Annotated in this window: 45 protein-coding genes (1 of these 45 running past the window's edge); 17 read left to right on the top strand and 28 right to left on the bottom strand. The window is 73.5% G+C overall.

What is annotated here, in order from left to right; genetic code table 11:
- Positions 1 to 354, bottom strand: partial view of a translation elongation factor 4 gene (lepA, locus tag ACZLKG_RS05255; protein ID WP_463648165.1) — the beginning only. Its footprint begins 1,509 nt before the window's first position; the window shows 354 of its 1,863 coding nt (coding positions 1-354); it begins with the start codon at positions 352 to 354; its stop codon lies beyond the left edge, outside the window.
- A 228-nt stretch (positions 355 to 582) separates the two neighbouring features.
- Between lepA and ACZLKG_RS05250 the strand changes: the two genes are divergently transcribed.
- From ACZLKG_RS05250 to ACZLKG_RS05240, 3 genes are all read left to right on the top strand, one after another.
- Positions 583 to 1,671 carry a YeeE/YedE family protein gene (locus tag ACZLKG_RS05250; protein ID WP_463648164.1) on the top strand — a complete coding sequence of 363 codons (1,089 nt, stop codon included), beginning with the start codon at positions 583 to 585 and terminating at the stop codon, positions 1,669 to 1,671.
- A 175-nt stretch (positions 1,672 to 1,846) separates the two neighbouring features.
- Entirely contained in the window at positions 1,847 to 2,071 is a 225-nt protein-coding gene (locus ACZLKG_RS05245; protein WP_425709087.1) for a sulfurtransferase TusA family protein, read from the top strand.
- A 257-nt stretch (positions 2,072 to 2,328) separates the two neighbouring features.
- A complete protein-coding gene (locus ACZLKG_RS05240; protein ID WP_463648163.1) occupies positions 2,329 to 3,015 on the top strand; it encodes a hypothetical protein in 687 nt (228 codons plus the stop codon).
- Between the two features lie 21 nt (positions 3,016 to 3,036).
- Here ACZLKG_RS05240 and ACZLKG_RS05235 read toward each other — a convergent pair whose 3' ends face one another.
- From ACZLKG_RS05235 to ACZLKG_RS05225, 3 genes are read right to left on the bottom strand one after another with little or no spacing between them, the layout of a single operon-like run.
- Positions 3,037 to 3,870 (bottom strand): transglutaminase family protein, encoded by an 834-nt coding sequence (locus ACZLKG_RS05235; protein ID WP_425709089.1) that lies wholly within the window; start codon positions 3,868 to 3,870, stop codon positions 3,037 to 3,039.
- On the bottom strand, positions 3,867 to 4,796 hold the full coding sequence (locus ACZLKG_RS05230) for an alpha-E domain-containing protein (RefSeq protein WP_425709090.1): 930 nt from the start codon (positions 4,794 to 4,796) through the stop codon (positions 3,867 to 3,869). The genes ACZLKG_RS05235 and ACZLKG_RS05230 overlap by 4 nt, the downstream gene beginning before the upstream one ends.
- The gene (locus ACZLKG_RS05225) at positions 4,790 to 6,379 is read right to left on the bottom strand and encodes a circularly permuted type 2 ATP-grasp protein (RefSeq protein WP_425709091.1); all 1,590 of its coding nucleotides are present in this window, start codon (positions 6,377 to 6,379) and stop codon (positions 4,790 to 4,792) included. The genes ACZLKG_RS05230 and ACZLKG_RS05225 overlap by 7 nt, the downstream gene beginning before the upstream one ends.
- A 51-nt stretch (positions 6,380 to 6,430) precedes the next feature.
- Here ACZLKG_RS05225 and ACZLKG_RS05220 point away from each other — a divergent pair, with 51 nt between their 5' ends.
- Together ACZLKG_RS05220 and rpsT are read left to right on the top strand one after the other, a co-directional pair.
- Positions 6,431 to 7,141, top strand: a complete 711-nt coding sequence (locus ACZLKG_RS05220; RefSeq protein WP_425709092.1) for a type II toxin-antitoxin system PemK/MazF family toxin — start codon at positions 6,431 to 6,433, stop codon at positions 7,139 to 7,141.
- Between the two features lie 171 nt (positions 7,142 to 7,312).
- Positions 7,313 to 7,573, top strand: a complete 261-nt coding sequence (gene rpsT / locus ACZLKG_RS05215) for a 30S ribosomal protein S20 (protein ID WP_425709093.1) — start codon at positions 7,313 to 7,315, stop codon at positions 7,571 to 7,573.
- 190 nt (positions 7,574 to 7,763) lie between these two features.
- Here the strand turns inward: rpsT and ACZLKG_RS05210 are convergent, their stop codons facing one another.
- The 8 genes from ACZLKG_RS05210 to ACZLKG_RS05175 form a co-directional block, all read right to left on the bottom strand.
- Positions 7,764 to 8,918, bottom strand: a complete 1,155-nt coding sequence (locus ACZLKG_RS05210) for a glycosyltransferase family 4 protein (RefSeq protein WP_425709094.1) — start codon at positions 8,916 to 8,918, stop codon at positions 7,764 to 7,766.
- Positions 8,919 to 9,157: 239 nt separating this feature from the next.
- The gene (locus tag ACZLKG_RS05205) at positions 9,158 to 10,555 is read right to left on the bottom strand and encodes an MFS transporter (RefSeq protein ID WP_425709095.1); all 1,398 of its coding nucleotides are present in this window, start codon (positions 10,553 to 10,555) and stop codon (positions 9,158 to 9,160) included.
- A 109-nt stretch (positions 10,556 to 10,664) separates the two neighbouring features.
- A complete protein-coding gene (holA, locus tag ACZLKG_RS05200; RefSeq protein ID WP_463648162.1) occupies positions 10,665 to 11,642 on the bottom strand; it encodes a DNA polymerase III subunit delta in 978 nt (325 codons plus the stop codon).
- 97 nt (positions 11,643 to 11,739) lie between these two features.
- Positions 11,740 to 12,360, bottom strand: coding sequence for a septum formation family protein (locus ACZLKG_RS05195; protein ID WP_425709097.1), 621 nt, complete (start codon positions 12,358 to 12,360; stop codon positions 11,740 to 11,742).
- 330 nt (positions 12,361 to 12,690) lie between these two features.
- A complete protein-coding gene (locus ACZLKG_RS05190) occupies positions 12,691 to 13,392 on the bottom strand; it encodes a septum formation family protein (RefSeq protein ID WP_425709098.1) in 702 nt (233 codons plus the stop codon).
- Positions 13,393 to 13,559: 167 nt separating this feature from the next.
- Complete coding sequence (locus tag ACZLKG_RS05185) at positions 13,560 to 14,147, bottom strand: septum formation family protein (RefSeq protein WP_425709099.1); 588 nt, start codon at positions 14,145 to 14,147, stop codon at positions 13,560 to 13,562.
- Positions 14,148 to 14,305: 158 nt separating this feature from the next.
- Positions 14,306 to 16,789 (bottom strand): ComEC/Rec2 family competence protein, encoded by a 2,484-nt coding sequence (locus ACZLKG_RS05180; RefSeq protein WP_425709100.1) that lies wholly within the window; start codon positions 16,787 to 16,789, stop codon positions 14,306 to 14,308.
- A gap of 64 nt (positions 16,790 to 16,853) precedes the next feature.
- Positions 16,854 to 17,837, bottom strand: a complete 984-nt coding sequence (locus tag ACZLKG_RS05175; RefSeq protein WP_425709101.1) for a ComEA family DNA-binding protein — start codon at positions 17,835 to 17,837, stop codon at positions 16,854 to 16,856.
- A 106-nt stretch (positions 17,838 to 17,943) separates the two neighbouring features.
- Between ACZLKG_RS05175 and ACZLKG_RS05170 the strand changes: the two genes are divergently transcribed.
- Positions 17,944 to 19,917 carry a helicase HerA-like domain-containing protein gene (locus ACZLKG_RS05170; protein WP_463648161.1) on the top strand — a complete coding sequence of 658 codons (1,974 nt, stop codon included), beginning with the start codon at positions 17,944 to 17,946 and terminating at the stop codon, positions 19,915 to 19,917.
- A gap of 149 nt (positions 19,918 to 20,066) precedes the next feature.
- Here ACZLKG_RS05170 and leuS read toward each other — a convergent pair whose 3' ends face one another.
- Together leuS and ACZLKG_RS05160 are read right to left on the bottom strand one after the other, a co-directional pair.
- On the bottom strand, positions 20,067 to 22,943 hold the full coding sequence (leuS, locus tag ACZLKG_RS05165; RefSeq protein WP_425709103.1) for a leucine--tRNA ligase: 2,877 nt from the start codon (positions 22,941 to 22,943) through the stop codon (positions 20,067 to 20,069).
- A gap of 155 nt (positions 22,944 to 23,098) precedes the next feature.
- Positions 23,099 to 23,611, bottom strand: a complete 513-nt coding sequence (locus ACZLKG_RS05160) for a MarR family winged helix-turn-helix transcriptional regulator (protein ID WP_425709104.1) — start codon at positions 23,609 to 23,611, stop codon at positions 23,099 to 23,101.
- A 100-nt stretch (positions 23,612 to 23,711) separates the two neighbouring features.
- Between ACZLKG_RS05160 and ACZLKG_RS05155 the strand changes: the two genes are divergently transcribed.
- On the top strand, positions 23,712 to 24,161 hold the full coding sequence (locus ACZLKG_RS05155) for an HIT family protein (protein ID WP_425709105.1): 450 nt from the start codon (positions 23,712 to 23,714) through the stop codon (positions 24,159 to 24,161).
- A 139-nt stretch (positions 24,162 to 24,300) separates the two neighbouring features.
- Here ACZLKG_RS05155 and ACZLKG_RS05150 read toward each other — a convergent pair whose 3' ends face one another.
- The gene (locus ACZLKG_RS05150) at positions 24,301 to 25,653 is read right to left on the bottom strand and encodes a GntP family permease (RefSeq protein ID WP_463648160.1); all 1,353 of its coding nucleotides are present in this window, start codon (positions 25,651 to 25,653) and stop codon (positions 24,301 to 24,303) included.
- An 86-nt stretch (positions 25,654 to 25,739) separates the two neighbouring features.
- Here ACZLKG_RS05150 and ACZLKG_RS05145 point away from each other — a divergent pair, with 86 nt between their 5' ends.
- Positions 25,740 to 27,353 carry a sensor histidine kinase gene (locus ACZLKG_RS05145; protein WP_463648159.1) on the top strand — a complete coding sequence of 538 codons (1,614 nt, stop codon included), beginning with the start codon at positions 25,740 to 25,742 and terminating at the stop codon, positions 27,351 to 27,353.
- Positions 27,346 to 28,035 carry a response regulator gene (locus ACZLKG_RS05140; protein WP_463648158.1) on the top strand — a complete coding sequence of 230 codons (690 nt, stop codon included), beginning with the start codon at positions 27,346 to 27,348 and terminating at the stop codon, positions 28,033 to 28,035. The genes ACZLKG_RS05145 and ACZLKG_RS05140 overlap by 8 nt, the downstream gene beginning before the upstream one ends.
- Positions 28,036 to 28,169: 134 nt before the next feature.
- Here ACZLKG_RS05140 and ACZLKG_RS05135 read toward each other — a convergent pair whose 3' ends face one another.
- The 4 genes from ACZLKG_RS05135 to ACZLKG_RS05120 form a co-directional block, all read right to left on the bottom strand.
- A complete protein-coding gene (locus ACZLKG_RS05135) occupies positions 28,170 to 29,051 on the bottom strand; it encodes an anti-sigma factor (RefSeq protein ID WP_425709109.1) in 882 nt (293 codons plus the stop codon).
- Positions 29,052 to 29,065: 14 nt separating this feature from the next.
- A complete protein-coding gene (sigK, locus tag ACZLKG_RS05130; RefSeq protein ID WP_463648157.1) occupies positions 29,066 to 29,641 on the bottom strand; it encodes an ECF RNA polymerase sigma factor SigK in 576 nt (191 codons plus the stop codon).
- 79 nt (positions 29,642 to 29,720) lie between these two features.
- Entirely contained in the window at positions 29,721 to 30,491 is a 771-nt protein-coding gene (locus ACZLKG_RS05125) for a vitamin K epoxide reductase family protein (protein WP_425709111.1), read from the bottom strand.
- 53 nt (positions 30,492 to 30,544) lie between these two features.
- A complete protein-coding gene (locus ACZLKG_RS05120) occupies positions 30,545 to 32,401 on the bottom strand; it encodes a metallophosphoesterase family protein (RefSeq protein ID WP_463648156.1) in 1,857 nt (618 codons plus the stop codon).
- A gap of 137 nt (positions 32,402 to 32,538) precedes the next feature.
- On the opposite strand from ACZLKG_RS05120, the gene ACZLKG_RS05115 reads away from it, so the two are divergent.
- Together ACZLKG_RS05115 and ACZLKG_RS05110 are read left to right on the top strand one after the other, a co-directional pair.
- Positions 32,539 to 34,020, top strand: a complete 1,482-nt coding sequence (locus ACZLKG_RS05115) for a glutamate--cysteine ligase (protein ID WP_425709113.1) — start codon at positions 32,539 to 32,541, stop codon at positions 34,018 to 34,020.
- An 80-nt stretch (positions 34,021 to 34,100) separates the two neighbouring features.
- Positions 34,101 to 35,357: an amidohydrolase gene (locus ACZLKG_RS05110; protein WP_425709114.1), complete on the top strand. Its 1,257-nt coding sequence runs from the start codon at positions 34,101 to 34,103 to the stop codon at positions 35,355 to 35,357.
- Between the two features lie 37 nt (positions 35,358 to 35,394).
- Here ACZLKG_RS05110 and ACZLKG_RS05105 read toward each other — a convergent pair whose 3' ends face one another.
- The 6 genes from ACZLKG_RS05105 to uxaC all read right to left on the bottom strand — a co-directional run bounded on the left by ACZLKG_RS05105 (position 35,395) and on the right by uxaC (position 44,625).
- Positions 35,395 to 36,369, bottom strand: coding sequence for an NAD-dependent epimerase/dehydratase family protein (locus tag ACZLKG_RS05105; RefSeq protein ID WP_463648155.1), 975 nt, complete (start codon positions 36,367 to 36,369; stop codon positions 35,395 to 35,397).
- Positions 36,366 to 39,059 carry an alpha/beta fold hydrolase gene (locus tag ACZLKG_RS05100; protein ID WP_463648154.1) on the bottom strand — a complete coding sequence of 898 codons (2,694 nt, stop codon included), beginning with the start codon at positions 39,057 to 39,059 and terminating at the stop codon, positions 36,366 to 36,368. Before ACZLKG_RS05100 ends, ACZLKG_RS05105 begins: the two co-directional genes overlap by 4 nt.
- Positions 39,056 to 40,036 (bottom strand): 3-oxoacyl-ACP synthase III, encoded by a 981-nt coding sequence (locus ACZLKG_RS05095; RefSeq protein ID WP_463648153.1) that lies wholly within the window; start codon positions 40,034 to 40,036, stop codon positions 39,056 to 39,058. The genes ACZLKG_RS05100 and ACZLKG_RS05095 overlap by 4 nt, the downstream gene beginning before the upstream one ends.
- A 172-nt stretch (positions 40,037 to 40,208) precedes the next feature.
- Entirely contained in the window at positions 40,209 to 41,792 is a 1,584-nt protein-coding gene (locus ACZLKG_RS05090; RefSeq protein WP_463648152.1) for a gluconokinase, read from the bottom strand.
- Positions 41,783 to 43,195 carry a mannitol dehydrogenase family protein gene (locus ACZLKG_RS05085; protein ID WP_463648151.1) on the bottom strand — a complete coding sequence of 471 codons (1,413 nt, stop codon included), beginning with the start codon at positions 43,193 to 43,195 and terminating at the stop codon, positions 41,783 to 41,785. The genes ACZLKG_RS05090 and ACZLKG_RS05085 overlap by 10 nt, the downstream gene beginning before the upstream one ends.
- Positions 43,192 to 44,625: a glucuronate isomerase gene (uxaC, locus tag ACZLKG_RS05080; protein ID WP_463648150.1), complete on the bottom strand. Its 1,434-nt coding sequence runs from the start codon at positions 44,623 to 44,625 to the stop codon at positions 43,192 to 43,194. The genes ACZLKG_RS05085 and uxaC overlap by 4 nt, the downstream gene beginning before the upstream one ends.
- A gap of 96 nt (positions 44,626 to 44,721) precedes the next feature.
- On the opposite strand from uxaC, the gene ACZLKG_RS05075 reads away from it, so the two are divergent.
- The gene (locus ACZLKG_RS05075; protein WP_463648149.1) at positions 44,722 to 46,041 is read left to right on the top strand and encodes a nickel-dependent putative hexonate epimerase; all 1,320 of its coding nucleotides are present in this window, start codon (positions 44,722 to 44,724) and stop codon (positions 46,039 to 46,041) included.
- A gap of 487 nt (positions 46,042 to 46,528) precedes the next feature.
- Here ACZLKG_RS05075 and ACZLKG_RS05070 read toward each other — a convergent pair whose 3' ends face one another.
- The 3 genes from ACZLKG_RS05070 to ACZLKG_RS05060 all read right to left on the bottom strand — a co-directional run bounded on the left by ACZLKG_RS05070 (position 46,529) and on the right by ACZLKG_RS05060 (position 52,541).
- Complete coding sequence (locus tag ACZLKG_RS05070; protein ID WP_463648148.1) at positions 46,529 to 49,594, bottom strand: glycoside hydrolase family 3 protein; 3,066 nt, start codon at positions 49,592 to 49,594, stop codon at positions 46,529 to 46,531.
- A gap of 352 nt (positions 49,595 to 49,946) precedes the next feature.
- Positions 49,947 to 51,395 carry an NADP-dependent phosphogluconate dehydrogenase gene (gene gndA / locus ACZLKG_RS05065; RefSeq protein ID WP_463648147.1) on the bottom strand — a complete coding sequence of 483 codons (1,449 nt, stop codon included), beginning with the start codon at positions 51,393 to 51,395 and terminating at the stop codon, positions 49,947 to 49,949.
- 96 nt (positions 51,396 to 51,491) lie between these two features.
- Positions 51,492 to 52,541, bottom strand: coding sequence for a LacI family DNA-binding transcriptional regulator (locus ACZLKG_RS05060; protein WP_425708437.1), 1,050 nt, complete (start codon positions 52,539 to 52,541; stop codon positions 51,492 to 51,494).
- 136 nt (positions 52,542 to 52,677) lie between these two features.
- Here ACZLKG_RS05060 and larE point away from each other — a divergent pair, with 136 nt between their 5' ends.
- From larE to ACZLKG_RS05035, 5 genes are all read left to right on the top strand, one after another.
- Entirely contained in the window at positions 52,678 to 53,574 is an 897-nt protein-coding gene (gene larE, locus ACZLKG_RS05055) for an ATP-dependent sacrificial sulfur transferase LarE (RefSeq protein ID WP_463648146.1), read from the top strand.
- Positions 53,564 to 54,355 carry a nickel pincer cofactor biosynthesis protein LarB gene (gene larB, locus ACZLKG_RS05050; RefSeq protein ID WP_425708439.1) on the top strand — a complete coding sequence of 264 codons (792 nt, stop codon included), beginning with the start codon at positions 53,564 to 53,566 and terminating at the stop codon, positions 54,353 to 54,355. Before larE ends, larB begins: the two co-directional genes overlap by 11 nt.
- 234 nt (positions 54,356 to 54,589) lie before the next feature.
- A complete protein-coding gene (locus ACZLKG_RS05045; protein ID WP_463648145.1) occupies positions 54,590 to 55,579 on the top strand; it encodes a TRAP transporter substrate-binding protein in 990 nt (329 codons plus the stop codon).
- A gap of 37 nt (positions 55,580 to 55,616) precedes the next feature.
- Positions 55,617 to 56,273 carry a TRAP transporter small permease gene (locus tag ACZLKG_RS05040; RefSeq protein ID WP_425708441.1) on the top strand — a complete coding sequence of 219 codons (657 nt, stop codon included), beginning with the start codon at positions 55,617 to 55,619 and terminating at the stop codon, positions 56,271 to 56,273.
- Complete coding sequence (locus ACZLKG_RS05035) at positions 56,270 to 57,580, top strand: TRAP transporter large permease (protein ID WP_463648144.1); 1,311 nt, start codon at positions 56,270 to 56,272, stop codon at positions 57,578 to 57,580. The genes ACZLKG_RS05040 and ACZLKG_RS05035 overlap by 4 nt, the downstream gene beginning before the upstream one ends.
- Positions 57,581 to 57,671: the final 91 nt, after the last annotated feature.

The following is a 57,671-nucleotide window of genomic DNA, read 5'->3' as shown; positions in this document are numbered from 1 at the left end:
CAGCACGGCGCCCTCGCAGGCGGCGAGCGACCGGTTGACCTCGTAGGAGAAGTCCACGTGGCCCGGGGTGTCGATCATGTTGAGCGCGTACGCCGTGTCGTCGACCTGCCAGGGCATGCGCACGGCCTGGGACTTGATGGTGATGCCGCGCTCGCGCTCGATGTCCATCCGGTCGAGGTACTGGGCCCGCATGTCACGGTCCGCGACCACCCCCGTGATGCCGAGCATCCGGTCGGCCAGCGTCGACTTGCCGTGGTCGATGTGCGCGATGATGCAGAAGTTGCGCAGCTGCGCGGGCGGCGTCGCGGCCGGCTGGATCGTCGCGGCCTGCGACTCGTCGGGGATCGGGGGCACTGCTCACCTTCACGGGGTCGGGCGGGAGGGCCCATCGTCGCACACGGAGCCTCGCGGGCCGCGGGCCGTGCCGGTGCGTCCGGGCACCTCGCACAGCGCCTCGACGACGCAGCCACCCGCCCGAAGAACCGCCCGGTCTCGCATCCTGGACTCTCGTCGTCACCGCCGACGCGGCGGCCGCTCCCGTCCCTAGCGTCCCGAGCGTCATCGAGACCCAGGGGGGACAGCATGATCCTGACAGGACTGATCGTCGGCGGAGCGCTCGGCTTCGCCATGCAGCGTGGGCGATTCTGCGTCACCGGCGCGTTCCGGGACGTGTGGATCGGCGGACGGACGCGATGGCTCACGGCGTTCCTCGTCGTCGTCGCCGTGCAGAGCGTGGGGATCTTCGCCCTCGAGGCCGCCGGGATCATCCAGCTGGGCGCAGGCGAGCTCGCGCCGGTCGCCACCGTCGTCGGGGCCTTCATCTTCGGCTTCGCCATCGTCCTCGCGGGCGGGTGCGCCACGGGGACCTTCTACCGCTCGAGCGAAGGGCTCATCGGCTCCTGGTTCGCGCTCATCTTCTACGCCGGCTTCGCCGCCATCATGAAGTACGGGGCGTTCGCGGACCTCACGACCGCCGCCCGCGCGCAGACAGTGAACCTGACCTCCGTCCACGAGTCGCTCGGCGTCTCGCCCTGGTGGCTCGTCGGGATCCTCGTCGCGGCCGTCGGCTACGCCACGTACCGCCACCTGTCCGCCGAGCCGCGCACGGTGCTCGCCACCCTGCCGCCGCGTCGCAGCGGCCTGGCCCGCGTCCTGTTCGAGAAGCCGTGGCACGCCTTCGGCACCGCGGTGGTCATCGGGATCATCGCCATCGTCGCCTGGCCGCTGAGCACGGCTGCCGACCGCCCCGCGGGCCTGGGGATCACGACGCCGTCGGCGAACGTCGTCACCTTCCTCGTCACCGGCGACGTCGAGCTCGTGGACTGGGGCGTCTTCCTCGTCCTCGGGATCCTCGTCGGCGCGTTCCTGGCCGCGAAGGGTTCGGGCGAGTTCCGGCTCCGCGTGCCCGACGCCACCACGCTCGTGCGCTCGATCTCCGGCGGCGCCCTCATGGGGGTCGGCGCCGCGCTCGCCGGCGGCTGCACGATCGGCAACGCGATGGTGGGCACCGCCCAGTTCTCCTACCAGGGCTGGCTCTCGCTCGTGTTCATGATCCTCGGCACCGGCGCCGCCACGCACCTGTTCATCCTCCGGCACCGCGGCAGCGCCGCGTCGGGCGGCGATCAGGGCTCGTCGACCGGCGGCACCGCGAAGGTGCTGACGAACGCCTGAGCCGGCGGCAGCGCGAAGCTGCCGACCGACCACGGGCCAACGACCAACGACCAACGACCAACGACCAACGACCAACGACCAACGACCAACGACCAACGACCAACGACCAAACCAACCGCACCTGAACGAGAACCAGCACCAGCACCAGCACCAGCACCGACGACAGGAGACATCCGTGCCACTGACGCTCGAGACCGACGGCCAGGTCTGCCCCTTCCCGCTCGTGGAGGCCAAGCAGGCCATGGCGAGCCTGGACGACGGCGACCACCTCGTCATCAACTTCGACTGCACGCAGGCCACCGACGCGATCCCGCGGTGGGCCGCGGAGAACGGCTACCCGGTCACGCACTTCGACCGGGTCGGCGACGCCGCCTGGACCATCACGGTGCAGAAGGCGTAGCGGCTCCCACCGCGCCGGACGCGGCGCCCGCCGACGCGCGCAGCCGCACAGCACGCGGCGCCCGACGACACGCGCAACCGCACAGCACGCGGTGCCGCACGACACGCGCAGCCGGACAGCACGCGCCGCCGCGCAGGTGTCGGGGCAGCATGCCCGGGTCGTCCGCCGTTCCCGCGGCGGACACCCGGGCTGTGTACCGTCGTCCGGTCGGAGGCGTCCTCCCGGACCGGCCGTCTCCCCGACCTCAAGGAGACCAGGTGCTTCCCGCCACGTTCCGCCGCCGGGCCTCGGCCCTCACCGCCGCGCTCGCCCTCGCCACCGTGCTCGCCGCCTGCGGAGGGGACGGCGACGAGACCACGTCGGGCACCGGGACGGCCGAGCAGGAGACGACCTCGGAGTCGGGGACGGGCGCGGAGTCGGACTCCGCGTCCGCGACCGAGCGCCCTGAGGTCCCCACGAGCGGCGCCATCCCGCCGAACGACCCCGGCCCGCTGCCCGAGGGCGTCGACCACGTGACGAACACCTCGAGCACCAACCGGATCGTCGCCGGCACCGCCGAGGCCGAGGGTGAGATCAGCGTCGAGTGCCTCGGCAACGACGAGGGCCTCGTCGTCTCCCTCGCCGGGACGAGCCCGGACCACGGTGAGCTCTCCGCCGTCGTCTCGTTCCAGCAGCAGGAGCTGACCTCCGTCGTCGTGCAGTCGAGCGAGTCCCCCGACGACGGCGGACCCATCATGTGGATGACCAGCGCCGGCCTCGGCGAGGAGCTGACGGCGAACGCCGTCGAGGAGGCCGGCGTCTGGACCGTCACCGGACCCGTCGACGGCTTCGACGGCATGACGCAGACGCCGATCGAGGGCGCCGAGGTCGACATCGTCGCCGACTGCTCCACCAGCGACGGGTCGACGTCCGGCGAGGCCGGCTCGGAGGCCGCGACCGACTAGCCGACGGCCCTCGTTCGTGGACTACGACTCCCGGGTGGTGCGGACCTCGACGGTCTGCCGCGACGTCCCGCCACCGGAGTAGACCCCCCGCAGGGGCGAGACGTCGGCATAGCTGCGACCGTGCGCGACACGCACGTGCAGCTCGCCGACGTCGGTCCGGTTGGTCGGGTCGTGCTGCGTCCAGCGACCGGCCGAGAACTCGACCCACGCGTGGGACTCGCCGAGCACCGGCTCGCCGACCTGCGCACTCTCCGGATGGATGTAGCCGGAGACGTATCGCGCCGGGATCCCGACCGAGCGCAGAGCGCCGAGCGCGAGGTGCGTGATGTCCTGGCACACGCCCTTGCCCGCCCGCCACGCGTCGGCGGCCAGGCCGTGCACGGACGTCACGCCGCTGCGGTACTCGACCCGGTCGCCGATGTGCTCGCAGATCTCGATCGCGGCGTCCTGCGGGTCCAGGCGCGCAGCAGCGTCGGCCGCGAACCTGGCGAGCTCCTCGGGCGGGTCCGTCACCGGGTCGGGCTGGAGCCACTCCCCGAGCGCGTCGACGGCCTCCGGACGGCGCACGTCCTCCCAGGACGCCCCCTCGAACCGCTGCGCCGGGTCGCGCTCGACGAGGCACTCGGCGCGCACCGTGAGCGTCTCGTGCGGCGCGAGCACCTCAACGACGTCGACCGTGGTGCCGAAGTAGTCCGTGTAGGCGGACAGGTGGGTCGCGGTCGGCACGTGCAGCTCGGTGTCCAGCACCCGCTGCCCGGCGGTCGCGGCCGGCCGCATGCGCGCCTCGTTGTATGAGGCGAGGACCGGCTGGTCGTAGCTGAAGGTCGTGCGGTGCACGACTCGGATGACGCTCACGCGCTCTCCCCCTTCCAAGCGGCCGGCTCGCCGACGAAGAACTTCGCCCGCACCGCGTCCGCGGCGCTCTGACAGGCCACCTGGATCGTCTCCATCTCGTCGAGCAGGTTCTCCTGCACGTCGTTCATCGCCATGTACTCGATCCGGGACCTCGCCCGGCCCAGGATCCTGCCGCCCTCGTCCGGCACGGCCACCTGCTCGCCGATCGTGCTGCGCAGCTCGACCAGGCACCGCTCCGCCTGGTCCAGCGAGTGCACCACGGAACGCGGGAACAGCCGGTCGACGAGGAGGAACTGCGCCGCCTGACGGTCCCCGGCCCGCCCGCGCGTGGAGCGCAGGAACGCCTCGAAGGCGCCGGTCGAGCGCAGCAGGGTCGTCCAGTCCGGCGCGCCGGCCGTCGTCACGGCGCGCGTGGCGACCAGCCGCGCCGTCATGTCCGCGCGCTCCAGGGAGCGTCCGAGCACGAGGAAGCTCCACGTCTCCCCGCGGCTCATCGTCGAGTCGACGAGCCCGGACACGATCGCGCTGCGCTGCCGCACCCACCCGAAGTAGTCGTGCGCGGAGCGCAGCAGCGCCATGTCCTTCTGGGAGTTGTACGTGTGGTTGAGGACCTCCCACAGCTCCGAGGAGACCGTCTCGCGGGCGCGCCGTGCAGCCTCGCGGGCCGACCAGATGGTGCCCGCGATCGACGCCGGCGACGTCCGGTCGTAGGCGAGGCGGTCCAGGACGTCACGGCGAGCCACCTCGTCCTCGTCCGACGTCGACTGGCCCATGATCGCCAGCAGGCCGCGGCAGGCGGTGTCCTCGTCGACCCACGGGTCCTCCAGGAGGAGCTGCAGGTGGGTGTCGAGCAGCCGGGCCGTGGCGTCCCCGCGCTCCACGTAGCGGCCGATCCAGAACAGCGACTCGGCGATGCGGCTCAGCACGTCGTCACCCCCGTCGTCGGGCCGGACTGCTGCTGCTGCTCGTGCTGCACGCGCACCGTGCCCTCCCGGTCGGAGTCCAGCGGGACGCCCTGCGGCACGGGAGCCGTCGCGCGCTCCTCCTCGCCGGCGTCCGCCGGCGGTCGCCTCAGTCTCGGTCGGCCACCCACCACCCAGGTGTCCTTCGAGCCGCCGCCCTGGGAGGAGTTGACGACGAGCTGACCCTCCTGGAGCGCGACCCGGGTCAGGCCGCCGGGCAGGACGAAGACGTCCTCCCCGCCGTGCACGGCGAACGGACGCAGGTCGACGTGCCGCGGCCGCGCCCGGCTCTCGACCATGGTCGGCACGGTCGAGAGCTGGACGACCGGCTGCGCGATCCACCCGCGCGGGTCCGCCCGGAGGCGTCGACGTGCGGCGTCGAGCTCCTCGCGGCCGGCCGCGGGGCCGATGAGGATGCCCTTGCCGCCCGAGCCGTCGACCGGCTTGACCACGAGCTCGTCGAGCCGGTCGAGGACCTCGGCCAGCGCGTCGGGCTCCTCGAGGCGCCACGTGTCGACGTTCGCCAGCAGGGGCTCCTCCCCGAGGTAGAAGCGGATGAGGTCGGGGACGTAGGTGTAGACGAGCTTGTCGTCGGCCACCCCGTTGCCCACGGCGTTGGAGATGGTCACGTTCCCCGCGCGGGCGACCGACATGAGGCCGGGGCAGCCGAGCATGGAGTCGGAGCGGAAGACCACCGGGTCGAGGAAGTCGTCGTCGACCCGGCGGTAGATGACGTCGACCCGGCGCCTGCCGGAGGTGGTGCGCATGTACACGCGCCCGCCGGCGACGAACAGGTCGCGGCCCTCCACGAGCTCGACGCCCATGAGGCGCGCCAGCAGCGAGTGCTCGAAGTAGGCGGAGTTGTAGACGCCCGGCGTGAGCACGACGACGGTCGGGTCGTCCACGCCGTCCGGTGCCGTCGCCGTCAGGGCGGCGAGCAGTCGGCGGGGGTAGTCGACGACCGGGCGCACGCGCAGCGCGGCGAACAGCTCGGGGAACGTCTGCGTCATCGCGCGCCGGTTGGACAGCACGTAGCTCACGCCGGACGGCACGCGGACGTTGTCCTCCAGGACCCGCCAGCCCTGCGCGGAGTCCCGCACGACGTCGATCCCGGAGACGTGCACCCGCACACCGCCCGGCGGGCGGAACCCCATGGCGGCCCGCGTGAAGTGCTGCGAGGTGACGACCACGCGGCGCGGGATCACGCCCTCGTCGATGACGCGCTGGTCGGTGTAGACGTCTTCGAGGAAGGACTCCAGCGCCTTGACGCGCTGCGCGACGCCCGGGGCCAGCAGGTCCCACTCCTCGGCCGCGACGACCCGCGGCACGGTGTCGAGCGGGAACGGCCGTTCCTCTCCCCCGTAGTCGAACGTGATGCCCTGGGCGAGATAGCTGCGTGCCAGGGAGTCCGACCGGGCGGCGAGCTCCTCGGTGCTCAGCTCCGTCAGTGCCTCATGGACCGGCCGGTAGGGCGCGTTGACCTCCGAGCCGTCGATCATCTCGTCCCATGCCGCGCCCGGCGGGTACCCGTCGAAGAGATCGGTCATGACCCGATCGTATGTGCTGGCGTGCAGCGGCTCACACGTAGGCTCCGCTGCATGAGCATCGCCAGCCGACTCGGCCGCCTCGCCCGCTCCGTCGCCCACGACGTCGCCACCGAGGGCAGACGCCGCCTCGAGCAGCGCCTGCGCGGCCGTTCCGGGGGCGCGGGCCCCGCCGGACGCGGCGGAGCTCGACGCGACGACGACCGGCGTGCCGGGCGCGGCGGCGCCGGTGGGAGCGGCGTCGGTTCCCGGCCCGGCGGACGGGACGGCACGGGCTCGGCACGGGCCGGCGCCGGCTCGGACGGTGCCCGGTCGGCGTACGACGCCGGCCGGGCGGAGCAGCGGCGGCTGGACGTGGCCGTCGCCTACGACGTCGACCGGCTCGGCCTTCCGGAGCTCGCCTACGACCCGCGGCGCGACGACCGCGCCGACCCGGGCGAGGTCGTGTGGGCGTGGGTGCCGTACGACGAGGAGGACGGCCGGGGCAAGGACCGGCCCGTGCTCGTGCTCGCGCGGCTCGACGGCGACCTGCTCGGCGCACAGATGACGTCGAAGGACCGCGCCGAGGGCGGCGTGCACACCGACCGGCACGGCCGGTCGTGGATCGACGTCGGTACCGGCGCCTGGGACGGTCAGGGCCGAGACTCGGAGGTGCGGCTCGACCGCTTGCTCCGCCTGCCTCACGACGCGGTCCGCCGCGAGGGCGCCGCCCTCGACCGACGCATGTACGAACGTGTGACCCATGCCCTTGAGTCGAGGTACTGACCACCGCTGACGGCACACGACCCCGCTGGTAGGCTGGGCCGCTGGGTCGGAGCCCCCCTCTCGGCGACGACCAGGGGATCCGTCGGCGCCCGCTCGCCCGGACGGCCCCGACCGATCGTCAGCACTCCCGCCGCGGCGGGCACGCATCAGCCGAACCGAAGGATCATCCACGTGGCGAACATCAAGTCGCAGAAGAAGCGCAACCTGACCAACGAGAAGGCACGCGTGCGCAACCGGGCCGTCAAGACGGAGCTGCGCACCCACGTGCGTCGCGTCCGCGAGGCCATCGCGGCCGGCGACAAGGAGAAGGCCGGCACCACGCTCGCCGCCGCCTCCCGCAAGCTCGACAAGGCCGCCTCGAAGGGCGTCATCCACGCCAACCAGGCCGCGAACCGCAAGTCGAAGCTCGCGAAGCAGGTCTCCGCGCTCTGACTCGTCCCGCCGCGCGGCGGACCGACGATCGACAGGGGCCCCTCCGGGGGCCCCTTCGTCGTCTCTCGCGGCCGGCGACGTCGCAGCCGACCAGCGCCACCACGGGTCGGGAGAGCAGCACCGGTCGCTCGGTGTCGCACCCGCCGAGCGCCACCACGGGCCGCGCGAGCGGTGCCCCTGCGCCCGGGGTCTAGCGGAAGAGCCCGGCCAGCCTCGAGGACCGCGAGGTGGGCCGGGCGGCGTCGATCGCGTCCTCGTAGTGACCGAGCAGCTGGTCGCCGAGCGCCTCCCACGAGCGGGGCAGGACGCGCCGCCGGCCCGCCTCCCCCATGCGTGCGCGCAGCGCGGGGTCGCCGGCCAGGTGCGCGACGTGGGCGACGAGCTCGTCGTCGTCCTCCGCACCGTAGAGGTAGCCCGTCTCCCCCACGGCGACGATGTCGAGCGGGCCCCCCGAGGCCGGCGCCACGACCGGCACGCCGGTGGCCATCGCCTCCTGCAGCGTCTGCCCGAACGTCTCGTGGATGCCGGTGTGGACGAAGACGTCGAGCGCCGCATAGGCGTCGGCCAGCTCGTCACCGGAGAGCTTGCCGGTGAAGTGCGCCGACGCACCCAGGGCTCGCTCGAGCGACGGGCGCGACGGGCCGTCCCCGACGACGAGGAGCCGGACGTCGCTGCGTCCCCCGAGGTTCGCGAGCCGCTCGACCCGCTTCTCCGACGCCAGCCGCCCGACGTACCCCACGACGGCCGCACCCTCCGCGCCGTCGAGCAGGCGCTCGCGCAGCCGCGCGACCTGCGGCGTCGAACGGCGCCGCGGGTGGAACAGGACGGCGTCGACCCCGCGCGACCACTCGCGCACGCGCTCGATGCCGTTGTCCTCCAGGTCGGCGATCGTCGGGCGCGACGGCGCGAGCGTCACGTCGGCCCGGTTGTGGACCGTGCGCAGCCACCGCCAGATCGCGGGCGAGGTGGCCGCGAGCCCGTGCTTGCGCGCGAAGCCGGCCACGTCGGTCTGGAAGACCGCCACCGTGGGGATGCCCCGCCACCGCGCCTCCGCGACCGCCTGGGCGCCGAGACCGAACGGGGCGGAGGCGTGGAGGACGTCCGGGTCGAACGCGTCGAGGATCCGCGAGATCGACGACGACACGAGACCCACCTGCAGGCCGCCGTACTTGAACGACGGGACGGTGACGACCGGGAAGCCGTTGTACTGGCGCGGCGCCGGGCCGGGGCAGACGACGATCGCCTCGTGCCCGCGCAGCCGGAGGTGGTCCAGGACCCGCAGCACGGAGTTCGTCACTCCGTTGGTGGAGGGGATGAACGACTCGGTGACGATCGCGACGCGCATCGGGCCATGCTCATGTCTCTTGGTGACCGCCCGGCTTCGCACACGCCCGATCCTGGTGTCCGTCCGGTGAACGGACGAGTCTTTTCCCGGGGAGTCCTGCCCCGCCGGCCAGTTCCGGCGGCGCGGCCCCACCGGTCTGTCCCGCCCCGTCGGCCAGATCCGGCGGCGCGGTCCCGCCGGCGCGTCCCGTCCCGTCGGCCCGTCTCCTCTCGCCGGCTCACCCGGCGCGTCCCGTCCCGTCACTCGAGCGCCTGACCCCGCTTCTCCGCCAGCAGCAGGGCACCGACCGCGGCGAGCGCGAACGCGACGGCGAACACCGTGAACGCCAGGGCCGCACCGCCGGCTCGCAGGAAGAAGGGGACCGCGAACGGGGCAGCGATCGACGCGAGGCGTCCGAACCCGGCGGCCCAGCCCGCACCCGAGCCCCGCACGACGGTCGGGTACATCTCGGGCGTGACCGCGTACAGCGCGCCCCACGCACCGAGGCAGAAGAACGACAGCAGGCAGCCCGCCGCGATGATCTGCCACGGGTCCTCGGCCAGCGAGAAGAGCCCGGCGGCCAGTCCGGAGCCCACGAGGAACGAGGCGAGCGTCGCGCGCCGCCCCCAGGTCTCGATGAGGATCGCTGCAGCCGCGTAGCCGGGCAGCTGCGCGAGCGTGATGATGACGACGTAGCCGAAGGACCTGGTCAGTGAGCCGCCGTCGGCGCTGAGGATCGTCGGCAGCCAGGTGAACGCGCCGTAGTAGGCGAAGTTGAGGAAGAACCACGCCATCCACAGGCCGATCGTGCGCCGCCGCAGGCGCCCCGCGAAGAGCGAGGCGACGCCCGGACGCAGGTGCTCGTCCTCGGGCGCGGGTTCCGGCTCGAGGATCGCCGCCGACGCCCGCGCCCGCCCCCGGCCCATGTTCATCGGCGGCGAGTCCTCGAACTGCCGGACCGCGGCCTCCGCCTCGGCGTCACGGCCACGGGCCTCGAGGAAGCGCACGGACTCGGGGATCCTGGCGCGGACGTACAGCGCGTACACGGCGGGGACGGCGCCGATCGCGAGCGCCCACCGCCAGCCGGAGTCGTACTCGGCAACGATGAAGTAGCCGATGAGCGCGGCGAGCAGCCAGCCGACGGCCCAGAACGCCTCGAGGACCACGATGACCCGGCCGCGGATCCGGGCCGGCGAGTACTCGGAGACGAGCGTCGAGGCGACGGGGAGCTCCGAGCCGAGGCCGAGCCCGACCACGAACCGCAGCACGACGAACAGCGCCAGCGAGCTCACCAGCGCCGAGGCTCCCGTGGCGAGCCCGTAGACGAGCAGCGTGAGCGCGAACACGGTGCGCCGGCCGATCTTGTCGGCGAGGAGACCGCCGAAGGACGCCCCGATCGCCATGCCGGCGAAGCCCATCGACAGCGCGAGGCTGATCTCGCCGTCGCTGAGGTGCCACTCGCGCGCGAGCGCGGCGATGACGAACGAGATCATGCCGACGTCCATCGCGTCGAGCGCCCAGCCGATGCCGGACCCGGTGAGGAGCCGCGTGTGCCGTCGGGTGAACGGCAGGCCGTCGAGGCGCTCCGAGCGTGTCTGCGCGGGGCGTCGCCCGTCGGACTCGCCGCGTCTGGGCCCGGCCCCCGTGGGGTCGACCATCGAGTGTCCCTTCCCCCGGGATCGATCGGTCCCGGAACCCCGACAACCTACTCCGCGACGACCGTGGGGTGCGCCGCAGCGCCTACGGACGGTCAGCGCCTGAGGACGGTCAGCGGCTGCGCGCCTCGGCGATCCTGCGCACCGCCCGCTCGGTGGCGAACACCGGGTCGCGCGAGAGGCCCTTGACCTCGGCGTCCGCGGCGGCGACCGCGCTGATCGCCGCGGCCAGGCCGTGCGGCGTCCATCCCGCGAGGTCGCGCCGCGCACGGTCGGCCTGCCAGGGCGCGAGCCCCTTGGGAGCACCACCACCCCTCGACGCCGAGACGATCGCCATCGTCCGCAGCTTCGACGCGAGCGCCGCGACGACGGGCACGGGCCCCGTCCCCGTGGCGACGGCGTGCCGCAGCAGCGCGATGGCGGGCCCGAGGCGGCCGGCCACGGCGGCGTCGGCGACCTCGAAACCGGTCGCCTCCACCCGTCCCGCGTGGAACCGCCGCACCTGCTCGGCGGTGATGTCGCCGCCCGAGTCGGCGAGGAGCTGGGCCACCGAGGAGACGAGCTCCGCGACGTCGGAACCGAGCGCGTCCACGAGGTCCTTCACGGCCCCCGGCTCGATGCGCCCCCGTGCGCGACGCACGTCGGCCCGGACGAGGTCGGCCTTGTCCGAGTCCCGCTTCAGGGCCTCGCACCGGACGACCGGGTGCCCGGCCGCGGCCACGGCGTCGAGCAGCTTCTTCCCCCGCGTGCCGGTGTGGTGGCGCATGAGCAGCACCACGTCGGGGGCCGGGTCCTCGAGGTAGGCGAGCGCGTCCTCGAGCAGCGCGTCGGTCATCGCCTCGAGGTGCTCGACGTGCACGAGCCGTGGCTCGCCGAACAGCGAGGCGCTCGTGAGGAGCAGGAGCCGGCCCTTCTCGTAGGCCGCGGCGTCGATGCGGGTGATCTCGACGTCGGGGTCGCTCGCGCGGACCTGGTCGATCACGGCCCGCTCGGCGCGCTCGGCCAGGACCGCCTCGGGCCCGCGCACGAGGACGACCGGGGCCGGCTGGACGGTCTCCCAGGTCAGGTTCGCGGAGCGGCGGGCAGGCACGGGTCCACAGTGCCACGGCGCGCCCACCTCGGGCCCGCGTCGTCCACCGGCCCGGCGGATCCGGGTACCGGGTCGGCCGCGGCGGAGGTGCCCGCGGTCAGCGCTCCGACTGGAAGGCCGAGCCCTGGACGTCGTTCTCGGTGGTGAGCAGGCACAGGACCTCGGTGTCGTCGTCGTCCTCCCAGGTCGCGCGCGACGGCGTGAGTGCCGCGACGGAGTACGTCCCCTCGCTGTCCTCGCCACCGAGGTAGGCCGCGAGCTGGGAGTCGCACTGGCTGGTGGCCTCGGAGTCGACGACGTCGTCGCCCGGGTAGTCGCCGCTGGGCAGGTTGAAGGTGTAGAAGACCTCGGCGCGGTGGGCGCCGTCGCAGGAGATCGGCGAGCCGGGCTCGGGCGCCGTCAGGCACTGGCCGGGGTCGGCGGTGAACACTCCGTCCGCACCCGTGACGGGGTCGCCCATGTCGAAGTCCTCGAGCGAGAGCTCCGGCACCCGGGTCGGCATCCCCGTCTCGTCCTCGCCGCCGGACTGCGTGGTTGCCTCCTCGGTCGGGGCCTCCGGCTCGACGGGCGCGATCGTGATGTCCTCCGCGTCGCCGCCCGCCCCCGGCGCGCCGTCGTCCGTGCCGCGTCCGCACGCCGCGACGAGCAGCCCCGCGATCGCGACGACGGCGAGGCGTCGGCCGGTCGTGCGGTCTCCGTACGGTGGTCGTGCAGGCATGCGTCGTTCCTCTCGTCCGCCGGTCGGCCCGGCATCGGCCCCACAGAGGGTACGCACCCGGGCCGCCCGCACGACCGAGGTGCCCGACGCGACCGACGCGCTCGAGGCGCCCGCACCACCGAGGTGCCCGACGCGACCGACGCGACGCACGCGACCGGCCGAACGCGACGGAGGTGCCCGTCGCGACGGACGTGCCCGTCGCGACGGACGTGCCCGGCCAGGCGCACGCGACCGGGGGCCGGCGCTGTGCGCCGGCCCCCGGAAGGTTCAGGTGCTCAGGACCTGGCCAGGGCCAGAGCCGTCGGGACCACGACGGTCCCGACGAGACGATCAGCCGTTGCTCTGGTAGCCGGAGCCGGTGGTGAGCTCGGCGGACTCGAGCATGCAGATGACCTCGGTGTCGCCGGCCTGGTCCCAGGTGGTCTGCGAGGGGCTCAGGGCGAACATCGCGTACTCGGAGTCCTCGGGGGCGCTGCCCACGTAGGCCTCGAAGTTCTCCTCGCAGGTGGCCTGCGCCTCCTCGCTGACGACGTCCTCGCCCGGGAACTCGTCGGCCTCGATGTTGTAGGTGTAGAACACCTCGAGGTCGTGCTCCTCGTCGCAGCTGATGATCTCGTCGGTCGCCACGCTGTCGAGGCACTCGCCCGGGTTCGCGGTGAACACCCCGGGTGCGCCCTCGCCGTTGTCGAACTCGGACAGGTCGGCGGACGCGCCGGTGTCGCCACCGTCGGTCCCCTCGCTCTCGTCGTCCTCCGACCCGCCCTCGGTGTCGCCACCGGTGCCGGCGCCGTCCGACCCGCCCTCGGTGTCGCCACCGGTGTCGCCGCCGTCGGACTCACCCTCCGTGTCGCCACCGGTGTCACCACCGGTGTCACCATCGGTGCCGCCGCCGTCCGGCGTCGACGGCTCCGACTCCTGCTCGGGCGGGGCGACGGGCTCGTCGTCCCCACAGGCCGCGAGGCCGAGTGCGAGGAACGGCAGGGACGCCACCAGGGCCATCTTGCGTCGTGCGGTCGTGGTCGTGCGCTGCATAGGAACCTCCAAGAGTCCGGGTGAACATCATGCTCACCGCACCGGGGGGCGGTGCTGAGGGAAGACGTTAGACCCGCAGGCACCCACCACCGCACCACATCCGATGGGAAGTGCTCCCCCCGAGAGATCTCCCCGGGTCCGCCGGGGGCCTCCCGTGTCCGTCGGGCTCAGGCGACGAGCTCGGCCGAGCGGAAGGCCGAACCCGTCGTCGGCTCGCTCGAGGTGAGCAGGCAGATCACCTCGCGGTCACCGGCGTCCTCCCAGGTCGTCGGGCTGGGGACGAGCCAGCTGAGCCCGTACCCGGACGCCTCGGGGGTCGTTCCGACGTAGGCGCCGAACCTCTCGAGGCACGCCTCGGTGTCGAAGCCGTCGTGCGGGAACTCGGTCTCCTCCACGGTGAACGTGTAGTAGACCTCCGCCTGGTGCGGGTGGTCGCAGGGGACGACCCGCGTGTCGTCCGAGCTGATGAGACAGTCCCCGGGGGCTGCGGTGAAGATGCCCGGCGCGCCGTCGCCGTGGTCGAACTCGCCCGGGTCCGGGCGCCGGTCGGACGGGCCCGGGTCGTCCTCGTCCTCGGGCAGGTCGGTGCTCGGGGTACGCGGGCCGGTGGGCTCGGGCGGCAGGTGCTCCCCGGCGTCGGGCGGGAGGAGACGGTCCGGGCCGAACCCGATCGCGCCGGTGTGGGCACCGAGGGCGAGCACTCCGATCACGAGGCACGCCACGACGGCGAGGGCTGCGGCACGGATGCGTGTCATCGCTGCTCCTCGGCGCCGTCGGTGGACGAGCGATCCGCGCCCCGCGCGGTCGTCGGTGGTCCGCCCAGCGTATTCGTCTGCATCGGAACGGTCCTCCCCGGTCGCGGGGAGGCCTGCCCGGTCACGGGGAAACCTGCCAGGTCCGGTCGCAGCGCCGCTCACCCGCACCCGACGAGCGTGAGCGAGCCCCCGGACCCAGGGACGAGCCACAGGTCGCCGCACTCGTCGGTGCGCGCCACGCGTGCACCGACGGCGGACCAGGTCTCGACGGCCCGCGGCGCGGGGTGCCCATGGTCGTTGTCCGCCCCGGAGGACACGAGCGCCACCACCGGTGACGTGACCTCGGCGAGTGCGGGGTCCAGGTTGCCCGAGCCGTGGTGCGGGACCACGACGATGTCGACGCCGGACGGCGCACGCTCGACCAGCACGCGGGCGAGCCTGCCCTGCCCCGCCTCCTCCAGGTCACCGGCGACGACGAGACGAACGTGGGAGTCCGGCTCACCGGTGTCGCCACCGCCACCGCCACCGGCCCGTGCCGCCGGCAGCTCGACGAGCAGCGCCATCGACGACTCGTTGACCGCGGACGAGTCGTCCGGCGAGGCGCGCGTCCCGACCCGCGGCAGCAGCACCTCGGCGGTGACGCCGCGCCAGTCGAGCTCCGCCCCCGTACCGACCTCGCGAACCCGGGCCGTGGCTCCCGAGTCCGCTACCGCCTCGAGGGCATCGGCCAACGGGCTCGCGCCGTCGACGGCCGGCACGAGGATCTCGTCGACCTCCGCCACGTCGAGCACCGCCGGAAGGCCCGCGGTGTGGTCGGCGTGGTCGTGGGTGAGGACCACGGCGTCGAGCGTGTCGACCTCGGCGTCGGCCACGCACGTCGCCGCCGAGCCGTCGGCGTCACCGGTGTCGACGAGGACGGCGGATCCCTGCCCGGTGCGGACGAGCAGCGCCGAGGCCTGGCCGACGTCGCACTGGCGGACGACCCAGCCCTGCGGCGAGCCCGCTCCCGGGGCGGTCGGGGCGACCGAGACGATGCCCGGGGCGACCATGACGACGACGAGCGCCCGTACCCGCGCCCCCGTCGTGGCGGTGCGCGCGACGGCGACGCAGCAGAGCACCGTGCAGGCGGCGAGCAGGACGACGCCGAGCGCGCCGCCCGGCCACGGGACCGTCGCGGCCGGGGCGCCCGCCAGGGTCAGTGCCACCCAGGCGATCCACGCGGTGTGCCAGGACGCGACCGTGGCGAGGGCGTGCGCGGCATCGGCGGACAGGGGCGACACCAGTGCGGCCCCGAGCCCGAGGACGGTCGCGCCCGGTACGGCGGGGGCGGCGAGCACGTTGGCGGGCACGGCCGTCATCGCGAGCCGTGGGTCCAGGAGCGCGAGCACCGGAGCGCAGGCGAGCTGCGCGGCCGCCGGGATCGCGAGCCCGTGCGCGAGCCACCGTGGCACCCCTGCCGAGAGCAGCCGGGCGAGCGGTCGGGCGAGCAGGATGATCGCGGCCGTCGCTCCGGCCGAGAGCACGAGCCCGTAGGACCTGGCCAGGGCCGGGTCGGCGAGGAGCAGGACGACCACGGCGGTCGCTAGCGCCGGAAGTGCGCGCGCCGGTCGGCCGAGCAGCCCGGCGAGCAGCACGACACCCCCGGTCGCTCCTGCACGCAGCACCGACGGCTCGGGCCGGACAAGGACGACGAGAGCGACGACGACCGCGGGCCCGATCAGGGCGGCGAGCCGCGGGCGGCCACGGCCGACGATGCCGAGCACCGCGGCCAGGACGAGGGAGACGTGCGCTCCGCTGACCGCCGTGAGGTGGGTGAGCCCCGTGACCCGTGCGGCGTCCTCGAGGTCGGCGGGCAGGGCGCGATCGTCGCCGAGCGCGATGCCCGGCACCAGGCCGCGCGCCTGCGGCGGGAGCGTGTCGGTGGCGCCCCTCAGTCCTTCCCGCAGCACGTCCACGGCCCCCAGGGCGCCCGTCGGCGGCGCGGTCTCGCGCACCGGGTCGTCGGCGAAGATCAGGGCGACCTCTGCCTCCGCGCGTCCGGTGGGCCGTGCGTCGCCGACGACCTCGACGGTCGCGCCGACCCGCAGCCGGTGCTCGCCGGGCGGCGCGAGGACGAGGACCGTGCCCCCGGCGTCCGCGGGCGCGGGGTCCCGGGCGGACGCAGGCTCCCGCGCGGGCGCGACCGTGCGGAGGTCGAGGACGAACCGTTCCTGGCCCCGGCCTGCCGTGTCGGGGTCACCGAGCACCACGCCCTCGACGACGACCTCCGACCCCTCGGCAGCGAGCAAGGTCAGCGGGTGCGCCTCACGGTCCGCGTGGTGGAACGTGACCACCGCGAGGGCGGTGGCGAGGCCGCCGAGCACGAGCGCCACCTGTGGCACCCACGAGGCAGCCAGATAGCCCCGGAGCCGCAGCGCGACCAGCAGGGCGACCAGGGCTCCCGTGCCCGAGAGAAGGCCGGCGGTCGCCACGACGGAGGTCGGCGCGCCGAGCCCGATACCGACGGCCGCCCAGGTCGCCAGTGCGAACGGGACCAGCCGGATGTCGTGCGGGTCCGCCGGCCGGTGCCCGGCAGGGTCGAAGTCTCGGCTCGCGGCAGGGTCGATGTCTCGGCTCCCGGCGGGGTCAGCCGTACGGTGCACCCCCGACCCCGACGAGCCCGTCAGACGATGCGCAGAGGAGCCGGCCGGCCTGGCTCGTGCGTGCTCAGACCGTGACGAGGTCACGCAGCTGGTCCATGAGGACGGGACCGATCCCGGAGACGTCCTGCAGCTCCTCGACGGAGACGAAGGCGCCGACCTGCTCCCGATGGGCGACGATGCGGCCCGCGAGCGCCGGCCCGATCCCCGGCAACGTCTCCAGCTCGCCCGGCCCCGCCGTGTTGAGGTCGATGGGCTGCGCGCCGTCGGCCGCCCCGACCGGTCCAGCCCCGCCCGTGGCGTCCCCGCCCGTGGCACCCGAGCTGTCCCCCGCTCCCGGCGGCGCGCCCTGCGCTCCGGCCGGTGGCTCGCGCGGCTCCTCGCCCTCCACGGGCACGTACACCTGCTCGCCGTCCACGAGCGGGCGGGCCAGGTTGACCGACATGAGATCGGCCTCGGCTCGGGCGCCACCCACGGCGTCGACCGCATCACCCACCCTGGAACCGGGAGCGAGGGAGACGACGCCCGGTCGGGCCACCGCGCCGGCGACGTGCACCACGACGTCGGTTCCGGCTCCGTCACCGGACCCGCCGACCGGTCCTGCGTTGTGCCCGATTCCGTCCGCGCCAGGGGCCGACGGGTCGCCGCCCACCGCGTCGGGGGCTCCGGGGTCGTCCTGCACGCCCGAGCCGGAGCGGTCCGGATCGGCGGCGCCCTCGTCCGCGGCGGCGACCCCAGCGTCGGCCCCGGCGCCCGCCGGGTCACTCCCAATCGCGTCTGCCGGTGAGCTCGCGGTCGCCTCCTCGTGCCCGCCGGCCGCGAGCTCCTCGCCCGGACCCGGGCGGGAGAGCAGGTGGCGAGCACCGAGCGCAGCAACGACGAGCGCGAGGATCACCAGCACCGCCACGACCGCCCGGCGCGAGGGCCAGGCGCGCACGGCCCGGCGCTCTCCCTCCTCGGGATCGACCTCGAGATGACCGGCCGCCGCGGTGTAGGCGACGCGCGTGAGGTCGCGCAGCCGCCGGGTCGCCTCGCTCCGCGCCGGGTCCATGCCAGGGACGCTAGGGAGCGGATCGGTACGACGTCGGCCGGGCACCGCGCGGCTGTGGATGCGGGCGCTGAACCTATCGGTGTGGACCGGGGTTCGCCGTCGCGCGATGGGGTGTCGCGCCGCCGACGCGCTCTACGCTGTCCCCGTGACGGACACCACGGACGACAGCGCGTCGGTCGAGATCGCGCGCCTACGGGCAGAGGCGGCCCAGGCCGAGGCCGAGGCGGCGGAGGCACGGGCGGCGGCCGCCCGAGCAGCCCTCGAGGCGGCCCTCGCGGGCGAGGCCGGCGGCACGCCGGCCGGCACGACGCAGGGCAACGCGACGCAGGACGCCGTCACCGAGGCCGACGCCGGACCCGTCGCCACCACTCAGGCCGACACCACGCCGGGCAACGCCCCGCAGGCCGACGCCACGCAGGCCGCGGCCGCGCCGGCCGACGACACCCAAGCTGACGTCACCGAGAGCGCCGCCCCGCAGGCCGCGCTCTCCGCCCACGCCGCCGAGATCCGCGACGGCTACGCGGCCGAGGGTGCCCTCCTGCCCGTGGGCGTGCTCCTGGAGGACGGCGCGCCGGTCCCGGACGTCCGCGTCGGCCTCCCGCTGGCGACCCTCAACCGGCACGCGCTCGTGGCCGGCGCCACCGGAACCGGCAAGACTCGCACCCTCCAGCTCATGGCCGAGGGCCTCTCCGCGGCGGGCGTCCCGGCCCTCGTCACGGACGTCAAGGGCGACCTCACCGGCCTGCTCCAGCCGGGCACGGGCGGCGAGAAGCTGCGCGAACGTACCGACCCGCTCGGCCAGGACTGGGCGGGTACGGGATTCCCCGTCGAGCTCCTCCGCGTGGGCGAGGGACCGGGCGCGGTCCCCGTCCGGACCACGGTCTCGGACTTCGGCCCGCTGCTGCTGGCCAAGGTCCTCGGCCTCAACGACACCCAGGAGTCCGCCCTCCAGCTGATCGTCCACTGGGCCGACACCGAGGGACTGGCGCTCGTCGACCTCGGAGACCTGCGCTCGGTCGTCGACCACCTGACGTCGGACGCCGGGAAGGAGGAGCTGCGCGGGATCGGCGGCATCGCCACCTCGACCGCCGGCGTCATCCTGCGTGAGGTCTCCGCGCTCGCGGCCCAGGGCGGCGAGGAGTTCTTCGGCGAGCCCGCCTTCGACACGGCCGACCTCCTGCGCACCGCGGCGGACGGGCGCGGCGTGCTCTCGGTGCTCCGGCTGCCCGACCTGCACCAGCGCCCCGCCATGCTCTCCACGTTCGTGATGTGGTTGCTCGCCGACCTGTTCGGCTCCTCCCCCGAGGTCGGCGACACCGACCGCCCCCGGCTCGTGTTCTTCTTCGACGAGGCCCACCTCCTCTTCGCCGACGCCTCGAAGGAGTTCCTCTCCCAGGTCGTCCGCACGGTCCGGCTCATCCGCTCCAAGGGCATCGGCATCGTCTTCGTCACCCAGTCGCCGACCGACGTTCCCGAGGCCGTGCTCGCCCAGCTCGGCGGCCGCGTCCAGCACGCGCTGCGGGCCCACACCCCCAAGGACGCCCGCGCGCTCAAGGAGGCCGTGACGACCTTCCCGACGTCGCCCTACGACCTCGCCGAGGTCCTCACCTCGCTCGGCACCGGCGAGGCAGTCGTCACGGTGCTCGCCGAGGACGGCGCGCCGACGCCGGTGGCCGTCACCCGGGTCCTCGCCCCCGCCGCCGTCATGGGACCCGCGGACGACGAGGCCGCCACCGCGGCCCTGGCGGCCTCTCCCCTGGCGGGTCGCTACGCCGAGCGGGTCGACCCGGAGTCCGCCACCGAGCTGCTCGCGGCTCGGATGGAGGCGTCCGCCCGTGCGGCGGCCGCCCAGGCCGAGGCCGAGCGGCTCGCCGAGGAGCAGGCGCGGATCGAGGCGGAGCGCCAGCAGGCCGACGACGAGCGCCTCGAGGAGATGGAGAAGGAGCTCGAGGCCGCCCGGCGCCGCGAGGAGCGCGAGGCCGAGCGGCGTGCCCGGCAGCGCGAATCGGTGCTCACCTCGATGGCGCGCACCGCCGGGACGTCGATCATCCGCTCGATCCTCGGCAACCGGCGCCGCTGAGCACCACCTGCCCGGCCAGGAGACCCGGCCGGCCCAGAGACCCGTCCCACGAGGAGACCCGGCCGACCGGGAGGCCCGTCCCACCAGGAGACCTGACCGTCCAGGAGGCCCGTCCGGCTACGGGCCCGCCCGGCTACGGGCCCGTCCGGCTACGGGACGACGTTGACCAGGGACGGCGGGCGCACGATGACGCGCCGCGGCTCGGCGCCGTCGAGGTGCTTGACCACGGCCGGTTCGGCCAGCGCCAGCTCACGCAGCTCGTCCTCGCCGATCGACGCCGACACCTCGAGCTTCGCCCGCACCTTGCCCTTGACCTGCACGATCGCGGTCACCGTCTCCTCGACCAGCAGGTCGGGGTCCGCCTCGGGGAACGGCTCGTAGGCCAGCGACCCCGGGTGCCCGAGACGCTCCCACAGCTCCTCGGCGACGTGGGGGGCCATCGGCGCGAGCATGAGCACGAGCGGCTCGATCGCCGCGCGCGGCACCCGCTCCAGGGTCGTCAGATGGTTGTTGAGGACGATGAGCCGGGCGATGGCGGTGTTGACCCGCATGCCCTCCAGCTCGTCGGTGACCTCGGCGACGGTACGGGCCACGAGGCGGGCGGTCTCCTCGTCGGGCGCGTCGTCCGTGACGGTGACCTCCCCGGTGGTCTCGTCGATCGCGTTGCGCCACAGCCGCTGGAGGAAGCGCAGCGACCCGACGACCGCGCGGGTGTCCCACGGGCGCGAGTCGGCCAGCGGCCCCATCGACATCTCGTACAGGCGGAAGGTGTCGGCGCCGTAGGACGCGTACATCTCGTCGGGCGTCACCGCGTTCTTCAGGGACTTGCCCATCTTCCCGTACTCCTGGGTGACCGGCCGGCCCTGCCAGGTGAAGCCGGCGGTCTCGTCGCCCTCGACCTCGTCGGCCGGGACGTGCTGACCCCGGGAGTCGACGTACGCGTACGCCTGGATGTAGCCCTGGTTGAACAGCTCGTGGAACGGTTCCGAGCTCGACAGGTGGCCCAGGTCGAACAGGACCTTGTGCCAGAACCGCGCGTACAGCAGGTGCAGGACCGCGTGCTCCACGCCACCGACGTACAGGTCGGTGCCACCGACCCCGCCCTGCGTGCGCGGGCCCAGCCAGTACTCCTCGATCTCGGGGTCGACGAACCTCTCGGAGTTCGTGGGGTCCAGGTAGCGCAGCTCGTACCAGCACGAGCCCGCCCACTGCGGCATCGTGTTGGTGTCCCGGCGGTAGGTCTGCTCGCCGCGCCCGTCACCCAGGTCCAGGCGGACGTTCACCCACTCAGGCACGCGCCCCAGCGGGGGCTCGGGCGTGGAGTCGACGTCGTCGGGGGCGAAGGTCCGCGGCGAGTAGTCCGCGACCTCGGGCAGGTCGACGGGCAGCATCTCGTCGGGCAGCGTGTGCGCGACGCCGTCCTCGTCGTAGACGACCGGGAACGGCTCGCCCCAGTAGCGCTGGCGGGAGAACAGCCAGTCGCGCAGCCGGTAGGTCACCGCCTGCTCGCCCAGGCCCTTGTCGGACAGCCAGGTGGTGATCGTCGCCTTCGCGTCCTCGACCGTCATGCCGTCGAGGCTGATCTCCTCGTTCGCCGACGCCGTGACCAGGCCGTCTCCCGCCCACGCGCCACCCTCGTGGTCGGCCGGCGGCTCGACGGTGTGGATCACCGGCAGCTCGTAGGCCGTCGCGAACTCGAAGTCCCGCTGGTCACCGCCCGGGACCGCCATGATCGCGCCCGTCCCGTAGCCCATGAGCACGTAGTCGGCCGTGAACACCGGCACCCGGACGCCGTTGACGGGGTTCGTCGCGTACAGGCCGGTGAAGACACCGGTCTTGGTCCGCGCGTCGTCCGTGCGCTCGTCGTCGGTCCGCGCGGCGGCCTGGGCCCGGTACTGCCCGACGGCGGAGGCCGGGTCGGGCGCATCTGACGTCCACACCGCGGGGACGTCGGCGGGCCAGGCGGCCGGCAGCTCGCCGTCGAGCATCGGGTGCTCGGGCGAGACAACCATGAACGTCGCGCCGAACAGCGTGTCCGGACGGGTCGTGAAGACCTCCAACTCGCCGCGGCCGGGAACGTCGAAGCGCACGTTGGCGCCCTCGGAGCGCCCGATCCAGTTGCGCTGCATCGTCTTGACCTTGTCCGGCCAGTCGATGTGGTCCAGGCCCTCGAGCAGGCGGTCGCCGTACGCGGTGATCCGCATCGTCCACTGCAGCAGGTTGCGAGTGAAGACCGGGAAGTTGCCGCGCTCGGAGCGGCCGTCGGCCGTGACCTCCTCGTTCGCCAGGACCGTGCCCAGGCCCGGGCACCAGTTGACGGGCTGCTCGGAGACGTAGGCCAGCCGGTACCCGGCGACGACCTCGGCCCGCTCGACGTCGGTGAGGTCCGCCCAGGCGCGCCCGCCCGGCACCTCGCGCTCGCCGGACTCCAGCTGCGCGACGAGGTCGGCGACCGGCCGGGCGGAACCGGTGCCGCCGTCGGGCCGGACGTGGGTCGGGTCGTACCAGGAGTTGAAGATCTGCGTGAAGATCCACTGCGTCCAGCGCACGTACTCCGGGTCGGTGGTGGAGATCGATCGGCGCTCGTCGTGCCCCAGGCCCAGGCGCCGCAGCTGGCGGCGCATCGTCGCGATGTTCTCCTCGGTGGTGACCCGGGGGTGCTGCCCGGTCTGCACGGCGAACTGCTCGGCGGGCAGGCCGAACGCGTCGTAGCCGAGGGTGTGCAGGACGTTGTCGCCGCGCATGCGCCGGAACCGCCCCACGACGTCGGTCGCGATGTAGCCCAGCGGGTGCCCGACGTGCAGGCCCTTGCCCGAGGGGTAGGGGAACATGTCGAGGAGGTAGAAGCGCGGGCGGTCGGCGCGCGGACCGGCCAGCGGGCCGGTCGGGTTGTGCGCGTGGAACGTGCCCTCGGCCGCCCAGCGGTCCTGCCAGCGCTGCTCGATCTCGCCGGCCAGGGCCGCCGTGTAGCGGTGCGGCGGGGTCGAGTCGTCGGTGGGGTGCGCGGCGGTGGTCTCGGTCGTCATGGTCCTCAGCTCATCCGGTGTGGGGTGCTCGCCTCCGGGCAGAAAAAAACCTCCCGACATGGGAGGTCCGCCGCGCCGAGTCACCGGCCCGCGTGGGGCGGTGGACTGCTCAGCGCGGCCCGGGAAGGAGCAGCACGAAAGCCATGTCGGGCAGGTTACCACCGCCCTGATCGCCGAGAGCGCGGGTCGGCCGGGCGCGCCTCGGTCCGGACCTTGCGCAGGAGACGACGGAGCTCGCGCTGCTCGTCCTCGTCGAGGACGGACATCTCGGCGTGGATGGTCCGCACGTGCCGTCGCCCGACGGCGCGCTGCATCTCGAGCCCCTCCTCGGTGAGGACGAGGTTCGTCCCCCGGGCGTCGTTGACGGCGGGCGTGCGCCGGAGGTAGCCCTTGGCGGCCAGGCGGTCGGCCATCCGGCTCAGGCTCGGCTGGGCCATGAGGACCTGCTCGTTGAGGTCGCGCATGCGCAGGCTGCGGCCCGGCGCGGTGGCGAGGATGAACAGCACGTCGTACTCGGTCTTCGACAACGGCTGGAAGTCCCCGGACGCCTCGAAGGTGCGCATGAGGGTGACCTCGGCGCGCAGCAGCGCCTCCCAGGTGGAGCTGCTCAGGCGCATGCCCGTGTCCGGGGGCGCGTCGCCCCCGGCCGCGTCCCGCGTCGAGTCCACCCGTCGTATCCCTTCGCCGTCCCCGTGGCGCACCATAGTGCAGCGGTCCTGCGCGCCGTCGCCCGCAGCACGGGCACCGCCCAGGCCCTAGCCTGGCGGCATGGCCACCATCTTCTCCCGCATCATCGCCGGCGAGATCCCCGGGCGCTTCGTCTGGTCCGACGACCTGTGCGTCGCTTTCCTCTCGACCGGCCCCCACACCGAGGGGCACGCGCTCGTCGTCCCGCGCGCGGAGGTCGACAACGTGCTCGACGCCGACGAGGAGCTCGTCGCGCACCTCGCCGTCGTCGCTCGCCGCATCGGCGCGGCCCAGCGGGCCGCGACGGGTGCGCCGCGGGCGATGATCGTCGTCGCCGGGTTCGAGGTCCCGCACCTCCACGTGCACGTGTACCCGGCCTGGGACGAGACGGTGCTCGACCCCGCCGTCGCGCGGTCCGACGTCCCGGACGAGGAGATGGACGCCGCGGCCGAGCGCCTGCGCGCCGCCATCCGGGAGACCGGGTTCCCCGCGAACGTCCCCGCGGAGCCGGGCACCTCCCCGACCGTCTGACCCGGGCGGCGCAGAAGCGGCAGCCGCCCCGACTGGAGAGGCGTCCGCCCCGAGGGCGACACTCGTCCCGCCGGAGGCCCGACGCAGGCGCGGCGGCAGCGGGCGCCCACCCGTTGCCGCCACCACCGGAGCCCTCCGCCTAGCCGATGGGCACGAGGGACGCCCCGAGCACCGCCACGAGGGACACGACCGACGCGATCGAGGTGACCGTCGTCATCGTCTTGAGGGTGCCCTTCGTCGACAGGCCGAGCAGCGCCTTGAACAGCCAGAAGAAGTTGCTGTTGACCTGCAGCGCGAACAGCGAGCCGGACGCGATCGCCAGGCCGATGATCACCGCGGGCACCTCCAGGGTGCCGAGCACCGGGGCCACGATGCCGGCCGCCGCGATGGCGGCGACGGACACCGACCCGATCGCCAGGTGCATGAGGGCGGCGACGACCCAGGCCAGCAGGATGCTCACGATCACCGTGACGCCCTGCCCGACGGAGAACAGCCCGCCCAGGATCTCGGCCAGGCCGGTGGCCTCGATGACGGCCCCGAGCGAGCCGCCGACGCCGGTGACGAGCAGGATCTCACCGCTCGTGCGCAGGCCGTCGCCGACGGCGTCGTTGGTCCGCTCGGTCCCCACGACCACGCGGCTCATGACGAACGCCCCGAGCAGGCCCACGAACAGGGCGACGGTCGCGTCACCGATGAAGCTGACGACGGCGTTCTCCACCCCGGCCAGCCCGGCGAAGGCACCGAAGGCGATCATCAGCAGCGGCACGACGATGGGCGACAGTGCCAGCCACAGCGGGGGGCGCCGTTCGCCGTCGGCCTGCTCCTCGGCGGCGGCCTCCTGCTGCTGCAGCGCCTCGGACTCCTCCTCGTCGGTCGCGGGCCGCCACCAGCCGGCGCCCAGCATGCGGTGGAAGAGCCAGATCGTCCCGATCGCGGTGGCGGGACCGATGATGATGCCGTAGATGAGGTAGGTCCCCATCTCGACGCCGAGCAGGGAGACCACCGAGACCGCTGCCAGCCCGGGGACGACGAAGACGTAGCCGCAGAAGATGCCGGTGCCCAGGGCCCCGGCCAGCCGCGCGAGTCCGTGCCTGCCGACGAGCCCGGCCGACGACCGGGCCACGGGTGCGGCGAGGACCACCTGGACGTCGACGTAGATCGACGGGGCGATGGTGCTGAGCGCGACGCCGAGCGCGTACGGCAGGCGTCTGGCGGGCACGATCCGCACGAGCGCCTCGACCATGCTGCGGAAGGCGCCCATCCGGTTGAGCAGCGACCCCATGAGGACGCCGAAGCCGATGAGCAGCCCGATGTCGGCCATGATCTCGCCGAACCCGCCGGTGATCGCCCCCACCGTGCCGCCGAACCCGACCCCGGTGGCCAGCCCGAGGTAGAAGCTGCCGAGGACGAGGGCGATGACGGGATCGACCTTGAACCTGATGATCAGCAGGATGATCGCCACGATGGCGATCGCGGTGTGCACGGCTATCATTCCGACCTCCTTGTTCGGTGCCGCATCGGTGCGACGCCGGCCAAGGCTGCCGACCAGGTCCAGGGGGGTGCACGCTTGTGTTCACTATGTCCACGAGGACGCGCAGCGTCGCCACCGAGGTGCTGGTGGTGCTCAGCGTCGTCGCGGCGGTGATGATGGGTCTGTCGCTGGCGTCCGCGTACGACTATGCGCGGCGCGGCGTCGAGTCGACCGCGGCCACGAAGGTCACCACGGTGGCCGAGACGATCGCCGCCACCGACGACGTGGTGGAGGGTCTGGCCTCCCCCGACCCGGCCGCCGCGCTCGAGGAGGTCGTGGCGCGCGAGCTCGAGCGCACGGCCACCGACTTCATCGTCGTCATGGACCCCGACGGCACCCGGCACACCCACCCCACCGCGAACCTGGTGGGCGAGGAGTTCATCGGGAACATCGACGGGGCCAGAGCCGGCGGGATCGTCCTCGAGCAGTACACCGGCACGCTCGGACCCTCGACCCGCGCGGTGGTGCCGGTACTGCACGACGGCGAGGTGATCGGCCTGGTGGCGGTCGGCATCACCCGCGACCGCGTGGCGGACAACCTGCGCGACGTCCTGCCCCGGGTGCTGCTGACCGGCCTGGCCGCGGGTACGGTGGCCGCGGGAGCGGCCCTGGTCGTGGCCCGTCGGGTGCGCCGGGGGACGCTGGGGCTGGGCGCCGTCGAGCTGCGCCGCCTGCACGACCACCACGAGGCCGTGCTGCACGCGGTGCGCGAAGGACTGATCATCACCGACCGCGACGGGCGGGTCCAGGTCGCCAACGACGAGGCCCGGCGGCTGCTCGGGCTCGACGAGCAGGCAGTCGGACGGCCGGTCGACGAGCTGGACATCCCCTCGGACCTGGCGGGCATGCTGACCGGTGCCGACCGGCACGACGAGGCGCAGGTCCACGGGGGCCGGATCCTCCTGGTCTCCTCGGCCGAGGTCACCCGCGACGACGACCGGATCGCGACCCTGACGACGCTGCGGGACCGCACCGAGCTGGAGGAGCTGACCGGCCAGCTGGGCACGGTGCAGAGCCTCGTCGACGCGCTGCAGGCACAGACCCACGAGGCGTCGAACCGGCTGCACACCGTCATCACGCTCATCGAGCTGGACCGCACCGACGAGGCCCTGCGCCTGGCCACCGAGGAGCTCCGGGCCACGCAGCACCAGCGCGACGCGATCAACGCCGCGATCGAGGAACCCGCGGTCGCCGCGCTGCTGCTCGGCAAGGTGGCCCAGGCCACCGATCGGGGCATCACCCTGGAGCTGGACCCGGACGCCCACCTGGCGGCGGGGCTGCTGCCACCCCGGCAGGCGGTCACCGTCCTGGGCAACCTCGTGGACAACGCGATCGACGCGGTGGCGGCCCTCCCGCCCTCCGCCGAGCGCAGGGTGGCGGTCGACATCCAGACGTCACCGCGCGAGGTGCTGCTCACGGTGGGCGACACCGGGCCGGGGCTGACCGGCGAGGCCGCCGAGCACGCGTTCGACCGGGGCTGGAGCACGAAGGAGGGCCCGCACGCCGCTCGCGGTATCGGGCTGTCGCTCGTGCAGCAGACGGTCGGGTCGCTCGGCGCCCGCATGGTGGTGCACGACCCGCCGGGCGCCACCTTCGAGATCAGCGTCCCGGTGCCGGGGCGGGCGCCCGGGCAGGGGTCGACGGGGGCCGACCGTGGATGACCTCCGCGTGCTGATCGTCGACGACGAGGACGTCGCCGTCACCGGCCACAGCGAGTACGTACGACGCGTCCCCGGCTTCGCCGTGGCGGGCACCGCCTCGACGACTCAGGAGGCGCTCCGCTTCCTGGCCGGGACGCGGGTGGACCTCGTGCTGCTCGACCTCAACCTGCCGGACGGTCACGGCCTCGACATCGCGCGGGCGCTGCGAGCCGGCGGGCACCCGGCGGACGTCATGGCGATCACGGCGGCCCGGGAGATCGAGCTGGTGCGCGCCGCCGTCTCGCTCGGTGGGGTCGGGTACCTGCTCAAGCCCTTCACGTTCGCCGACCTGCGCGACCGGCTCGAGGCCTACCGCCGGTACCGGGAGGGGCTGGCGGCCGCGGACGCCGCCAGCCAGTCCGGCGTCGACTCGGTCTTCCGCGAGCTGCGCCGGCCGGTGCTGGCGACCGACAACGCCCCCAAGGGGCTCGTCGGCAGCGTGCTCGACCGGGTGATCGGTGTGCTGCGCGCGGGCGGACCGGAGGGGCTGTCCGCCTCGGAGGTCGGCGGTGAGGTCGACGTCTCCCGGGTCACCGCCCGTCGATACCTGCAGTATCTCGCCGACTCCGGCCGGGCCGACCGCGGGCAGCGCCTCGGCGGGAGCGGGCGGCCCGAGGTGACCTACACGTGGAGCGGGCCCTGAGCCGCCGGTCGGCTCGGGCCCTGAGCCGCCGGTCGGCTCGGGCCCTGAGCCGCCGGTCGGCTCGGGCCCTGAGCCGCTGGTCGCGGGCCGTCGCGCCGGCCCGCGACCGGCCCGCGACCGGCTCGCGGCCGGCCCTACCCGCCCGCGAGGGTGACGATCGGGTCGCTCGTGGGGCCGTCCGACCCGCCGGCGGGCTCGACAGTCACACCGAGGACGTCCCCGCCTGCGAGCTGCGGGAGCTCGGCCCTGGCGCGACCGTCGTGCGCCGTGAGGACGCCCGCCGACTCCGCGCCCGCCGCATCGATCACCCACAGCTGGTAGTCGCGGTCCTCGCCGAGCTCCGGCAGTCCACCGGCGACGAACACCGCCTCGCCGTCGCCGAGCACCGCGGCCGCGGTCCCGCCACCGGCCACCTCGGCGACCACGAGCTCGCTGCCCGGGCGGGCGAGCAGGTCGTGGATCGCCGCGATCTCCTGCTGCGTCTCCTCCGCGCGCCGGTACTGCTGCACGGCCACGGTCCCGGTCACGGCGATCGCGAGGACCGCGGCGGCGGCCACCAGCACGCGGGGCCAGCGACGGCTGCGGCGGGCCGCGCCGACCTCGTCGACGGCTTCGGCCGGCTTCCCGACGCGGCCGAGTGAGTCAACCGTTCCGCCGACGCCGTCGGCAGCGGCGCCCCCGAGCCCGCCCGCGGCACCGGCGCCGTCGACGTCGGTGCCGGGACCCTCGTCGGGGCCCGCACGGCGTTCCTGCGGCGTCCGCGCGACCGCCCCGAGCACGCGGGCACGCATCCCCTCCGGCGGGGCGATCGCACCACCCTCGGCCAGCAGGGCCGCCGTCTCCCGCAGCGCGCGGGCCTCAGCGGCGAGCTCGGGGTCCTCCCGCACCGCACGCTCGACACGCGCACGCTCGGCGTCGTCGACCGCGTCGAGCGCCCAGGCGTGCAGCAGGGCGTCGACCTCGGCCCGCTCGTGAGCCGCGTCGTCCCGCCCGCGCCGCGACGGGTCGTCGTCCATCAGCCTCCCCTCCATCACGCCACCCCCAGGCAGGTCCGCAGCCGCGCGAGGCCGTCCCGGATCCTCGACTTCACGGTCGGCAGCGCCGCCCCGAGGTCGTGGGCGACCTCCCGGTAGGTGCGTCCACCGAAGTAGGCGCGCTCCACGGCGTCGCGTTGCACGTCGGTCAGCGTCCCGAGGCACGAGACGAGCCGCTCGCGATCGCCGGAGCGCTCGACGCTCTCGCTCACGTCGTCGTAGGGCCGTCCGTAGCCCCGCACGCCCGCGACCTCGTCCCGGTCCCGCTGCGCCTGGACGGCGCGTACCCGGTCGATCGCACGACGGTGAGCCATGGTCGCGATCCACGCCGGCACGCTCCCCCTGGAGGGGTCGAAGCGGTGGGGCCTGGTCCACACCTCGATCATCACCTCCTGGGTGACCTCCGCGGCCAGGTCAGGGTCGCGCAGGACCCGCACGCACGTGCCGTGGACCATCGGCGCGGTCGCGTCGTACAGATCGGCGAACGCCGCCTCGTCACCGGTCGCGACCCTGGCCACGAGGTCGGCGAGCCGGCGCGCGCGGTCCGCGCGGCTCGTGGTCGTACCGGTCATGAGCGGCTCCTCGGAGCTGGGTCGGCAGGCGTCGTCGGCGGGGGTTCGGAGCCGACGGTCCGCCGGACTGCCCCGGCGCTCAGCGCGCCATCAGCATCCACTGGTCCCAGAAGTGGACCAGTGCGTACAGGACGATCGCCGCGTAGAGCACGCCGGTGATGATCCACCGGTCGAGGACGAGCGTACGCGTCAGCCGCTCCCCCAGCCTTAGGTGGCCCGCCTGGGCCGCCCGGGCGGGGACGTGGACGATGACGGGGATGATCGCCGCCCAGACCACGAGACAGTAGGGGCACAGCGCCCGGATCTCGTAGAACGCCGTGTAGACGAAGAACACGAGCGCGACGAGGGCGAAGGCCGCCCCGGCGGTCAGCAGCCACCAGAACCAGCGCCCGAGGCGCCCGCCGGAGAGCAGGATCAGTCCGGTCGCCAGCAGCGCGCCGAAGGCGGCCGTCCCGAGGAGTGCGTTCGAGATGCCGAGGGCGTGCGCCTGCCAGGTCGACAGGAACGTGCCGCAGCCGATGAGCGGGTTGATGTCGCAGCCGAGCGCCGCGCCCGGGTCGGCCGCGACGATGAGCTCGGAGCGGACGAGCTCGATCGAGGCCCACAGGCCCGCGAGCCCGGCGAGCACGAGCAGGATCGACAGCTCGCGCGGTGCGCCTCCGGCCCTCTCGTGCTCGCTCGGCTCCGCGCGGTCGACGACGTCCTCCCAGCCGTCGTCGTCCGTGTGCTCGTCGAGCGCCGCGTCGCGGTCGTCGTGCGGGACATGCTCGTCGAGCTCGGCATCGACGACATCGGCCCCACGGTCGGGGGTCGGGTCGTCGGGACGACGGCGGGGGGTTCGTCGGGTCACGCGTTCAGTATGACTGCCGGCGCGGGCGGGCACGGTTCGCGGTCGCGACCGGGTCAGCCGCCGTCCGGGCCCTCGTCCGCCCCGTCAGCACCCTCGTCCGCGCCATCAGTACCCTCGTCCGCGCCGTCGGTGGGCGGCGGCCCCTCCGAGGGCACCTCGTCGCCGAACCCGCTCGGGCTCTCCCCCGGACCGCCGGAGCGGCTCTCGGGGTCCACCTCGTCGCCGTCGATGTCCACCTTGGGAATGGGCAGTGCGTCGGGCATCTCCTGCCACTGCCCCACACCGACGGTCGCGTCCGGCTCGAGGACGATCCTCCGGTAGCGCAGGGCATCGCCCGTCTCGGAGTCGAACTCGATCTGCCCCATCGGCGCCGGCTCCCGGACGGCCCCGAGGGTGGGCACACCCTGGCCCTGCCCGCCGGCCGCGCCCTCGACCCAGCGCACGCCCAGCCCGTCGATCTCGGGGCCCACGTGGGTGTGGATGTGGCCGGATAGCGTGAGCGGGACGCATCCTGTCCAGGCCACGCGGCGCCCGCCGAAGGCGTCGTGGAGGACGGCCAGGTCGACCGGGTCGCCGTCGGCCAGGGCCTCGCAGGAGTCCTCGCCGATCCGAAGGGCCGTCTCCTCCCAGGTCTCGGCGCGCTCCTGGACGGTGGGCTGGTCGAGCGTGGTGATCCGCGGGTCGGTGTCGCCGATGATCCGCAGGCCGGCGACCTCGATGATCGACCCGTCGAGCACGGTCCAGCCGGCCCGCCGCATCTGGTCGACGGTGACGATCGAGTCGTGGTTGCCGGCCGCCACGACGTAGGTGGCCTCGTCGGGCATCGAGCTGTCGATCGCGTCGACGCAGAACTGCTCGATGGCGGTGCCCGCGATGGTCGTGTCCCCGCCGTCGACGACGAGGTCGGCCTCGACGAGCTCCGCGGCGTGGCCCACGACCTCGGCCGCGCCGACGTTGCAGTGCACGTCCGTGTAGAACATCGCGGTCGTCACGTTCTCGGGCCGTTCGCCGTCGGGCCCGGTCGACCACCTGCCGGCCTCCTCGAGACCTGCCTCGAGAGACGCGCGGGCCTCCCCGGCGAACTCGGTGTTGCCGTCGTAGAAGAGGCGGATGGTCGGGCCGTACGCCTGGAGCAGATCGCCGAGCCGGCCGGAGATCGTCGCCTCCTCGAGCGGGGTGCCCCGGAAGGACGCGATGGTCACGCCGGGCGGCGCATCGTTCCGGGTCGCCGGGACGATCGCGGCGAGCAGCCCGACGGCGACGGCGCACGCGACCAGGGAGCCGACGACCGGCCGGTCGGTCACCAGGCGGAACGACCGCGACCAGGTCCCGTGCAGGCCGGTGTGGACGGCGGCGACGGCCGTCAGCGCGACGGCCGCGATCAGCGTCGAGCGGGCCAGCACGTCGTCGATCAGTGCGCGGGTGGGTTCCGCGAACGCGGCGTCCGGGTAGGCCAGCAGGCGGGCGTAGGACTCCGCGTCGGCGAGCAGCCCCGGGACGAGGCCGCCCTCCACGCCGACCGTCGCGTCCGCCGGGAGCTCCTTGACGACCGCAGTGACGCCGAGCTCGGCGGGCAGCGGCGAGTCGAGCACGACGTTGCCGGCAGGCCCCAGGTCGATGGTGAGGTCGGAGTCGAGGGTGATCTGGACGTCCGCGCGGTGCGGTCCCACCGTGGTGGTCACGTGCGCCGTCGCGACCCCGACGACGGCGGACCCCACGGCCACGAGGAGCACGACGACGCCGATGACCCACCACGGCATCCGGCGGTGCAGGACCCGGCCCCGGCGAACGGCGGGCTGCGCGGTCACGTCGAGGGAGTCGTCCGTCTCCGCCTCCGCCTCGACGCGTGCGGGATCGGGACCGGGGTCGGACGGTGACCGGCGTGCGGGATCCACGTCGTCCGAGGTCATCGCTGCAGTGTACGGGCGGCGCGGGCTCACACGAGGACAGGGGCCGACCCGGCCCACGACCGACGCGGTCCGACCGGATGCCGGGCGCGCACGACGTCGGACGCGCGCGGCGCCGCCCCGGGTGCGAGCATCTGGTCATGGGACGCGAGATCACGCAGACGAGCTACTCCGGTGCGGACCGGACCCGGTACCGCGCGAAGGTCGCGCAGTGCCTCGACGCGCTCGAGGTCATGCTCGCGCGCGGCCACTTCGCGGAGGACGTCTCGAGCACCGGCCTGGAGATCGAGCTCGCCCTCGTCACCGGCGACGGAGCCCCCGCGAGCACCAACGCCGAGGTCCTGGCCGGGATCGCGGACCCGAGCTACCAGAGCGAGCTGGGGAAGTACACGATCGAGCTCAACGTCGAGCCACGGGTGCTGTCCGGCACCACGCTCGCCGACCTCGAGACGGACGTGCGGGACACGCTCAACCACGCCCGCGACCGCGCCCGCGAGCTCGGCGTCGACATCGTCATGACCGGCATCCTGCCCACGCTGGGCCCCGAGCACGCCGAGCGGGACTGGATCTCCGACGACGACCGGTACCTCGCGCTCGACGCCGCCATCCGGATGGCGCGCCACGAGGAGATCACGCTGGAGATCGCCGGCCCGGAACCCCTGTCCGCCACGTTCGAGTCGATCGCCGTGGAGTCCGTGTGCACGTCGACCCAGCTGCACCTCCAGGTGCGCCCCGAGCAGTTCGCGCGCTACTGGAACTCCGCCCAGCTCCTGGCGGGCCCCCAGCTCGTGCTCGGAGCCAACTCCCCCCTGCTGTTCGGCCACAAGCTGTGGGCCGAGACCCGACCGGTGGTGTTCCTCCAGGCCACCGACACCCGAGCGCCGGAGCTGCGGCACCAGGGCGTGCGGCCCATCGTCACGTTCGGCGAACGCTGGATCACCTCGATCTTCGACCTGTTCGAGGAGAACGTCCGCTACTACCCGGCCCTGCTGCCGGAGACCACCGACGCCGACCCGTTCGAGGTCCTCGCCGCCGGCGGCACCCCCACGCTCGACGAGCTCACGCTGCACAACGGCACCGTCTACCGCTGGAACCGCCCGATCTACGCCGTCTCTGGCGGACGACCGCACGTCCGGGTGGAGAACCGCGTGCTGCCGGCCGGACCGACGGTCGTCGACACGGTGGCCAACGCGGCGTTCTTCTACGGCGCCGTCGAGGCCCTCGTGCGCGAGGACCGGCCCACCTGGACGCGGATGCCGTTCTCCGCCGCCCGCGACAACTTCGAGGCCGCGGCGCGGCACGGGATCGACGCGCGGCTCAGCTGGCCGGGCGAGCTCGAGATCGACGCGCTCGAGCTGATCGAGGGCATCCTGCTACCGATGGCACGCTCCGGGCTCGCGAGCCTCGGCGTGGACAAGGACGTGGCCGACCACTACCTGGGGATCATCGCCCAGCGGGTGGAGCGCCGGCAGAACGGGGCGTCCTGGCAGGTCGCAGCGGTGGACGCCTACGAGTCCGGCGGCGTGACCCGCCAGGTGGCGATCGGCCGGATGCTCCTCGACTATCGCCGGAACATGGACACCAACACCCCCGTGGCGCTCTGGCCGGTGCCGGAGCCGTAGCGCCGGTCCGTGCTCGGCGCCCCGGGCACGGCCGCGGCACCGACCGTCGACGCCGCCGTGCCGGTGGGATGATCGGTGGCATGACCTCGATCAGCCCCTTCTTCCCCGTCCCCACCGCCGACCGCCCCGGTGCGTCCGTCGCACTCGTGGGAGGCCTCGTGCGCCCGGTCGCGAGCGCCGACGTGCCCGACGGCGTCGTGCTCGTCTCGGACGGCGTCATCACCGCCGTCGGACCGGTCGGCTCGGTGACGATCCCCGACGGCGTCGAACGGGTCGACACCACCGGCCAGGTCGTCCTGCCCGGCTTCGTCGAGTCCCACGCCCACCTCGGCGTCTCCGAGGAGGGGCGGGGCTGGGCCGGCAACGACGTCAACGAGATGACCGGCCCCAACCAGGCCGGCGTCCGTGCGATCGACGCCATCGACATCGACGAGGAGGGCTTCCGCGACGCCCTCGCCGGGGGCGTGACGACCGCCGTGGTCAAGCCCGGCTCCGGCAACCCGATCGGCGGCCAGACCGTCGCCATCAAGACCTGGGGCGGGCGCACCGTCGACGAGCAGGTCATCTCCGACGCCGTCTCCGTGAAGTCGGCCCTCGGCGAGAACCCCAAGCGCGTCTACGGCGAGCAGAAGGTCACCCCGTCGACCCGCCTCGGCGTCGCGAAGATCATCCGGGAGGCGTTCACCGCCGCGCAGAACTATGCCGCGCGCCGCGCCCACGCCGCGACCGAGGGCAAGCCGTTCGACCGGGACGTGACGATGGAGGCCCTCGCCGCCGTCCTCGACGGGACGCTGGCCTGGGACCAGCACTCCCACCGGCACGACGACCTCGCGACCGCCGTGCGCCTGGCCGACGAGTTCGGCTACCGGCTCGTCCTCAACCACGGCACGGAGGCCCACAAGATCGCCGACGTCCTCGCCGAGCGGGACATCCCCGTCATCTACGGTCCGATGATCACCAGCCGGTCGAAGGTCGAGATCGTCGACCGGGCCACCCCGCACCTCGCGCAGATCGCGGGCGCGGGCGTCCGCGTCGCCATCACCACCGACCACCCGGTGGTGCCGATCAACCTCCTCGTCCTGCAGGCCAGCCTCGCCGTGAAGGACGGTCTCGACCCGCGCACCGCGATCGAGGCGCTGACGACGAACCCGGCCGCGTTCCTGCGCCTCGACACCCGCGTGGGCGCGCTGGAGGCCGGGCGCGACGGCGACGTGGTCGTGTGGAGCGGCGACCCGCTCGACACCACCGCGCACGTGGAGCGCACCTTCATCGCGGGCCGCGAGGTCTACAGCCGCGCGGGCGGGGTGGTCGAGCGGTCCGAGCGCTTCGCGGACTGACGGCGGCGACGAGCCGGTCAGGCGCGTCGGGCGGCGCTCAGGCGCGTCGGGCGTGCGCGGCGAGGCGCGCCAGGCCCTCGTCGATGCTGACGTCCGGCCGCCACCGGAGCTCGGCTCGGGTCCGTCGCTGGTCGAACCAGTGCGCCGTCGAGAGCTGCTCGGCGAGGAAGCGCGTCATCGGTGGTTCGTCGGGACCCGGGCGCACCGCCCAGAGGGTCTCGACGACCGTGCCCGCCGCGCGTGCCAGCACCGCGGGCACGCGCCACGCGGGCGGCGCCACACCGGCCGCGAGACAGATCCCGGCCAGGAGGTCACCCACCGGCCGGGGCTCGCCGTTGGTGACGACGAACGCCTGACCGTGGACGTCCTCGGCACGGTCGAGGGCGGCCACGAGGGCGTCGGCGGCGTTGTCGACGTACACCGAGTCGATGAGCGCCGCACCCTGGTCGAGCAGCGGGAGCCGACCCGCCCGGGCTCGCTCGACGATCCGTCCGACGAGCTGGGTGTCCCCCGGTCCCCACACGAGGTGCGGTCGTACCGCCACGACGGCGAGGCCCGGGCCGTCGGCCGCGAGCGCGAGCCGCTCGGCCGCCGCCTTGGTGCGCGCGTAGTGGCCGCGTGCGAGCCCGGGCTCGGCCGGACCGGCGCCCGCACCGACGAGGGCGTCCCCGATGTGCGCGACGGACGGCGAGGAGACGTGGACGAACCGGGTCACGCCCGCCGCCCCCGCCGCGGCCAGCAGGCGGCGCGTCCCCTCGACGTTGACCTGCTCGTAGTCCCGGCGCGGTCCGCTGACCGAGACCTTGGCGGCGAGGTGGACGACGGCGTCGCGCCCCTCGGCGGCGCGACGCACCGCCTCGTCGTCGGTGAGGGACCCGAGCGAGTCGGCCGCGCCGGCGACCCCGGCGGGCCGGCGCTGGAACGTGCGCACGTCGTGGCCGGCCGCCACGAGCCGCTCGGCCGTGGCCCGGCCGAGCATGCCGCTGGCGCCGGTGACGAGGACGCGGCTCACGGCGCGCCCATCCGTCCGCCGCCCAGCGCACGCTCGGCCCACCGCCCGATCCTTGCGCGCTCCACCTTCGCGTTGTGCCGCACGTCGGTGGGGAGCTCGGGGACCCTGAGCACCGCAGCGACGTCGCGGCCGCACCTCGCCCCGACGGCGGAGCGCACGGCCCGCGTGAGCCCGGGCGTGGCGAGCGAGGGCCGTGCGGCCGACCGCGGGTCGACCTGCGGGTCGGTCTCGAGGACGACGACGACCTGCTGTGTCCCGACCGGGCCGACGCCGACCGCGGCCGCGCGACGCACGCCCCGCACGGCCTGTGCGGCGTGCTCGATCGCCACGGGCGTCACGACGCCCTGAGCCGTGCGGACGACGTGCCCGAGGCGCCCCTCGATCCACAGGCGTCCGGCGGAGTCGAGGTGCCCGACGTCGCCGGTGCGGTGCCAGCCCGGGTGGTCGGCGCTCGCGGCCTGGGTGGCCCACAGGCGGTCGTAGGTGCGCTTGAGGTGCGGTCCGGTGACGAGGACCTCTCCGGTGACGCCGGGGGCCGACGTCGCCTCGCCGGTGGCCCGGCCGTCGGCGTCGAGCCCGGCCATCCGGACCCGTGCCCCGCTCGCGGGTAGGCCCACGCACGTCCCCCCGCCCGCACCGACGACCAGGTCCTCTCGGGCGGCGTCGTCGGCCGCGGCACGGATGCCGTCGAGGTCGATGTCGGTGACCGGGAGCATCTCCGTCATGCCGTACGGGGTGTGCGCGGCGGCCGCGGGCATGATGCGGCCGACCTCGGCGAGCAGCTCGGGCGCGATCGGGGCGCCTGCGGAGAGGAAGAGTCCCACGCGTGCGAGCGCGCCGCGGCGTTCGTCGTCGAGCTCGTCGGCTGTCCGGAGCACGTTGACCAGCGCCGACGGCGACGTGAAGACCGCCGTGGCCTCACCGACGGCGACCGCGTCGGCCAGGGCCGAGGCCGTGAGCGTGGCCGGCGCGGTGACGTCCATGTCCGGCGTGACCGCGAGCGAGCCCAGGGCGGTGCCGATGAGGGCGAACGGCGCGAAGCCTGCCACGAACGAGGATCCGGGGCCGAGGTCGTAGGTCGCGGCCAGCGCGTCCCGCATGGCGGCGAGGCGGCGGTGGCTGTAGACGACCCCCTTGGCGGGGCCGGTCGAGCCGGAGGTGAAGAGGATCGCGGCGTCGTCGTCCGGGTCCGGACCCGCGGGCGGGGTCGCGCCGGTCCGCTCGAGGTGCGCGCCACGTGCGACGAGGTCGTCGACGGTGGTCTCCGCACCGAGGGCACGTGCCCGCCCGGGGGTGAGGTCGGCGGCGGCGACGCGGCGGCCCGGCCAGCGCAGCAGCCGCGCGCCGACCAGTCCGCGCTCGATGCCGACGACGACGCTCGGGTCGGCGCCGCGCAGCGCCCGGCTCATGCCGCGCAGGCCGAGCCCCTGGTCGGCGAGGACGACGACGGCGCCCAGGCGCAGGCAGGCGAACAGCACGGTGGTGAGCTCGACCCCCGGCGTGATGAGCAGGCTGACGCGTTGCCCCGGCCGGACGCCGAGGTCGTGGAGCCCGAGGGCCAGGTGGCGGGCCCGCGCGGCGAGCTCGCGCCAGCTCACCGTGTCGGTGCCGTCGGCGGACAGTGCGACCACGGCGGCGGCGTCGCTGTCGGCGTTGTCCTCGAGGACCGCGCTGAGCGGGCGGTAGGGGGCCGGTCGGTCCGCGGCGGTGGGTCCCTCGGTGGCGCCCGCGTCGGATGTGCGTCCGCCGGCCCGGTGCCGGGGTCCGTGCGTCTCGTCCGTGGCGGCGAAGGTCTCGCCCAACCAACGCACGACAGTGCCGGCGACGTCGGCGTCCTCGGGCAGCAGGTGGCCCGCTCCCTCGAACCGGTGGACGTCGGCGTGCGGCAGGCGGGCGAGCAGGTCGCGCAGGTAGCGTTCCAGGAACACGGGGTCCCGTGGTCCCCACATCACGAGCGCCGGCACGTGCAGCCGCGCGGTGCCCTCGGCGATCCGGGCGAGCGCCGGGTGGCTCGGGTGGTCGGGGGACGCGGGGATGTCGGCGACGAAGTCGGCGATCGCGCGCCGGTCGGCGGCGCGGCGGTAGGGCGCGCGGTAGGCGCGGCGGACGTCCGTCGTCAGCCCGGGACCGGCCAGGGCGAGCGTGGCGTCGAGAAAGGCGGTGGTCCCGCTCGTGGCCCATCCGTGCACCGCCGGGTGACCGGCCAGGCGAAGCAGCCCGGGGATCGGCGTGGCGCCGTCGTGGTGGACGGCGGTGTTCATGACCACGACCCCGGCGAGCAGCTCGGGGTGCTCGGTGGCCCACCCCAGCGAGACGACCCCGCCCCAGTCGTGCCCAACGGTGACGACCGGCGCGGTCAGACCGAGTTGGTCGGTGAGTGCGCCGAGGTCCGCCACGCGCTCGGCCAGGCGTCGCCGACGCCCGTCCCGCGGCGAGTACCCCATGCCGGGCTGATCCACGGCGATCACGCGCCACCCGGCGCCGGCCCCCGCGCGCAGGAGTTCCCGCCACAGGTAGGACCAGGTGGGGTTCCCGTGGACGGCGAGCAGCGTCCCGCGCGCCGGTGCGACGAGGTCCGCCTCGTTGTCGAGCAGGTGCCAGGTGGTCGGCCGGTCTCGGCCGCCGGCCACGGTGACGTGGCGGCTCCACCGCTGGTCGAGGCCGGACAGACCCGGCGGCGGGCCCGTCACCAGGCGAGCTCGAGCATGGCGGTGTTGAGGCCGGAGCCCACGCCCATGCACAGCACGCGGTCGCCCGTCTCGAGGCTCTCGGCCTGGGCGGCCAGGGTCATCGGCAGGGAGGCCGGCCCGACGTTGCCCCAGTGGGAGAAGGTGATCGGCACGCGGTCGGCGGGCAGGTCGATCGCGTCGATGACCGCCCTGGTGTAGGGGGTGGAGATCTGGTGCGTGACGTAGCGGTCCATGTCGGTCCAGTCGAAGCCGGCGCCGTTGTGGGCCTCCCGCCAGGCGTCCGTCACGAGGGCGAGCCCGCCGTCGAGCAGACCCTTCGTGTCGGTGAACATCCCGTCGAGATCCCCCACGCACAGCTCGTGGTGCTCGGTGCCGGCGCGGCTCACGCCCCCGACCACGCGGTGGCTGCCGAGGTGCCGCCCCGCGGGACCGAGCACGGCTGCCGCGGCGCCGGCGCCCAGCGTGAGGGACGCGAACTCGCGGCTGTAGTCCTCGCGCGTGGCGTCGGACCGGCCGAGCCGCTCGATCGTCGTCCGCTGCGTCTCGCGCGGATCCTCGCTGTTGACGATGACGGCGTACTCGATCTGGCCGGAGTCGATCATGGTGGCGGCCAGCATCATGCCGTTGACGAACCCGAGGCACGCGTTCGCGAGGTCGAAGTTCAGCGCCGAGCTCGGCAGGGACAGCCCGTGGTGGATCCGGACCGCGACCGAGGGCTCGAGGTGGGTGCGGGTGACCGAGGTGTTGACGAGGAGCCCGACCCGCGACGCGTCGACGCCGGCGTCCGCGAGTGCCTTCGCGCCGGCCTCGATCGCCGGGTCGTCGAACCTCGTGCCGGGCTCCCACCAGCGCCGCTCGACCACGCCGGAGACACGCTCGAGCATGTGGTCCGGGATGCGCAGCCGCCGGCGCGTGTCGGCCAGCTGGTCCTCGAAGTCGGTCGACGGCACCCGCACCGGGGCCTCGATGTGCGTCACCGACAGCACCGCGGTGTCGCGGTACCGAAAGCTCGCATTTCCTACGTCCGTCACCTCCCAAACCTAATCGGGCACCGCCGGTCCCGCAGGTCGGACCGCTCTCGGCGAACACCGCTTGCGCCGGCGCGGGCGGTGCGCCAGACATCCGGCGTGTCACCGGGGCGCATCGCCCTCAGCCCCGCGCGTCGGCCAGGTCCGCGAGGTGCTCGGCGAGCTCGCCGTAGCCGCGAAGGAGGTCCAGGGTCCGGCCGCGCACGCGCGCATAGGTCGCGCGGTCCGCTTCCGGGACCTCGACGGCCTCGTCGGCCCCGCCGGCGGGGGCCACCTGCGCGAGCGCGCCCGTCAGGTCGTCCGCCCGGCCGGTCGCCAGGAGCGCGAGCGCGACCGATCCCAGGGCGGATCCCTCGGCGTCGTCGGTGGGGACCAGGGGTCGCCCGAGGGCCGCGGCCATGACGCTGCGCCAGAGTCCGGACCGGAAGACCCCGCCCGTGCACCGCACCTCGGTGACCGGGGTGACGCCGTCGAGCACGTCGACGAGGTCCGCCATCTGCAGGCACACGCCCTCCAGGGCGGCGCGCATGAAGTGCTCCCGGCCGTGCGCGTGCCGTACGCCCAGGTAGGAGCCGGAGAGATCGGGGTCCCACAGGGGCGCCCGCTCCCCCAGCAGGTAGGGCAGCATGACGAGGCCGTCGCTGCCCGGCGGCGCCTGGGCGGCGAGCGCGAGGGCCTCGGCGTCTCGGGCCGTGCCGTCGGCCTGCGGGAGGAAGGTCTCGGCCGCCCAGCGCATGACCAGGCCGCCGTTGCTCACGGCGCCGCCGAGCACCCACGCGTCGTCGGTCAGCGCGTAGGAGAACAGCCGGCCGCGGGAGTCCGTGCGCGGCTCCGGCACGACCGTGCGCACCGCGCCGCTCGTGCCGATCGACATGCCGGCGACGCCGGGGGCGATCGCTCCCGTCCCCAGGTTGCCGAGCGGGCCGTCGGTGGCTCCGACGTTGACCGGCAGACCTGCCGGGAGCCCGGTCCGGTCCGCGGCGACGGACGAGAGCTCGAGCAGGGCCGTCGTGGGCAGGATGTCCGGCAGCTGCTCGCGAGACACGCCGGCGAGATCGAGCGAGCCCGGAGCCCAGTCACGAGAGGCCAGGTCGAGCAGGCCGGAGGCCGACGCCGTGGACAGCTCGGTGACGACCCGGCCGGTGAGGTGGAGCAGGACGAGGTCCTTCAGGCCGATCCAGTGGCAGGCGGCGTGCAGCGTGGACCGGTCGTGGCGGTCGAACCACATGAGCTTCGTCAGGGGGCTCATGGGGTGGACGGGCGTACCGGAGCGCGCGAGCAGCTCCGTGGCGCGCCCCTCGGCGCGCAGCTCGGCGGCCTCGGCGTGCGCGCGGGTGTCCGCCCACGTGATGAGCTCGGTGACGGGTCGAAGGTCGGCGTCCAGGCCGACCAGCCCGTGCATGGCGGTGCCGACCCCGAGGACCTCCAGCTCGCCGGTGGCACCGGTGGGGCGCGCGCGGGAGGTGTCGCCGGCGCTCCGGGAGCTGCCGGCGCCTCCGGCGCGGTCGCCCACGGCCCGGGCCACCTCGGCGAGCACGGTGTCGACGGCGGCGAGCACGGCCGACGGCTCCTGCACCTGCCACCGGGGCCGCGGCGCGTCGAGCCGATACTCGGCGGTGGCGGACGTGCGCCACCCGGACGCGGTGTCCACGGCCACCGCCTTCGCCGCCGTCGTGCCGACGTCGAGGCCGACGATCACGCCCACGGCTGCGGGCCCCTCCCCGCGGAGGTGTCACCCGGGCCGCCCGGCACCTCGAACGCGTCGAGACGATCGACGACGGCGTCGCGCAGCTCCTCGTCGCCCGCCAGGTCCGGCACCAGCTCGCCGAGGACCGCGGCCACGGCCTCGCCGGCCGACCCGGCGGCCAGGGACCGCCAGCGGTCCCCCTGGACGTCGTTGACGGGGACGCCGCAGCCTCGCAGGTGCGTGATCCAGGCCGCCAGCGCCACGACGACCCCGGCGGGCAGCCGGCCGGCCTCGCGCGCCGCGCGCAGCACGGGGACGTGGCGGACGGGGATCTTCTGGGAGCCGTCCATCGCGATCCGGGCGAGCGAGTCGCGCATGCGGGGGTTGGCGAAGCGTCCCCGGAGCGCCTCGCGATAGGCGTCGAGCTCGTCGGCGGGGAGCTCGAGGATCGGCGCGGCGTCGTCCCAGAGCTGCTCGACCCACGCCCGGACGCGGGAGTCGTCGAAGGCCTGGTCGACCCGCTCGTGCCCGAGGACCGGACCGGCGTACGCCATGAGCGAGTGCGCGCCGTTGAGGAGCAGCAGCTTGCGCCGCTCGTAGGGCTCGACGTCGTCGACGACCGTCGCTCCGGCCTCCTCCCAGCGGGGCCGGCCGGCCGGGAAGGACCCGGCGACGACCCACTCGCTGAACGGCTCCGTCGTCACCGGGGAGCTGTCGGCCACGCCGAGCTCGCGCTCGACGAGGGCCGCGTCGTCGTCGGTGGCGGCGGGGGTGATGCGGTCGACCATCGAGCCCGCGAAGTCGACGTCGTCGATCGTGGCGGGGTTCGCGCCGGCCGCCGTGAGCAGGTCCGTGACGACCCGGCGCAGGACCTCGCCGTTGTGCGGGAGGTTGTCGCACGACAGCAGGGTGATCGGCCCGGCGGACGCGGCGCGGCGGGCGAGCAGGCCGGACGCGAGGCGGGCGGGCGCGGTGGTCACCGGTGCAGTCGGGTCGGCGCGCAGGGCCTCGACGTCGGCGGCGACGCCCTCGTGGGCGAGGTCGAGCCCGCCGTCGGGGCCGCGCAGGTAGCCGGCCTCCGTGACGGTGAGGGTGACGACGGCGACCGCGGGGTCGCGAAGGTAGGTGAGCCAGGCCTCGTGCTCGGTCGACCCGTGGACGGCGCTGATCGAGCCGACGATCTCCAGCTCGTCCCGCTCGGGGCCCCGGGTCACGAGCGTGTACAGACCCTCCTGCGGGCCGAGCGCCTCGACCGCCGCGGGGTTGCGTCCGGTGAACGCGGCGTACCCCCAGTCCGCGGCGTCCGGGCTGTGCTCGGTGTACCAGGCCTGGTGGGCACGGAAGAAGTTCCCCAGGCCCACGTGCACGAGCCGGACGGGGGCGGCCGGCCGGTCCGGGCCGCGGGAGAGCCGGTCAGTCACAGCTTGAACACCTGCTTCGGGATCGTCGTCACGAGGTCGAGAGCGGTCGCCGCAGCCTCCTCCTCCGTGAGCCGGTGGGTGGCCACGAGCTCGGCGAGGTAGGCGGCGTCGAGCCGGCGGGACATGTCGTGCCGGGTGGGGATGGACAGGAACGCGCGCGTGTCGTCGATGAACCCGGACGTGCGGTAGAAGCCGGCCGTCTCGGTGACGGCGCCGCGGAACCGGCGGATCGCCTCGGGTGCGTCGATGAACCACCACGGTACGCCCGCGTAGAAGGACCGGTAGAAGCCGGCGAGGGGGGCGACCTCGCGGGAGTACACCGTCTCGTCGATGGTGAACAGCACGAGGTGGAGGTTCGGGTGGTTGCCGTAGCGGCCCAGGAGCGGGCGCAGGGAGTCGGTGACCTCGATCGAGACCGGGATGTCGGAGCCGACGTCGTGCCCGTAGGCGGCGAGGTTGTCCGGGTCGTGATCGCGGCGGACGCCGGGGTGCAGGGTCATGACGAGGCCGTCCTCGGTGGCCATGCGGGCGGTCTCGCTCATCATGTGACGGCGGAACGCCACGGACTCGTCGGTGGACGCCTCGCCGCGCAGTGCGGCGGTGTAGATGCGGCTCGCGTCGGTCTCGGACAGGGGCTCGGTGCCGAGGTCGAGGTGGGAGTGGTCCGAGGAGACCGCCCCGTGGTCCTTGAAGTATCGGCGGCGGGCCTCGATCGCGGCGACGTAGCCGGCGTAGGACCCGGTGTCGACGTCGGCCACCTCACCCAGCGAGCGGGCGAGCCCCGGCCAGTCCGGACGGCCGAGCTCGAGGAACCGGTCCGGCCGGAACGTGGGGACCACGCGGCCCGTGAAGCTCTCGTCCTCGGCGAGAGCGCGGTGCGCCGCGAGGTCGTCGAGCGGGTCGTCCGTGGTCGCCAGCACCTCGATGCCGAAGCGGTCGAACAGCGCCCGCGGGCGGAACGCCGGGGTCGTCAGGGCCTCGGCGATCTGGTCGTAGAGCGCGTCGGCGGTCGCGGCGGAGGGGGGCTCGGTGATCCCGAAGACGTCGGCGAACGTGGTGTCGAACCAGTACTTCACCGGTGTGCCGCGGAAGAGGTGGTAGTTCTCGCACAGGATGCGCCACGCCTTGCGGGCGGCCGCCTCGTCGAGCTCGACCGGCCCGTCCGGGCCGCGCCCGAGGTCGGCCAGGTCGGCGCCGTTCGCGTGCAGCAGACGCAGCACGTAGTGGTCCGGGACGATGAGCAGCGACGCCGGGTCGGGGAAGGGTTCGTCGTCGACCAGCCACGCGGGCGGCACGTGGCTGTGCGGGGAGATGATCGGGAGGTCCTTCGTGGCGTCGTACAGGCGCCGGGCGACGTCCCGCAGAGCCGGCTCGGCGGGGAGCAGTCGGTCGGGATGCGCAAGCTGAGAGGGGTGGGCGTAGTCGCTCATGGGCTCATCGTCCCGAAGGCGCCCGGGACGGCCACCACGTTGCCAACCCTTGCCAACAGGTGGCTGCGCGAGTCACTTCCCGTCATGCTCTGTGCCATGACGTGGTTCAAGGACGAAGCCCGATTCCTCTCCCGCGAGCGCATCGAGGAGGCGTGCGACCGGCTGCTCACCGAGGCCGCCGAACGCCTGTCGATCGCGGAGTACCGCCGGGTCCTGCTGCTGCCGCCGGACCTCACCCGCGCGCACTCCGGCACGGGCTGGATGACCGAGTACCTCTACCGGCGGCTCGACGACGCCGGGGCCGAGGTGCACGTCATCCCCACGCTCGGGCAGCACGTGCCGCACACCCCGGAGGAGAACCGGTGGATGTTCGGCTCGATCCCCGAGGAACGGATCCACGCCCACGACTGGAAGGACGGCGTGACGAACGTCGGGACCGTGCCGGCCGAGGTCGTGCGCGAGGCGACCGATGGTGCCGTCGACTGGGAGATGCCGGTCGACCTCAACACGATGCTCGTCACCGAGCGGTGGGACCTGGTGATCAACGTCGGCCACGTGGTGCCCCACGAGGTGCTCGGCTTCGCCAACCACAACAAGAACTACTTCATCGGCCTGGGCGGGAAGCGGCTGCTGGGCGCCTCCCACATGGCGTCGGCCGTGTACGGGATCGAGAACAACCTCGGCAACCTCCTCACGCCGGTGCGCCAGTGCTTCAACTACGCCGAGGACCACTTCCTCGGCGACCTGCCCGACGTCTACCTCCAGGTCGTCATGGACTACGACGACACCGGCGCGCTGCGGCACACCGGTCTCTACGTCGGTGACGACCTCGAGACCTACCTGGACGCCGCGCGGGCCTCGCAGGAGCAGAACATCACCCAGTTCGACGAGCCGGTCGACAAGATCGTCGCCGTCATGCAGGCGGACGAGTTCCGGGCGCTGTGGGTCGCGAACAAGGCCGTGTACCGCACGCGCATGGCGATCGCCGACGGCGGCGAGCTCCTCGTCATCGCCCCCGGCGTGGAGCGGTTCGGCGAGCAGCCCGAGGTCGACGCGCTCATCCGCAAGTACGGCTACATCTCGCAGTCCGAGGCGGTCGAGCTCTATCAGAGCGAGGCCGACATGCAGGACATCCCGCACGGCACCGCGCACCTCCCGCACGGATCGAGCGAGGGCCGCTTCACGATCACCTACGCGCCGGGGCATCTCACGCGCGAGGAGATCGAGGGCGTGGGCTACCGGTACCTGGACGTCGACGAGGCGCTGCGGCGCTACGACCCGGACGTCATGACCGACGGGTGGAACACCATGCCCGACGGCGAGCGGGTCTTCTACATCTCCACGCCGTCGGCCGGCCTGTGGTCGACCAAGGACAAGCTCGACCAGCGCGCCGGTCACGAACGCCACCCCTCCTGATCCTGCCGATCCTGCCGATCCTGGCGAGTGAGCGGGGTTCTGCTCGCTCCGTGCGGCGAGTGAGCGGACTTCTGCTCGCTCCGGTCCGTGTGGCGAGTGAGCGGGGTTCTGCCCGTTGCGGAGCGGGTCGCGGTGTCGCGCCGTCGCGCCGTCGCCGTTGCCGTTGCCGTTGCCGTTGCCGTTGCCGTTGCCGTTGCCGTTGCCGTTGCCGTTGCCGTTGCCGTTGCCGTTGCCGTTGCCGTTGCCCAGTCAATCGGGTAACCATCGAGGCAGTCCCCCGGGGGCACTGCCTCGATGGTTACCCCATTGACTCACCGACCACACCGAGCCGAGCACCGAGCATCGCGACGACGACGGGCGGGCCCCGCACCCCATCAGGGTGCGGGGCCCGCCCGACAGGTGAGCGCCGCCCGGACCGAGATCCGGGCGGCGCTCATCCGTGGAGCGGAAGTCCGCTCACTCGCGAACTATCGGCACCAGCTCCTGGTCAGCGGCGGACTCCGAGTGTGGCGGAGCCGTCGCCGTTCCAGTCACCGACGAACACCTCGTCGCCGGCCCGGCCGTAGCGGACCTCGATGTCGGCCCACCCACCGGTCAGGCTGTTCGACACCAGGTACAGGTTCCCGCGACGCGAGGCGAACGTGTCCGCCCCATCACCGTCCCAGTCACCCACGAGCACCTGATCACCGGCCCGCCCGTAGTCGAACTGGGCATCCGCCCAACCCGAGGACAGGCTGTTGGACACGTAATAGGTGTTACCCCGGCGCACCGCGAACGAGTCCGCACCATCGGCGTCGTAGTCACCCACCAGCACCTGGTCGTCCGCCCGGCCGTAGTCCAGCTCGGCCTCCGCATTCCCACCCTCGAGGGAGTTGGTCAGGAAGTAGCTGTTCCCACGACGCACCGCGAACGAATCGCTGCCGTCGCCGTCCCAGTCACCCACCAGCACCGTGTCGGACGCACGACCAAACGTCAGCTCCACATCCGCGTTGCCCCCGTACAGGTTGTTCGACAGGAAGTAGGCATTCCCACGGCGCACGGCGAGCGTGTCGCTGCCGTCTCCGTCCCAGTCACCCACCAGGACCTCATCACCCGGACGACCGAAGCTGAACTCGTGATCCGCCCAGATCCCCCAACCATCGTTCAGGTAGAACCCACGACCCGGCGACGGCGGCACCGGCTCACCAGGCTCACCCGGCTCCTCCGGGTGCTCCTCCTCGTAGGTGAGGCCGTGGCCGAACGGGTACAGGGCGCCGTCGGTGGTCTCGTCGTAGCCCGGTGCGTCGGTGTCCTGCTCGACGATCGCCTCCGGCGTGCCGGCCAGGGCGAACGGCATCCGGCCCTGCGGCGCGTGCTCGCCCGTGAGGACGTCCATCAGCGCGGTGTCGGTCACGCCGAAGCCGGCGAGGATGGCACCGGCGTCACGCAGGCCGCTGGCCTCGTCGAGCACGTAGGGCTGACGGAAGTAGACCTGCAGGACGACCTGGCTCGGGTCGTCGACCTCGGCCATGACCTCCTGGATGGTCTCCAGCGAGGGGGTCACCTCCCAGGACTCGGCCGCCTCCATGCCGGTGAAGTCGAGGGTGTCCGACTCCCAGGGGTAGGCGCCGCCGAAGCGCAGACCGTCGTCGGTGCAGCCGTCGGTCCCGTGCGTGACGCAGGCATCCGCCGCGCCCCTCAGACTCTGGCCGTCCAGGCCCTCGATGCCCGCGATGATGCTCGGGTTGACGCCGTGCTCGGGGTTGAGGCCGAAGCCGTCGCTGTTGCTGACGTAGTCGCTGCCGTCGGCGCTGGCGGTCATGGAGATGAGCACGTAGTCGCTGTCTTCGGCGCTGGGCCGCTCCTCGCCCTCCTCGACGTTGCCGTCGGTGACGTCGAAGCCGTACTCGGCGACGGTCTCCTCGGTGAAGTCACCGAGGATGTAGACGTCGGAGTCCGGCTGGAGCGGCAGCACCGGGCCCTCCTCGGTCTCCTGGTTCTCCAGGAGCACGAGCGAGTCGCGCTGCTGCTCCAGGCCGACCTCGCGGTGTGCCTCGTTGCCGATCGTCGCGGTGGCGACGTCCGGGTCGACGTAGGGGTCCTCGAACAGGCCCATGCGGAACATCGGCTCGAGGAGCCGCTCGGCGGCCTCGTTCACGCGCTCCTCGCTGACGAGGCCGTCCTCGACGAGGTCGGTGATCACTGTGACGTCGCTGAAGCCGGACAGGGTGTCGGTGCCGCCGTTGATGGCCGCCGCGACGCGCTCCGGCACGGTCGCGTCCTCGAGGCCCCAGGCACGGTCGTTGATGATGCCCGTGTCGGAGTTGACGTAGCCGCCGAAACCGAGCTGGTCGCGCAGCAGCCCGTTGACGATGGAGTCGGAGAAGGCGAAGCCCGTCAGCGGGTAGTTCTCGTCCTCGTTGCCCACCTCGGGCACGTCCACCGGGATGCCGTAGTACGGCATGATCGAGGAGACACCCGCGTCGATGGCCGCCTCGAAGGGCAGCATGTGCTCCTCGAAGAGTCCCTGGGGGTAGACCTGCGCCTTGCCGAACGCGTAGTGCGGGTCGAGGCCCAGCTCCTGCGGACCGCCGCCCGGGAAGTGCTTGAGCGTGAGCGCGACCCGGGTCTCCGGGCTCAGCGCCAAGCCGTTCTCGCTGTCAGCCGGGATCTCGCCCTGCAGCGTCCCGACGAGCGTCGACATGATCGCCGCCGCGTGCTGGGCGTCCTCGGTGAAGGTCTCGTGGGTGCGGTACCAGCGAGGCTCGGTGGAGAGGTCCGCCATGTAGCCGTACATGCCGCGCAGGCCGATCGAGGCCCATTCGTCGCCCATGACCTCGGCGAACTCCTCGACCACCGCCATGTCGCCCGTCGTCGGGTCCTCACCAGTCGCTGCGGCCTCGGCGCCGAGGGAGGCCGCCGCGATGCCGGCCTCCTTGGGGAACGCGGTGAACGCGCCAGCCGACTCGTTGATGCCCGCGCGGGCGTCGGGGTCGATGTGGTTCCGGGCGTTCGACTTGAACAGCGACGGGATGCCGAGCCTGGTCGACTCGGACATCTCCTGGACGGTGTTCGTGAAGGTCGCCGCCTCCGCGGGCGTGACGGTGGTGGAGGCCTGGAATCCGCCACCCGCCTCGCCGCACTCGGCGTCCTCCGGGCCGGCCACGGTGTTGCGGAAGATGAACCGGTGCATGTGCTGGTTCTCGATGAAGTCAGTGCCCGACTCCGGCACGACGCCGCGCACGCCGTCGACGCACGCCGCGTTGAGCGTGTCGATGAGCATGAGTCCGGCGCGCTCCTCGAGCGTCATCTGCGCGACGAGGTCATCGGTACGGTCCGCCACGGACAGCCGCCAGTCCTCGTACGGGTCGAGCTCACCGTTGTCGTTGAGGTCGCGGAACTGATACCCGTCGACCTCGATGATCTCGGTGGTACGGCTCTCGAGCTCCGGCTGCTCGAACTGGTCCGGCTGCTCGGCAGGAGCCGAGTCGTCCGGTGCCTCCGGCGTAGCGCCGGCACCACCGGCCAGCGCGACCGTGAGCGTCAGCGGGACGGCCAGCACCGCTCCCAGCACAGCTCACCTACGCCCCTTCTTCGGGGATCTGGACATCGTGTTCCTCCTGCAGTCGTCGTCGACCTCGGACGCCGTGCTTGGTCACGGCGCACACCGGCGGGGGCGATCCGTCGTCGGTGTGCCCCTCACCGGTGCGTCGACCATCGCCGGGAGCGATGGAGCAGGTCACCCGGTTGCCGGATGTTGCCGACGACGACGTTCCTCTGACGCGAGATCGCCCTCCCACCGGCGTACCGGTGGGAGGGCGATCTCGCGACGGGTCGATGCCCGCTCACTCAGGAGGCGGAATCCCGTTCGCTCGACGGGCGGAACCGTGCTCACTCGTGACGAAGAATCCCCTCACTCGTCGGGGTTACTGGGGGGTCTCGCTGCGGTCGCCCGACCACTCCGTGTGGAACGAGCCCTCCTTGTCGGTGCGCCGGTAGGTGTGCGCACCGAAGAAGTCCCGCTGTCCCTGCACGAGGGCGGCCGGCAGGTGCTCGGCCCGCACGGTGTCGTAGTAGGACAGCGCGGCGGAGAAGCCCGGGACCGGGACGCCGGAGGCCACCGCGTGGGCGATCGCGCCGCGCCAACCGGCCTGGCTGGCCTCGAGACCGGCGACGACGGACGGCGCCTCGAGCAGAGTCGTGAGGTTGCCGGCGGCGTACTCGGAGCGGATCCGCTCGAGGAGACGCGCCCGGATGATGCAGCCGCCGCGCCAGATCTTCGCGACCTCGGCGATGTCGATGTCCCAGCCGAACTCCTCGGACGCCGTCCGGATCTGGTCCAGCCCCTGCGCGTAGGCGACGACCTTCGATGCCCACAGCGCCTGGCGCACCTGCTCCACGAGCTCCGCCCGCTGCTCGGCCGGGACCTCGCCGCGCGCCGGGCCGGGCAGGACCCCCTTCGACGCCGCCCGCAGCGCGGCGTGGCCCGAGGTCGACCGGGCGAACACCGACTCGGCGATGGTGCTCACCGGCACGCCCAGCTCGAGGGCGATCTGCACCGTCCACCGCCCGGTGCCCTTCTGCTCGGCCGCGTCCTGGACGATCGACACGAACGGCCGGCCGGTGTCGGCGTCGACGTGCCCGAGCACCTCGGCGGTGATCTCGATGAGGTAGGAGTCCAGATCGCCGGTGTTCCACTCCCGGAACACGTCCGCCAGCTCGGCGGGCGTGAGCCCGGCGGAGTGCAGGACGTCGAAGGCCTCGGCGATGAACTGCATGTCCGCGTACTCGATGCCGTTGTGCACCATCTTGACGAAGTGGCCGGCGCCGTCGGGGCCGATGTGCACGCAGCACGGCTCGCCGTCGACCTTCGCGGAGATCGCCTCGAGGATGGGCCCGAGCGTCTCGTAGGACTCGGCCGGGCCGCCGGGCATGATGCTCGGGCCGTTGAGCGCACCCTCCTCGCCGCCGGAGATCCCGGCGCCGACGAAGTGCAGTCCGACCTCACGCAGGGCCGCCTCCCGACGGCGGGTGTCCTCGTAGTGGGCGTTGCCGCCGTCGACGACGATGTCGCCCTCCTCCAGCAGCGGGACGAGCTGCTCGATGACCGCGTCGGTGGCACCGCCGGCCTTGACCATGATGACCATCTTGCGCGGCCGCTCCAGGCTCGCGACGAAGTCCTCCAGCGTGGTCGACGCGACGAACGTACCGTCGCCGCCGTGGTCGGCGATGAGCTCGTCGGTCTTCGACGTCGTGCGGTTGTACAGGCCCACTGCGTAGCCGTTGCGGGCGAAGTTGCGGGCGAGGTTGCTGCCCATGACGGCGAGCCCGATCACCCCGATCTGCGCGCTCGCGGTGGTGTCGTTGACGGTCATGCGGTCGTCCCTTCCTCGGCGACTGGGCGGTGCTCCTCCCCCAGTATGTCCGCGGCGCGCCGCAGGCCTCAGTGGTGGCCAGATGTTGTCAACGGCTCAGCCGACGTGGGGCGACGCCCCGCCGGCAGGCCCGCCGGACGCCCCGCCCACCGGTCCGGTGGACTCCCGCGGCACGAGCTTGACCGGGAGCAGCACCGGCTGCCGCGGCGGCCGGGCACCCTTGACGATGGCGAGCAGGTTGCCCACGGCTGTGCGGCCCTGGAGCGCCAGCGGCGAGGCCACCGAGGTGATCGCCGGCGTGGCGAGCGCCCCGAGGCGGCTGTTGTCGAAACCGACGACGCTGACGTCGGTCGGGACCTCCAGGCCCTGCGCCCGCAGGCCGCGGACGAACCCGATGGCCATGACGTCGTTGAAGGTGACGACCGCGGTCACCTGGCTCCGGGACCACCGGGCGGCGACCAGCTCGCCGCCGACGACGGTCGGCTCGTTGGGTCCGATGCGGCGCACGCGCAGGGCCAGCTCCTCGCCGGCCTCCTGGAGCCCGCGCCAGCGCACGCCGTCGGCCCACGACGCCTCCGGACCGCCGATGTAGGCGACCTCCCGGTGTCCGAGGGAGCCGAGGTGCTCGGCCACCCGACGCACGCCGCGCGCGCCGTCGGTCAGCACGCTCGGCAGGCCGCTGACCATGCGGTTGAGCACGACGACGGGGCGCTGCTTGGCCAGCCGCAACAGCGCGGAGTCGGACATCCGGGGGCTGGCGAGGATGAACCCCTCGACGAAGTCGAGGAAGGACTCGGCCGCGGCGCGCTCACGGGACTCCGCCTCGCGGGCGTCGAACAGGAGCATCGTGTAGCCGGCCCGGCCGGCGGCGACCTCGGCACCGCGGAAGACGTCGACGAACAGGGGGTTGCCGATGTCGGCGACCACCATCGCCAGGAGCTTGCTCGGGACGACGCCGAGTGCGGGCGCGACGGCGGAGCGTCGGTAGCCGATCTCGGCGGCCACCTCGCGCACACGTTCGGCCGTCTCCGCGCTCACCCGGCCCGGGCGGGCGAGCGCCCGGGAGACCGTCGACGGCGACACCCCGGCGGCCGCGGCGACGTCGTAGATCGTGGGGATCCTGCGTGCCTCCCCGTCGGTGCTCATGGCCCCACGGTAGCCGCGCGCCGCGTGGCAACCCGTGGCAACGAGGTCCGTGCGGCCGCCGGTCTCGGTCACGATGCGACCCTGGGTACCGTGGCGCGACCGGCGACGTGCGCGCCGAGAACGAGGGAGAACAGCGATGAGCACCCGTGCGACGACGACGTCCGTGCCGCCGGTCACCGAGCAGCCGACCGGCGGCGACACACGCCACGACGACGCCGGGCCGGCCGACCGCGTGGCCCGGCTCCTCGCCGGACACGGCCTGCTCGGCGTGGCCTACTCCGGCGGCGTGGACTCCGCGACGCTCCTCGCGCTCGCGGTCCGCACGCTGGGGCCGGACGGCGTCGTCGCGATCCTCGGCGTCTCCCCCTCGCTCGCGACCGACGAGCGGGAGGCCGCCCACGCGACGGCCCGCGAGATCGGCGCGCGCGTCGTCGAGGTCGAGACCCACGAGGGCGACAACGCCGAGTACCGCGCCAACGGCCCGGACCGCTGCTTCCACTGCAAGGACGAGCTGTTCGCCCGCATCTCCGACGAGCTGGTCGCCGAGCTCGGTCTCGCGGCCGTCGCGTACGGGGAGAACTCCGACGACGCGCGCCGCCCGGACCGGCCCGGGGCGCAGGCCGCGTCGAACCACCGCGTGCTGCGCCCGCTGGCGGAGGCCGGCCTGACCAAGGCGATGGTCCGGCAGGTGGCACGCGAGCTCGGCGTGCCGGTCGCGGACAAGCCCGCGGCGCCGTGCCTGGCCTCACGCATCCCGCACTTCGAGGAGGTCACGCCCGAGAAGCTGGCCCAGGTCGACGCCGCGGAGGGCGCGCTGCGCCGGCTCGGCTTCTCCGACGGCCGCGTGCGCCACCACGGGGACGTCGCCCGGATCGAGCTGCCCGCGGCCGAGATCGTGCGCGCGGCCGAGCTGCGCGACGAGGTCCACGCCGCCATCACCGCGGCCGGCTTCCGGTTCGCCGCCGTCGACCTGCGCGGCATCCAGTCCGGCGCGTTCACCCTCCCGCTCGTCGACATCAGCCATGGCCGCTGACCAGGACGGCCGGCAGGACGACAGGCCCGGCGACGCACACGCCGGTGCGCCCGGCGACCCGCAGGACGGCACGCCCGGCGACGCACAGGGCGGCGAACCGGTCGCTCCCTCGGCCTGGCGTCCGGGACCGGAGCTCGAGGCGTTAGCCAGCCTCGACCACGACCGGGCGGCCCGGCGCGGCTACCCCGAGGCAGTCCTGTGCGAGCCCAAGAGCGTCGCGCAGGTCGCGGCCATCGCGGCCGCCGTCGCCGAGCGCGGCGCGCCGACGCTGTTCACCCGCGCGAGCCCCGAGCACGCACGGGTCGTGCTCGAGGCGCTCCCGGACGCGGCCCACCACGAGGAGGCAGGGCTGCTCGCCTGGCCGGCTGCCCCGCCCGCGCCGAGCGGTGGCCTCGTCGTCGTCCTCAGCGCGGGGACGTCCGACCTACCCGTCGCTCTGGAGGCACGTCTCACGGCCGAGCACCTGGGGCGCAGGACGGAGCTCGTCGTCGACGTCGGGGTCGCCGGTCTCCACCGTGTGCTCGGCCGCCTCGACCTGCTCCGTTCGGCGTCGGCGATCGTCGTGGCCGCGGGTATGGACGGAGCGCTCCCCAGCGTCGTCGCCGGCCTCGTGGCAGCGCCCGTCGTGGCGGTCCCCACCTCGGTGGGCTACGGCGCGTCGTTCGGCGGGGTCGCCGCTCTCCTCGCGATGCTCAACGCCTGCGCGCCCGGGGTCGCCGTCGTCAACATCGACAACGGCTACGGGGCCGGCCATCTCGCGGCGCAGATCACGGCGCCGTGATCCGGCCCGCCCTGGCAACTCGTGGCAACCAGTGTCCGGCGGACGTACCGACCTGACTCAATGACTCAACCAACAACAGCGGCACCTCCGCCGGACGGCCGCCCCTCCGATCGGGGCACGGCATGGCTGCCCGCCCGGGACGCACGACGTGGCAAGGAACGCCACATCCCAACGGTCTGACGACGGAGTCTCCCCCGAGGCAAGGACGGAAATCATAAGAACTCGGTCATCGCCGTGGCAGGCGCCGCCGGCGCCGCGCTGCTCCTGGCGGCCTGCGGTGGCGGCGACGACAACGGCGGGGGCGGGGGCGGCGGCACCACGATGCGGCTGGCGCTCAACCAGACCGAGGACCACCCCTCGTACGTGGCGCTCGACAACTTCGGCACCGCCCTCGAGGAGAACGCCGACGGCTGGGGCATCGAGGTCTACCCCAACGAGACGCTCGGCGCGCAGGCCGAGGCACTCCAGCTCGTCTCCGACGGCAGCGTCGACATGGCGATCGTCTCCGGCACCCAGCTGGAGAACCTCAACGACGACTTCGTCACCTTCAACCTCCCGCGCGTGTTCGACGACGTCGAGCACCAGATGAACGTCATCCACGACCCGGAGATCACCGGCGACCTGTACGCCTCGCTCGAGGAGTCCAACGGCTTCACCGTGCTCGGCGGCTTCACGCAGGGTGCGCGGTCGATCTACACGACCGAGGGCCCGGTCGAGACGCCCGAGGACCTCGCCGGCATGGACATCCGCGTCCAGGAGTCGGACCTGCACATCGCCATGGCCGAGGCCCTCGGCGGCAACGGCACGCCGATGGCCTACGGCGAGCTGTACACGGGCCTGCAGTCCGGGGTCGTCGACGCCGCGGAGAACAACGAGGTCTCCTACTTCACCCAGCGCCACTACGAGGTGGCGCCGCACTGGTCGTACACCAACCACCTCGTCGGCCTCGACTACCTCATCATCAACACCGACCTGCTCGAGAGCATATCGGAGGAGGACCGGGCCGCGTTCGACGAGGCCTGGACCGCGGCCTACGAGGAGCACACCCAGCTCTGGGCCGACGCCACGCAGGAGGCCATCGACGGCGCCACCGAGGGCGGCGCGACCTTCACCGAGGTCGACGACGCCGCCTTCGCGGAGCCGCTCGAGGCCCTGGCCGACGAGTTCATCACCACCGACTCGCAGCGCGAGCTCTACGACGCGGCGCGCGCAGCGGCCGAGTGATCCGGACAGGCCGAGTCATGACCGAAGGAGGTGACGCATGAGAGCCATCAAGAGGGTGCTCGACACAGCCCTGTGCTGGATCACGGTGGTGCTGTTCGCCCTGCTCGTCGTGGTCCTCGTGTGGCAGATCTTCACCCGGCAGGTGCTGGGCGACCCCGCCACCTGGACGGAGGAGGGCGCCAGGCTGACCTTCGTCTGGCTCGGCCTGTTCACCTCGGCGTTCGTGTTCGGCGAGCGCGGGCACATCGCGGTCGAGTTCCTCGCCCGCAAGCTGCCCGGCGGCGCCGAGCGCGTCCTGGCCATCGTCGTCCAGCTCGTCGTCCTGGCGTTCGCCGTCGTCGTCCTCATCTGGGGCGGGATGCGTGCGTCGGACAACGCGTGGCTGCAGAACCTGTCGGCCCTGCCGTTCACGCTGGGTCAGATGTACCTCGCGCTGCCGATCTCCGGCGTGCTGATCGCGTTCTACTCGATCTACTACATCCTCCAGGTCGCCACCGGCGCCGAGGCGCCCTACGGCGACCACACCGACGAGGACGACCCCGACGTCCGGGTCGGTGCCGATGACGTCGAGTCGATCGTCCTCCCGGACGACGGTTCCGACGCGCGCCGGCCGGAGGCCGACGACACGGCCGGCCCGAACCACGGTCCCCCCACCCGCGGCGGCGCGTCCGCCCGACCGACGACGGAGGCGTGATGGACCCGACAACGCTCGCAGCGCTCATCCTCGTCGGCGGCATCGTCATCGGCATCGTGCTGTCCGTGCCGATCGCCGTCGTCATCGGCGTCTCGTCCTTCCTCGCGACGATCCCGATCCTCGGTTCCGAGCAGGCGGTGCTCATCTCCGCGCAGCGCATGTTCACGGGGATCAACAGCTTCCCGCTCCTCGCGATCCCGATGTTCGTGCTGGCGGGCGTCATCATGAACTCGGGCGGTATCGCCGGGCGGCTCGTGGACGCCGCGAAGGTGCTCATCGGACGCATGCCGGCCTCGCTCGCCCAGACGAACGTGGCGGCGAACGCGATGTTCGGGGCCGTCTCCGGCGCCGCGGTCGCTGCGGCCGCCGCCGTCGGCAACGTGATGAACAACCGGATGGTCGCCGAGAAGTACGACCGCGGCTTCGCGGCTGCGGTCAACGTCGCCTCCGCGCCGTCCGGCATGCTCATCCCGCCGTCGAACACGTTCATCGTCTACTCGCTGGTGTCCGGCACGTCGATCGCGGCGCTGTTCATGTCGGGCCTGATCCCGGGGCTCCTGTGGGCTGCCGCCTGCATGATCGTCGTCGCGATCTATGCCGTGCGCCAGCCGGGCAGGCTGAAGACGGCGGACCGGGTGACGTTCCGCCAGGCCCTGCTCGTCTTCTGGCGTGCGCTCCCGTCGCTGCTGATGATCGTCATCGTGGTCGGCGGCATCCTCGCCGGCTACTTCACGGCCACCGAGTCCGCGTCCGTCGCAGTCGTCTACTGCCTCGTGCTGTCGGCGATCTACCGCACGGTCAAGGTCCGTGACCTGCCGGGCATCCTCGTCGACGCGGGCCGGACCACGGCCATCGTCATGCTGCTGGTCGGCGTCTCCACCGCGCTGTCCTTCGTCATGTCGCTCGCGCGGATCCCGGACCTCATCTCGGACGCGGTCCTCGGGTTCACCGACTCGAGCACCGTCGTCCTCCTGCTGATGATGGTCGTGCTGCTCAGCGTCGGGACGTTCATGGACCCGACGCCGGCCATCCTCATCTTCGTGCCGATCTTCCTCCCGATCGTCACCGAGTTCGGGATCGACCCGATCCACTTCGGTGCGATGGTGGTGATGAACCTGTCGATCGGGACGATCACACCGCCGGTCGGCAACGTGCTGTTCGTCGGGTCACGCGTGGCCCGACTACGGATCGAGCCGGTCATCGCCAAGCTGTGGCCGTTCCTCCTCGCGATCATCGCCATGCTGTTCATCGTGGTGTTCGTCCCGCAGCTCTCGATGTGGCTGCCACAGCTCATGGGCCTGGTGTAGGAACGGGCACCGCACGGTCCGGAAAAGTCGAGGGCCGGGGGGGGGGGGGGGTTTTCTTCCCCCCCCACCGCCCCCCTCCTCTTCTCCGCCT

The organism is Georgenia sp. Z2081, assembly GCF_055326445.1.
The sequence above is the reverse complement of the archived record's forward strand: the minus strand, read 5'-3'. Positions and strand labels throughout refer to the sequence as shown.

What these genes read in the sequence shown, in the direction of transcription:
- ACZLKG_RS05250 (WP_463648164.1), top strand. Translation starts at nt 583, where the DNA reads ATGATCCTGACAGGACTGATCGTCGGCGGAGCGCTCGGCTTCGCCATG.
- ACZLKG_RS05225 (WP_425709091.1), bottom strand. Translation starts at nt 6,379, where the DNA reads ATGACCGATCTCTTCGACGGGTACCCGCCGGGCGCGGCATGGGACGAG.
- ACZLKG_RS05220 (WP_425709092.1), top strand. Translation starts at nt 6,431, where the DNA reads ATGAGCATCGCCAGCCGACTCGGCCGCCTCGCCCGCTCCGTCGCCCAC.
- ACZLKG_RS05210 (WP_425709094.1), bottom strand. Translation starts at nt 8,918, where the DNA reads ATGCGCGTCGCGATCGTCACCGAGTCGTTCATCCCCTCCACCAACGGA.
- ACZLKG_RS05205 (WP_425709095.1), bottom strand. Translation starts at nt 10,555, where the DNA reads ATGGTCGACCCCACGGGGGCCGGGCCCAGACGCGGCGAGTCCGACGGG.
- ACZLKG_RS05195 (WP_425709097.1), bottom strand. Translation starts at nt 12,360, where the DNA reads ATGCCTGCACGACCACCGTACGGAGACCGCACGACCGGCCGACGCCTC.
- ACZLKG_RS05190 (WP_425709098.1), bottom strand. Translation starts at nt 13,392, where the DNA reads ATGCAGCGCACGACCACGACCGCACGACGCAAGATGGCCCTGGTGGCG.
- ACZLKG_RS05185 (WP_425709099.1), bottom strand. Translation starts at nt 14,147, where the DNA reads ATGACACGCATCCGTGCCGCAGCCCTCGCCGTCGTGGCGTGCCTCGTG.
- ACZLKG_RS05175 (WP_425709101.1), bottom strand. Translation starts at nt 17,837, where the DNA reads ATGGACCCGGCGCGGAGCGAGGCGACCCGGCGGCTGCGCGACCTCACG.
- ACZLKG_RS05170 (WP_463648161.1), top strand. Translation starts at nt 17,944, where the DNA reads ATGGGGTGTCGCGCCGCCGACGCGCTCTACGCTGTCCCCGTGACGGAC.
- leuS (WP_425709103.1), bottom strand. Translation starts at nt 22,943, where the DNA reads ATGACGACCGAGACCACCGCCGCGCACCCCACCGACGACTCGACCCCG.
- ACZLKG_RS05155 (WP_425709105.1), top strand. Translation starts at nt 23,712, where the DNA reads ATGGCCACCATCTTCTCCCGCATCATCGCCGGCGAGATCCCCGGGCGC.
- ACZLKG_RS05150 (WP_463648160.1), bottom strand. Translation starts at nt 25,653, where the DNA reads ATGATAGCCGTGCACACCGCGATCGCCATCGTGGCGATCATCCTGCTG.
- ACZLKG_RS05145 (WP_463648159.1), top strand. Translation starts at nt 25,740, where the DNA reads ATGTCCACGAGGACGCGCAGCGTCGCCACCGAGGTGCTGGTGGTGCTC.
- ACZLKG_RS05135 (WP_425709109.1), bottom strand. Translation starts at nt 29,051, where the DNA reads ATGGACGACGACCCGTCGCGGCGCGGGCGGGACGACGCGGCTCACGAG.
- sigK (WP_463648157.1), bottom strand. Translation starts at nt 29,641, where the DNA reads ATGACCGGTACGACCACGAGCCGCGCGGACCGCGCGCGCCGGCTCGCC.
- ACZLKG_RS05120 (WP_463648156.1), bottom strand. Translation starts at nt 32,401, where the DNA reads ATGACCTCGGACGACGTGGATCCCGCACGCCGGTCACCGTCCGACCCC.
- ACZLKG_RS05115 (WP_425709113.1), top strand. Translation starts at nt 32,539, where the DNA reads ATGGGACGCGAGATCACGCAGACGAGCTACTCCGGTGCGGACCGGACC.
- ACZLKG_RS05110 (WP_425709114.1), top strand. Translation starts at nt 34,101, where the DNA reads ATGACCTCGATCAGCCCCTTCTTCCCCGTCCCCACCGCCGACCGCCCC.
- uxaC (WP_463648150.1), bottom strand. Translation starts at nt 44,625, where the DNA reads ATGAGCGACTACGCCCACCCCTCTCAGCTTGCGCATCCCGACCGACTG.
- ACZLKG_RS05075 (WP_463648149.1), top strand. Translation starts at nt 44,722, where the DNA reads ATGACGTGGTTCAAGGACGAAGCCCGATTCCTCTCCCGCGAGCGCATC.
- gndA (WP_463648147.1), bottom strand. Translation starts at nt 51,395, where the DNA reads ATGACCGTCAACGACACCACCGCGAGCGCGCAGATCGGGGTGATCGGG.
- ACZLKG_RS05060 (WP_425708437.1), bottom strand. Translation starts at nt 52,541, where the DNA reads ATGAGCACCGACGGGGAGGCACGCAGGATCCCCACGATCTACGACGTC.
- larE (WP_463648146.1), top strand. Translation starts at nt 52,678, where the DNA reads ATGAGCACCCGTGCGACGACGACGTCCGTGCCGCCGGTCACCGAGCAG.
- larB (WP_425708439.1), top strand. Translation starts at nt 53,564, where the DNA reads ATGGCCGCTGACCAGGACGGCCGGCAGGACGACAGGCCCGGCGACGCA.
- ACZLKG_RS05040 (WP_425708441.1), top strand. Translation starts at nt 55,617, where the DNA reads ATGAGAGCCATCAAGAGGGTGCTCGACACAGCCCTGTGCTGGATCACG.